Here is a 57,671-nt window from a genome sequence, read left to right as displayed (position 1 = left end):
GTCTTTCCACGCCTGCAACTGCGCACGCAGTTCCGGCGCGACCGAATGGTCGCCCGCAGCATAGCGAGCCGCCAGCGCGTTGAAGCGGATCGACGCCATCGGATCTGGCGAGGCGATCTCGGCGATTTCGTCCAGATGATCGCCATGCGCGCCCGAATAACGGTTCAGCCGATAATTGCGGATCGGGACGATAGCGCTGACCAGCGTCTGCACTGCATCTGGGTCTTCCGGCGCAAGACGCGCCATCATGCGGCGCGTGTTGACTTCAGACTGCAGGCCCAGGGCGGTCAGTTCAGTGTCGACCGTCGCAAGGCGCCGGTACATGTCGTCGACGTCGCGCACGGCGGCCGGCGACCAGAAACGCTCGGCGATCGCAGCACTGCGCGGCCAGAACCGGGCGTCCAGAGTCTCGTCGGTCACCAGTTCAGCCCAGAGCGGCGTCTCGCCGCCCAGCACAAGCTTCTTTTGCGCGTCATTTAGCGGCGGCGGCGGCGGATCGTTCAGGAACGCGTTGATCAGGACAGGGTCGCCGCCCTTGGCGAGCATCTTGTTCGCCTGTTCACGCGTCACGCCGACCGAGGACGGATCATACGGATCGACCAGATAATGCTGGCCCGCCGATTGCAGCAGATCGAGATAATATCCGACGGCGACGATGACCGGATGCCCTTCCGCTGTAGCGGAAGAGATGAACTTGGAGCTGCGCCAAGCCTCGACGACTACGTTCTTCGGGATCGGCGCCTCGCTGACCTCGTCCCAGCCGACCATGATCTTGCCCTGCGACGCCAGTATCTTTTCGACGTCGGCGGTGAAGGCCGCCTGCAGCGCCTGCGGCGTGGCGAAGCCGTGCTCATGCATGTAGGCGACGATCTTCGGATTAGTGGTCCACTGCTTCGGACTGACCTCGTCGCCGCCTGCATGGAAATACTGATCCGGGAAAATGGCGCCCATTTCTGCGTAAAGCTTTTTGATCAGCTCCAGCGTTCCGGGAACTGTCGGATCGAGCGCGGCATTGTTTTTGTTCTTCGGATTCGGATCGACCGGATGCTGTGCGGCGAGATCAGGACGTGCGAGCAGAATGGCCAAAGCATGGCCCGGCACGTCAAATTCCGGGACGACGCGCACGCCGCGATCGGCGGCGTAGGCGACCAGATCACGCAGTTGCGCCTGCGTGTAGTATTCGTCGTGCGAGCCTTTCGACGTCAGAGAAGGCAACACCCTGCTCTCGACGCGGAATCCGGTCCCATCGCTGAGATGGAAATGCAGCACATTGAGCTTCACCAGCTCCATCGCGTCGATCTGGCGTTTCACCGTCTCTACGCTCATGAAATGCCGCGACGTGTCGATCATCATCCCGCGCCACGGAAAGCGGGGCGCGTCGGAGATGGTCGCGAACGCCAGTTCCGGGCCACTCGCGCCAGCACGGATCAACTGCGCAAGCGTTGCAAAACCACGCAGAACGCCCGTGGGGCCGTCGGCATTCAACACAACGCCATTTGCGCCGACGGAGAGCGTGTAGCCCTCTTTCGCCTGAACGGTCAGCACGTTCGGATCGTCGCCGACATGCACGCGCACCGGAATGGCCGCACCGCTCGCGCCAGCGCGTGCGCCGCCAGCCAGAATTGCCGTCCTTGCGTCAAACCGCGCGGCAGCACGGTCTAGCATCGGCGTGGGCGCACTGTCCCAGGTCACGGAAAAACCGCCCGACGCAGGCAGGGCGCCAGCCGGGAACTGCGCCGACGACGGAGCGGGCATCAGCGGGGGAAGCGCCACGGCTTGCGTAGCGACGGATGCTCCCGACGTTGCGGCGACCGCAGGGGCGCCTACCATGTCGAACGCCAGCAGTGCCGCCGCAGCCATCAGACCAGCCCGGAATCCGGTCGAGAAACCTCTTTTCATACGCATTATTCTCCGTTTCTTGCCGTAGACATAACGATGGAGCGCATGGCGCGCACACGTCCGGCGTCCGTCTCTCCCGGACGCGCTCCGAAGCCGAACGCCAGGCCGCGTCCGTCTCCCTGCTCCTGCGGGGCAGGCCCGCGGCAGGAGGCATGAACCTCTGTGACACCCGTAACGGTGATCACCTGCGCGACGTTTTCGGGCGTCAGGCCCCCGCCCGCCATGATCGAAATGCGGTCGCCAGCCTGTTCACGCAGCATCAGCAACATTTCAGCGCCGTCGCGCGCGGTCTTCGCGCAACCGGACGTGAGCACACGCTCAAACCCGAGTCCGAGCGCCTGTTCCAACGCTTCGGCAGGATCTGGCGTGAGATCAAAAGCGCGGTGAAGCGTGGCGCGCGACAGCCCGACGGAACGAGCATGTTGCAGCAGGCGCTCCAGACACGAGACGTCGAGCCGCCCGTCAGCGAACGACGCGCCCAGCACGACGCCGACGGTCTCGGCCTTCTGTGCGAAGGCGGCGGCGACCGCGTCGATATCACCGCGCATCGTCGCTTCCTCGTCAGCAGAAAAGACGAAATCTCCGCCGCGCGGCCTGATCATGACATAGACCGGCGTCACGCCCTGCGCCGCCATGGCCAGCAAACCGGGAGACGGCGTCAGGCCGCCTAACGACAGGGCAGCGCATAATTCGATCCGATCCGCCTCCCCCTCCCATACGGCGCGCAGACCGCCGATGGAGTCTACGCAAACCTCCAGACCGGGAACGGGTTTCACCATCACCCTTGCACGGCCTCAAGCAACGCCGTCAGTTCCGGGTCGTGGCTCATCTGCCAGGCGATCACGTCGCGCTGCGTCAGGCCAGACGCTGCAGCCTCGTCAAGCACGACCAGGCAACGCTCGTGCAATTGCAAGGCCGATCCCGGCACGAAGGCGGAAACAGGCCCCTCCACGACGCGCGCAAGAATATCCGCCTTGGCCGCTCCCGTGACGACCATCAGCGTTTCGCGGGCGTCGAGGATCGTGCCGGTGCCCATGGTCAACGCACGAGCAGGGACGCAATCCGGATCGCCGCCGAACATGCCCGCATTCTGCTCCCGCGTGGCGCGGTCGAGCGTAACGGCTCGAGTGCGTGAGCGCAGCGCCGACAGCGGTTCGTTGAAGCCGATGTGACCGTTTTCCCCTAGCCCAAGCAATTGCAGATCGATGCCGCCGCTGGAAACGATCGCAGCTTCGTAAGCCAAAGCTTCTACGTCCGGATTGGCGGCAGCGCCGTCAGGGACGTGCGCGTGTTCAGAGCGAATATTCACCCGATCGAACAGATGCGCGCGCATATAATGGCGATAAGACTGCTCGTGTGAGCCCGGCAGTCCGACATATTCGTCAAGGTTGAACGTGGTGACTTCGGAAAAATCGAGACCAAGCTCGGCATGCTCCCGGACGAGCAATTGATAGATCGCCTCCATCGTCCGTCCGGTGGCAAGTCCCAGAACGGAGGACGGCTTGCGACGGATCTGACGAGCGATGACGCGCGCCGCCACCGCGCGGGCAGCGGCTGCATCCGGGCAGATGACCAGTTTCATGCTTATCAACCTTCCGTAAGCTTCAGGCCTGCCGGGGAGGACGTCTCGGCCGCGCGCGCCATAAAGGCGAGCATCCAGCCAGCGATGACGACATAGCACGGTATGGCCAGCGCCATGAACGCCTCGGGAACACCGATGCGGGGCGCGAGATGGACAAAGATCTGCGGTATGACGGCGCCGCCGGAATAAGCCATGACCAGAAAGGCCGTCGCCGTTCCCGGGTCCGCTCCGGCCTCGGCCAGCACAACCGGGAAAAGCGCTGGCAGAATCATCGCGTTGGCGAACCCAAGCAGCGCCACGCACAGGACCGGCGCGATTCCGGAGCCGGACGTCGCGGAGGCGAATAACGCCAGCAGGCAGAACGCGATGCCGAGAACGCAGCAGAACACCGTATAGCGTCTCTGCGTGACGAAACGGGGCACGACGACCATGCCGACTAGGTACCCCGCCATCATGGCGGCAAGCGTGAGCGCCGTCAGATATTTGGTGACGTCCAGGGACAACCCGAACGAACGTCCGTAAAGTCCGATCGCGTCGCCAGCGAGAACTTCGACGCCGACGTAAAGAAACATCGACAGCACCCCGGTGGCGAGCCAGAGCGGATGCGCGCGCGCGCCTGAGACTGCCGGCGTCGCCGCTTCAAGAGAAATTTCAGGAAGCGAAGACCGCGTCACAAGTATGGCAAGCAGGACCAGCACCCCGGCCATCGCCGCATAAGGCGTATGAACTGCGTGCGCGAAATTAGCCAGAATCGTGTCGCGTTCGGGCCCCGCAGGAATGGTGCGAAGACTGGCGGCGACGTCGCTCACATGCGGCATGACCAGCACGGCGAACAGCATGGGGGCCAGAATGCCAGCGAACTTGTTGGCCGTGCCCATGATGGCGATGCGCTGCGCCGCGCGGTCATGGTCGCCAAGAAGGCTGACATAAGGGTTGACCGTGATCTGCAACAGGGAGAGCCCTGCGCCGATGACCGTCAGTCCCCCAAGCGCCCCGGCGTAGAATCGCGCCGTGACGCACTCGCCGAAAAGAGCGGTCCCCGCCGCCATGACGAAGAGAGCGACGATCAGCCCCTTGCGAAGCCCGATCTTTCGGGAAAGCATCGTCGCGGGAAGCGGGAAGAAAAAATACGCCAGATAGAAACACATCGGCACGAGAAAAGCCGTGACATCGTCAAGGCTGAAGGCCACCTGCACAAAGGTGATGAGCGGGCCGTTCAACCAGGTCACGAAGCCGATGCTGAAGAACAGCGCCGCCATGATGAGCACCGGCCGCCAGCCATAGGAGCCAGCCGGGCTCTCGATCATTTTCCGCAACGCCTTACTCCCTGTTTTCAGGAGGCGCTGCGCAGAGGCGCCCCGTCCCGTTCGGTCGTCCGTTCTAGAACATCATGCGATCGGACGAAAACCGTCAGCGATGACAACATGCCCGGTAAGCCGTGGCACGCCACGGTTTACCGGGATCCGGCGTCAACGCGTAAAATAGGCGCGACGGCTGCGGGACATGCAGCCGTTGCTTAACATCAGAACCCTGCCGAGAGGGACACAAAAGCCGCAAAGTTACCGGCGACCATATAAGTCGGCGAGCTGCCAGCGTAAGTCGCGCCGGTCGAGGTCACGCGCGAATTGGCGCTGGCCGTATAGCTAGCGGCGCCGGACAGATATTTGTTGTCGCCGATATTCATCAGGTTCAACTGAATCTGCGGATGGCGAACGCGTCCGTAAGATTTGAAGCGATAGCCAAGCGTGACGTCGGACGTCAGGTATGCTGGCATCTTCTGGTCGTTCATGAATGTCGTGTACTGGGTGTCCACGTAACGCAGCTGGAAGTTTCCGAAATAGGTGCCGTCGTCATAGCTCAGGCCAATAGCGCCAGTAAATTTCGGCGAACCGACGGCAGTTTTTCCTGCTGTCGGCAGCAAGCCCGAACCCGTGTTGTAGTTGTTGTCAAAGGTCGCATGCAGATACTGCCCTGAGAAATAGGGGGCGAAGTGATGCCACCGCTTGAAGCCCAGTTCCGCCTGAACGCCGCGCGCGGTCTCGCCGCCGACGTTGATCGGACTTGAGATCAGCATGTTGGTGTTCGGGATGTAGCCGCTCGACGTCACCTGATGGTTCGTCATGTTGTAATTGAAGAACGACGCTTGGAAGTTATAGAACGACCCCTGATGGCGATACCCGATTTCTTCACCGATTGAGTATTCCGGCTTCAGGCTCGACGGCTGCTCGACGGCGTGCGAGCTGTTCGGGTCGAAAATCTGAGAATAAGCCTCGACCGATTCCGGCGCACGGAAAGAAGTGGTGCCGTTGATATAGACCTGATCATGCGGCGTGATCTGATAGCTGGCGGCAAACTGCGGCAACGGTTCGAAGTAATTGCCTTGCAACTTGTACGGATCAGCGCCGGGGATCAGGTTCGTGCCCTGACGTGACACCATCGCGACACGGAAACCGGCGCTGAGGGTCAACTTGTCATGAAACAGCTTCTGGGTGTCGGCAATGAACAGCGTATTGACCTGCTGGACGAAGTTCAGGTCATAGCCGGAAAGAATCTTTCCGTTGACTGTGATGACGTCGCCCGACCATCCCTGCCCGTTGGCATAGACCGGGCGGAAATCCGAAAGCTCCTCATGCGTCGTGTATGCGTACCACCAGCCGAACGAGAAGGTGTTCGACTTCGTGATCGCCCAGTCAGCGGAGACGTTGATGCCACCCGTTTTCTGATTCCACGGATCGCGGCTGGAGGTGAGGATGTTGCCATTGACATTGGTGCCAGCAGTGATGGTGCCATACTGCTGCGTTCCGTAATAACCGCCTGAGGCCGGGATATTCTCACCGCCGAGCGACGGACCGAACTGATGCACGTAATACGGCGTCACCTGCAGCTTCAGCTTGTCGGCCAGCGTGAAGTGCATCGGCAGCACAATCAGCTGGCTGTTCAGGTTGCTGCGGTTCAGCTTGTAATACGTGCTATCGCCGGGCGTGAACTGGGACGCATAGTTGAAGCCAAGACCATACTCTTTCCACTGAGCCTTGGTTGGCTCACGCCAGGACGTAGCCTCCTGCCGGTTGTAGGAGAATACAGCGGCGATGCTGTTGCCCTGACCCCATTCCTTTACGAATTTCGAATCAAGGTGATAGCGAAACAGCCCGCCCGGGCCGCGGAAGTTGTTATAGCCGGAATGCGAGAACGACACGAAACCACGAATACCGGTGTTTCCGATATCGCCTGTTTCCAGACGAAGGAATTCCTTGTTGGCGCTATGCGTTCCTCCGCCTGCCTCGATAAATCCTCCGGCTTTATGCGACGGATTGATCTCTGTCGCGGTGATCTGTCCGCCAACGGCGTTATAGAACGGGGCGTTCAGATCCGGCTGCCCCTGCGACACCGTGACAGAGCCGAGGTTTTCCGTATCCACCAACATGGTGGTATACGGCGCGTAGTTAATCGGATCCGCCAGCGGGGCGCCCTCGAACAGGTAGCCGATCTGGGTCTCGTTCATGCCGCGCATGGTGATGTGATCACCGGTCATGCCCAGCGGATCCTGCGACGACATTGTGGCGCCCGGAAGATCGGCGATCAGGGACGCGATATTGGACGTCGGCGACTGTTTGGCGATGAAATCGCGCGTGACGCCGCTCTGCGAGCGGGGCGCCGTCTGGACCGGCATCAATCCGCCGCCCGGAGTACGGTTTGTGATACCCGTCGCCGCAGGAAGACCACCCTTTACCGAAATTTCCTCTGGCGTCTGCGTGAACTGCCCCAGAACCGACGCGGACAGACCGCTTGCGGACGGCGCATCCGCCGCCGCAGCGGATGCGTGACGAACATTGCCCTTGCCAACCGCCTTAACTTTTGGAGCCGTCTGCGCATGAGCGCCTACTCCAAAAAGCCCGATAAGAACCGTGCAGGACACTGAAATCTGTCGTAGGGACACTCGCATCGCGCTCTATTCCTCAATTCGAACGGCGCCTCCGTTCGTTGCCAACCTGAAATTAGAATGATCAGGCGCGCTTTTGTCCGCAATATCTACAAAAGCCTCATATATTAATTTATCATATAAACAAATTATTTCCGTTTCGTACCCAGCTCATTGTTGTGAAAATGTCACATTTCTGTCGCACAATGAGGGCGCAGACGACAATCAGCCTGCACTGAAAACCGAGACGCGCACGCCTTACAATTCATCCGAGCCGGAAATGAAGTAGCGTGCGGCGAGACTCGCCGCGCCGCTGGCGAAGTTGTCTGGCGCAAAGTCGCGGAACGTAACCATCGTCCCCGGTCCCTCCCGGTGGAGAATATGGGAATCCGCTTCCTTGCGCAGCGCATGAGCGAAAACGCTATCGTGCAGCGCCGGGTCCAGCATCACCACGACGTGGCTGGGATCCAGCATCTGAATCAGTTGCGCCGTGGCCAGGCCTAGCGCCGATCCTGCCCGATGCAGCAACGCCAGCGCATCCGGCTGCCCTTTCGCCGCCAGAGCAGCCAGCGGACCGATCTCCTCAGGCAACCCCGCTCGACGCGCGGCATTGGTGATCGCCAGAAGGGACGCGACCGTTTCAAGGCACCCTTTGTTGCCGCAACGACAAGGGGCGGCCCCGAACCCTTCGATAGCTATGGGAGCATGCGATATTTCGCCAGCGCCGCCCGCGTTGCCGCGTAACAGGCGCCTGTTGACGATGTGCGCGCAACCGATGCCGTAGCTGACGAAGACCATGCTGAAATCAGGACTTCCGCGCAATGGGCCGAATAATTGTTCGCCCAGAATCAACGCATTGGCGTCATTTTCCACCCAGGTCGGCAGCCCAGTGCGCTCTGTCAGCGCCGCGCCGATATCGACATTGCGCCAGCCAAGCGCTGTTGAGGCGACACAGGTATGGCGATCATGCGAAACGAATCCGGGGAGCGCCACACCCACGCCTGACAGCCGCTCGGTCGATGCGCCGCCCGCAGCACGCAATTGATCAATTGCGTCGACCAGACTTTCAACGCACAGATCCGGGTCCTCCGCGCGCGGCACCTCCACACGCGCCAGCACAGAGCCGTGCAGGTCGGTCAGCACCAGCACGGCCGGATCCTGCTGCAGGGACACGCCTATGAAACTCGCTGCGTCGGCGCGCACCGCCAGCGAAACAGACGGTCGCCCGACTCCAAACACAAGCTCCTGCTCACACAGGATATTCTGGTTCAACAAATCCCGCACGAGTCCCGAGATACTCGCCTTGCTGACACCCAGTGTGCGGGCGAGGTCTGTGCGACTGCACGGTCCGCCGCGGCTGAGAGTCGTTAGTATCTGGTAATGGCCGGGCGAAAGCATAGCGGCTCCAGTAGCAGCGTCCGTCCACAGAACGGCGGGAAAATGACGCCTACCATTTTTTTATGAAATGAACCATTTGCGGCGCAATCATTGTGTCTTATTTACAAAAAACCGGACGTTCGATAACCGAATTCAATCGACGGAGCCTTCCACGCAGATCGAAGAGCGTGAGACAGAGATGCGGAAACCTCTATGATTCTATGCGCGGATATCGGCGGCTCCTTTATTGATTTCGCAGTCGTCAGCCCGGACGGCCGCGTCGCCCACCGTCAGGCTGAACCGACTCCGATCCACGATATACGAGCATTTGCCGACATCCTGACGAAACTTTGTGCACCATGGCCTGACGTCGCCCTGCACATCGCCATCGCCGGCGTCGAAAACCCTGAAACTGGCGTCGTCCACGCCGCAAATATTCCATGCCTGGCGAACGCGCCGCTAACGTCGCTTTTGCAGGAACGCACGCAGCGAAAGGTTCTGATCGCCAACGACGCAGATTGCTTCGCGCTGGCGGAGGCGCGTTTTGGCGTCGCTCGCGGCCATAAGAATGTGTTCGGCGTCATTCTCGGCACAGGCGTCGGCGGTGGCCTGGTGATCGATGGGCGTCTCGTGCGCGGCCTTGGCGGCGTGACGGGGGAATGGGGACATGGACCATTCATCATCCCCCCTCCGGCGACGCCACCCGGACTCGACCTTTCCGGCGTCATTCCTTCATTTCGATGCGGATGCGGACAGACCGGCTGCCTCGACACCATTGCCGGCGCGCGGGCGCTTGAGCGCCTGCATTTGTGGGCTGGCGGTTCGGCGGCGACCAGCAGGGAGATACTGACGCAGTGGGAGAGCGGCGAGCCTGAGGCCGGGCGGACTATGGACATCTATCTCGCCTACCTTGGATCTGCGCTCGCGTTGGTCGTGAATACGACAGGCGCTACGATCATTCCCGTGGGAGGCGGCCTCGGCGGCTCTGCCGCCCTGATCGCCGCGATCGATCGCGGCGTGCGGCAGAAAATTCTGGTGCAGTGTGATGCGCCGTTGGTTGTACAAGCAGTTTTGGGCAGAGACGCCGGGCTGCTCGGCGCCGCTTGCCTTGAATGTGAGAGCGAGCGGCGCTAACGCCGCACCGTGACGTAAGACCGACGCCCGAAACGCACGAGCAATGATCCAATTACTGGCGAAATAACCGTGTCAGTCGAAGAACCATTACGTCCTGCGGAGAGTAGCGCGTCAACGCAGCTGTCAGCAGAACATTTTCTGCATTAACAAGCTTGCATGTCGCGGCAGCGATGTTTGGGAAATCTGAGAATTTTCACGTCGCTCGTCCGCGACGCCTACCGTCGGTAGGAAAACGCTCGAGCTTGCAAAAATGTCAGGCTGGCAAACGGCCGTTCAAGCTTCATCAGACACCTTCTTTGACTGGTGCGCCTACGAACGCCCCTGCCTATCTCGGCGTGCGAATAAAACGCTATTTTTGCTGTGGCAAAATTTTCAGCCGATCTGCCGGGTCGGTTACCGGCAGACGCGTCGCGTGCCGTCAGACGCGATGTAGGTTAACGTCGCCGGGTCGAAGCAGGCGTTTTGTACGCAGCTGTCGCCACTCGACAAAGGCTGGGGATAAATCGATGCGCCAGTCGCGTTGGCTTCCTGCGCCGCAGCGCCACAAAGCGGCGTATTGTTTGGCGCAGAGGGATCATTGACCAGCTTTGTTCCCTCGGGCGGCGGAATTTCCGCGACTGTGCCAGGCGGGAAGTCCTGCGGCGGTATGCGCTTTGGCGCCTCCGCAGGCGGCTGAGCGTCAGCTGCAGGTTGGGAGGCGGACTCGGTGTCCGCGCAACCAGATAGACCTGCAAGACAAAAAGCCAGAACCGGCAGCAGCGCCGAACGCCGCAGACCAGAGCCGGAACGCAGGGAGAAACGCGAAAACGTCGGAGAATTAAGCCTGTGCATCGCGTCGATAATCCTCACCTTACGTCCCGAAGGGTGAATCAACCCGATCAGGCGTTGCCAGCTGTCTGCGGGAACTCGGCGCGACGCGCCTGCCACAGGGCGACGAAGTCGATCGGCTGCAGCACAACCGGCGGGAATCCGCCGTCACGCGTCACGTCGCCCATGATATTGCGGGCGTAGGGGAAAATCAGACGCGGCACTTCGACGAGCAGCATCGGCTCGACCAGTTCCGGCGGCGCGTTGGTCAGCGTGACGACAGCGGCATAGGTCAACTCGGCGATGAACACCTTGCGACCAGCAGGACCACCCTCGGTCTCAGGAGCTTCGCTCGCTTCCGACTTGATGGTCAGAGCGACTTCGAACACCTGCTGGTCGTTCTGCAGGCGGTTCGCCTGAACGTCGATGTTCACCGAGATCTGCGGCGCGGCGCGCAGGGAGGCGAAAATTTCGGCCCCGGCCGGAACCTCGAACGACAGGTCCTTGGTGTACTGTAGGTTGATCGCCAGCGGCAGAGCAGGCGGAGCGCCCTCGGCGATGGTCTGGTTCGTGTCGGACATGTGGTCGATTCCTTCGTCTCGTGCCGTGGTAGGGCTCTCGCGGCGGTAGCATGGCGTGCGCGCTTCGCCAACCGTCTCGCGGCCGGAAGATTATTGAAGCTTCAGCCCGGTATGCTCAGTGCGTCAAAGGCGCCGTCGGGTCGAGGCGACGCCAGCTCCCGTTCTCCATGCTGACGCGAGCGAAGGCGACGAGAAAGCCCCAGTGGGACACGACCAGCGTGTGCGGCCACTCCGGGTCCGCCGCCATCTCCGCGCGGAAGAGGGCGGCACGCTCCTCGACTTCCTCAGGCGTTTCAACGCCTTCAGTCCACCACTGCTCCTCCAGTCCGGAGAAATCGAGTCCTGGCCATTGCAACGCCAGTTGAGCAGGCGGGGAGCCGATATCGCACGAAAACGCCGCGCGCTCCCGGATGAGCGGGCGCACCTGAGGCGTCAGGGAAAGCGCTCGCGCAACCGGCGCGGCAGTTTGCAGGGCGCGCGTGAACGGAGAGACGAGAATCCGGCGAATTTTCTGCCCGGCCAGCGCAGTCACCAACCCATCCGCCTGTGCCAGACCATGAGTGGACAAGGGTGGATCGGAGATGCCTGGATCGCGCCGCGTGGCAGTGAACAGGCGATTGAACTCGCTTTCGCAGTGTCTGAGAACGATCATGCTTCTGAGATAGGACCTCAGACCGTCGCTCGGCAATGACTTTGGCGCTCCCCGCCCCCAGTCGTTTCGCGCAATATAAAGCGATGCTGCTCTGTGGACCGACAGACGCTATGGACCGTCGGTCATTGCGCCCGCCTGCGCCCCTGCCTATTCTGTTGTATCTGGACCAGACGTTCAGGGCGCGTCAGAGCGTGACGCCCTGAGCATGAACTACGGATGACGCCGCACATGGATTTCTCCCTCGGCCACTTTCCGGTCGATATCGTTCTCTTCGCCCTGATCGCGGCGTTTCTCGCCCTTCGCTTGCGCAGCGTTCTGGGCAAGAAAGCGGGGCTTCAGGCTGCGCCCATGGCGCCGCCGATGGCGCGCGAACCCGTTGGCCCCATTATCGAAGGACGACCTGAGCAGAGCCCGACGCCGAAATTCGACATCCCGGCGTCCGGCACGCGTGTCGGACAAATCCTCGCCGCCGTGGCGGAGAAAGATCGCGGCTTTACCGCGCAGCAGTTCCTGACCGGTGTGGAAGGAGCGTTTCGTCAAGTCGTTACAGCGTTCGCAGCCGGAGATCGCGCCGTGCTGCGAGAGCGGTTGACGCCGGAAGCCTTCACTGCGTTTGACGCCGCGATCACTGCGCGCGAAGCGGCCGGACAAACTCAGCGTAGCGAGATTCGCGGCATCAACTCGATCGCGATCGAAGATGTCAGGATGGCGGACATCGCTGCCGGCACGGCAGTCTCGATCGACGCACGCGTGGTGTCGGACCAGATCAGCCTGACCGTCGATTCTAACGGGCAGCCTGTGCACGGCACGGAATCTGTGACCGAATTCTCCGATCTCTGGACATTCGAGCGCCTTCTCAACGCTGGCTCCAGCTGGCGCCTGTCTGCCGCGCGGAGCGCCTGACGCTGCACAGGCTCGCCCGGAGCGCTAAAACCGTATGCCTGTGAAGCCTTCGAAACCGACCTCCGGACGGTCGGAAGCGGGTGAGCACGCCACAAAAGCGTCGCCTCTATCGCCTGAAGCGTCTTCCTCCGCCACCCCGGCGACGAAGCCTGCCCGCCTTCGCCGTTTTCATGTCGCCGGGCAGGAAATCGTGCTTGGCGACTGCCTCCAAGCACTTCAACGCATGAAGGCGGGCGAAATCGACGTTGTGGTCACTTCGCCGCCCTATAATATCGGCCTGGGCTACGCGAAGTACCGCGATCGGCGTCGGGAGGACGAGTATCTCGACTGGATGGTTGAGGTCGCGACCGAAATTCGCCGTGTGCTCCGGACCGACGGCTCGTTTTTCCTCAACATCGCAGGCACATCCGCAGAACCTTGGCTGCCGTTCGAACTCGCCGTGCGTCTGCGCTCCCTGTTCGCGTTGCAGAACCATATCTCGTGGGTGAAATCGATCGCAATTCCGGGCGATTCCGTAGGGCATTTCAAGCCGGTCAACAGCGCCCGCTACGTCAATCGGAATCACGAACACCTGTTCCACCTCACGCTGAGGGGCGACGTTCCGCTGGATCGATTGGCCGCGGGCGTACCGTTCAAAGATAAGAGCAATATCGCTCGCCGTGGCCACGCGCAGGACCGCCGCTGTCGCGGCGACACCTGGTTCATACCGTATGAAACCGTTCAGGACCGGCTACAGAAATTCAATCACCCCGGCACATTTCCTGTGCAGTTGCCGGAACTCTGCATCCGCCTGCATGGCAAACCGAAAGCCCGCGTTCTTGACCCGTTTATGGGAACCGGAACGACCTTGCTGGCCGCCGCACGGCTAGGCGCGCGCGGGATCGGTCTGGAAATTGACCCGTCCTACGTCGCGGTGGCGCGCCAGCGGTTAAGCGAGGAGCCTGCAAGCGACGATGAATGATCGACATTGCCGATTGTTTTCATCAAAATTATTATTTTGACAGATTAACGCCTACCCCTCACATCAATGCACAAAATGCATAGCATCGACATGGGGGCGCAGGTGAAACGCATTGTTCTGGGAATCGCAGGGGCTGGCCTGCTCGCTTACGGCGCTACGGTTGCTTATCTGACGTATTATGATCGTGCTGGCGCGCCACAGCTTCCTGCGGAATCCCCCACGCAGCACAACCCGGTCGCTCTGGCCGCGTTCAACGCTCTGGATGAAGCGCGTTGCGACTATTGCCATACGCAAGGCGCCGCCCTCCCCTTTTATGCAAGCCTGCCGGGCGCTCACCAACTGATGCAACACGACCTGCATGAAGGCCTGCGTCATTTCCGGATGGAGCCGGTGATCGAGGCGTTTCGTAAAGGCGAAGCGCCGAGCGAAGAGCAGCTGTCGCGTATCGAAGAGGTCATTCAACAAAACCGGATGCCTCCGGCGCAGTATCTGCTGATGCATTGGCATGCGCATCTGTCGGGCGATCAGCGTAACGCCATTCTGGACTGGGTGAAGGCGGAGCGACGCGCGCATTACCAGACGGCCGGGGTCGCGCCCGCTTTCGCGGCCGAACCTGTACAGCCCATCCCCGAGAGCCTGCCAGTCGATAAGGACAAGGTCGCTCTCGGAGAAAAACTGTTTTTTGACAAACGCCTTTCCGGCGACGGCACATTGAACTGCGCCAGTTGCCATGGACTGGACAAGGGCGGCGTCGACAATCTGGTGACAGCAACCGGCATCAAAGGCCAGAAGGGCCCCATCAACGCGCCGACCGTCTACAATTCAGCCTACAACATCGTCCAGTTCTGGAATGGGCGCGCAAGGACTCTGGCCGATCAGGCGGCGGGGCCGGTCATGAACCCGAAGGAGATGGGGTCGCACGATTGGTCAGAGGTCGCGGGGAAGCTGTCGTCCGATCCATATTATACAGACGCATTCGCCCGGCTTTATCCCGACCAGCCGGTTGGCAAGGACACGATTACCGACGCGATCGCGGAATATGAAAAAACGCTGATCACGCCGGATAGTCGCTTCGACCTGTATCTGAAAGGGGACGCCTCCGCGCTGAACGCTCGGGAAAAGCACGGTTACGAACTCTTCAAGAGTGTTGGCTGTTCAGGCTGCCATAACGGTCCAGCCATGGGCGGCGGCGCAATGGAAGTCATGGGTCTGGAAGGCGATTACTTTCATGAGCGCGGCGGCGCGCTGACCGACGCCGACAGCGGACGCATCGCAGTGACGCAGGACGAACTCGATCGCGAGCGTTTCCTCGTGCCGACGTTGCGTAACGTCGCGCTGACAGGCCCATGGTTCCACGACGGAAGCGCCAAGACACTGGAGCAGGCCGTGCGCAAAATGGCGCTCTACCAGACCCCGCGTCATGATCTGTCGAAAAATGATATCGATGATATAACCGCATTTCTGAAAACGCTCACCGGACGTTACAACGGCAAGCCCCTGGATGCGACGTCCGGCGCCGGACAGTAAAACCTTGGAGGATCGGCCGACGGCTTTCGCCGTCGCGCCGCTCGGATTTCTGAGATGCTGCGTTCCGACGTCCTCGCAATCGACCGGCCGCGGTAGCTTCAAGAAGTTTTCGTCAATCCGACAGTGGCCGGTCAACGGATACATAAGTCTAGACGTCGGATCCACAACAGGGCGGGCTATTGGCCTCATAGTAAAAGCGGAATCATGGAAAACGGGACTGAGTTGACTTGCCAGGCCCCTCACACTTGACGAAGGCTTTCAGGACCGCTTCCTCGATGTCCGTGTCCGGGGCGTCTAGAGGCGCATAAAAGATAGGCCTTCGTTTCGATCGCCGTGCAATGACACGCCCCCCAGCAGCGACGTGACCAAATTGCGACGCGTCGCGTTCGCCATGCGCTCTCACACCTTTTGGCAAACAATTAGACTCGCCAAAACGCTTCTCTGGCGAAAGACATACCCGTCCGAAGAACGCATCCAGGAGGCGACGTCGTCCTGAGGGCAGCGGTTTCTGCGCACATGTTCGAGAAAAATACTGGAGTCCAAATCTTTTTTCCGGCACAGAATATCGGCTCTTCTTAGGAAAATTCTAAGCAAACCCTATCAATTCAATTGTTTCGATCTCGTTGGAATTTCACTAGCAAGGATTACGCGCCTCTGGCAGAGGCTTCATATGTCCGTTCAGGAGAAACCTCCGGCATGTCGGCAGGAAATGCAGTGGAAACCGTCGATACCCTCATTATCGGCGGAGGGCAGGCGGGTATCGCGATGAGCGAACATCTCGGCAAGCGAAACATTCCATATCTTGTTGTCGAACGCGGAAAGATCGCCCAGCGCTGGCGCGCGGAGCGTTGGGATTCCCTCGTCGCAAACGGCCCAGCGTGGCATGACCGCTTCCCTGGCCGCAAGTTCGAGCAACTCGATCCTGACAGTTTCGCATCGAAATCCGATATCGTCTCGTATTTCGAGGGATATGTAGACCAGATCGGCGCGCCCGTTCGTTGCGGCGTTGAAGTCACAGCGCTGCGCAGCGCCCCGGAAGGAGAAAGCTTCGAAGCGGAGACGGCTGGCGGGACGATCCGGTGCCGAAACGTGGTCGTGGCTACCGGCCCGTTTCAGCGGCCGACCTTCCCTGCCATTCTGCCGCCGGACAGCGGCGTCGACCAGATTCATTCCAACGCCTACCGCAACCCGAGCGCCTTGCGTGACGGCGGCGTGCTCGTGGTCGGCGCCGGATCGTCGGGCGCACAGATCGCCGCGGAACTGCGCCGCGCAGGACGCGACGTATGGCTTTCCGTCGGCCCGCATGACCGGCCGCCCCGCCGTTACCGTGGGCGCGATTTCGTCTGGTGGCTCGGCGTTCTGGGAATGTGGGACATGAAAGTTCCCGGCCCCGGCACCGAACATGTGACGATTGCGGTCAGCGGCGCGCGCGGCGGGCATACGGTCGATTTTCGTGATATCGCGGCGACGGGCATCACCCTTGTCGGTCGCACCGAAGCTTATGAGAACGGCGCATTGCGTTTTGCCGCCGATCTCGAACGCAACGTGGCCGCCGGCGACGCCAATTATCTTGCGATGCTCGACGCAGCGGACGTTTACGTCCGCGAACATGGCCTCGATCTGCCCGAAGAACCCGAAGCACGCGAACTTGGCGCGTTGCCGGACTGCGTGACAAATCCATTGACGGCACTGGATCTGGCGAAGGCCGGGATCAGAACGATCATATGGGCGACCGGCTATCGATTGGATTTCGGATGGATAGATCTTGACGTTTTTGACGAGCACGGACAGCCGCGCCATGATTGCGGCGTTTCAGAGACGCCCGGCCTCTACTTCCTCGGCCTCGCGTGGCTATCGCGGCGCGCATCGCCCTTCATCTGGGGAGTATGGCACGACGCGGATTATCTCGCCGGCCACATCGCCGAGCGCGAGACGTCCCCCTTTGCGTGACATTACCTTACGCTGCTGGCGTCTGCTCTGGCGTCAGCAGCGTAAGGCGTCGCCCGCCACAAATACCCTGCTTGTAGCGGCCTGATCTCAGATCGACTCAAACGATGGCGCTGCTGTCTCCGGATCGATCGAGGTCAGGAACCGCGACACCAGATCTTCGCCCAGAGCGGGGGCGCCACACATCATTGCGATCGACAGCCCCAGCAAGGACGAAGCGGACGTGTGGCGCGCGGGCTGCTCGGTCGCGGCGATTTCCGGCGGTGGGGCACGCAGGTCCATGACCAGCGTCGGGCAACAGAACAACGCGCAGCGCAAGGTCTCACGCCACTCTGCAGGAAGAGCGCCACGAGCGTGCAGATCCACCAACAACGGACGCCACAACAGACGCGCCTTGCCTTGCAGAAAAGCACGCCGCAAAGGCGTAAGCGACCAGTTGGTCGTCACATGCGCGACGCCTCCCTCCAGCCGGAGCGTAGGGGACCTGGCAAGGTCAGCCGGATGGTAAAGCCAGTCGGCATGGGCAAAGATATTGTGAAATGTCGCTTTCACCTCGGCGAGCAGTGCCGGAATATTACGCCCAGCGAACGCCGGATCAAAAAAGGTGAGTGAGGCAGGCGCATCGCCTTTCGCAACCGTGAACCAGACATTGGCGTTATGTGCGTCGCCATGCGCGATCACGCCGCCATACCGCGCGAGGGATGCAGGCGATAGCAGGGCGAGACTGCGCTCGAGTATGCCGCCAAGCGTGCCTTCATAGCGCGTGCCGTCGATCACCCAGTCGAGCGCCTTCACCTGCGCCCCTGTCAGCGTCGCGCCCGACAACGCGAAGAGTCGGTCGTCAGCAAAGAATGCGGCCGCACGGCCGCCCAGAGAAACATGGCCATCCGCACCCGCCGGAGCGGCGAGCCGGTGGTAGAATAGCTGATGGATCGGCTCGGCGGCGCTCTCCACCGCATCGATCGGATGCCAGGTATCGCGATATATTCTGACGCTGAGACGATCGAGAGCATCCTGCGCGCACGTCAGAGACTTACGATCGCCGCCCGCGAGCGGACTCGCCTGATCCACAGCGCGTGCCGCGTCCGCCAGACGCGGCGTGGCGCGCCGGTCGTAGAGCAGAATCTGACGCCCTACCCGCCGACACACATAAGCCGGCATATCCACGGGGTATCCCGCGTCCTGCAGGATCTCGCCACGATAGAATTCCTCGAGAACCGACTCCTCGCCTTCCTCATGATGAAACTTGAAGAAGAATACGGCGCCGTCGTCGCGCGTCACGAATCCATTTACTGAATTGAGGCTGTAGCCGTCTGTACCGAAAGAAATATCGTGAGACTCAAAGCCGAACTCTTCCCTGATCAGTTGCGCAAGCGCCAGACCGGCCTCATCAAGTCGACCTTCACGCCTAGCGCGTAATATCCCGGCGGCTCCCACTTCGCGCGGCGCGGCGACGCTCATCGCAGCGCAACCTCTGGCATTGGACGGGCGGAAGAGACCGCGCGTGCATGACCGTCAAAACCTTCGAACCGCGCGAAGCGTTCCGCATGCCATGCGGCTTCGGGGTACGCCTCGTCAGACACGCGGGCGAACGACATCCGTTTCATGAAATCATGAACGGATAACGGCGAGTGTGTCCGCGCAGCACGATTGGTCGGCAAAACCGCGTTCGGACCGAGCACATAATTACCCAGCGTCACCGGCGTCGCATGCCCGAGAAGGACCTCTCCCGCGTTACGGATGCGGCCCAGATCGGCCATCGGATCGGCGGTCAGGATTTCAAGATGCTCAGGCGCGTAGGCATTGGTGAACGCGACTGCCGCGTCGAAATCTTTGGTCAGAATAATGCCGCCATGCTCGCCGCCAAGAACAGCACGAGAGAAGCCTGCCCGCTTCGCTTCCATTGCCGCCCAATGAGTTTCCAGAGCCGTGCGTACGCCTTCCGCCACGCGGCGACTGCTGGTGACGAGCCAGGCGGAAGAATCAGGTCCATGCTCGGATTCAATGATCAGATCCAGGGCGGCAAGAACCGGATCGACGCTGTCGTCAGTGAGAATAATCGCCTCGCTCGGCCCCGCAGGCACGCCGGGATCGAGAATATCGCTCAGCAGACGTTTCGCCGCCACCACGTATGGGCTACCCGGACCGACGATTTTCGCACAGGCAGGCACTGTTTCCGTACCAAAGGCGACCGCTGCGACCGCCTGTGCTCCGCCACACTTATAGACGTCCTTGACCCCGATCAGTCGCGCCGCCACCAACGTTCCCGCGTCCACGCGCCCGTCATGCGCTGGAGGCGTCACGACGATCAGACGCGGCACGCCCGCAACCGTGCCGGGGATGGCCGTCATGTTCAGGACGCTCGGGAACGATCCTTTGCCACGCGGCACGTAACACGCCACAGAATCGATGGGGAGGCACCGGTCTCCCGCCCAGATTCCGGGTTGAACCTCTATCATCCAGCTATCTTCGGGCTTTTGCGCCTCATGAAAGCGCCGGATGTTCCCTATGGCGTATTTGATGGCGTCCATTACGTCGGGTTCGATCACGGCGAACGCTTCGTCGAACTCCTCTTCCGTCGCGCGGATCGTCATCTCCGACGCCGTCACCCCGTCGAGTTCGCGAGCGAAATGCAGCAGGGCGGCGTCGCCATCTTGCTTGACCCGCTCAATGATAGGCTTCACACGCTCAAGAAAAACAGACAGGTCGCTCTCCGTGCGTTTAATCAGCTCAGGAGAGAAGCCCTTGGTCACGCTGAGATCGTGGAAAGTCACGGAGAAATCAGACATCGAGATGGTTCCTGCGTTGAGCGGCGCACGAGAACGACCGCGTGAAGATAGGAAGGCGAAAGGCCCCACGCGCAATGCCGTCAACACGGGCCCCGGCCGTTCGCGGGCCCGCTGGACGTTGCGCACTTGGTTCCGGCGGCAACGGAAAAAAATGCGCCCCAAACCGCAGCCTTGCGGGTTGGTGAATGGGCTTCGGGTATCAAGGCATGGAAGCACGCACCCTTTCGCTTCTGACGATCACCCTCTACGTACGGTCTGTCATCAGCAAAACGATAGATGTCACGATTTCGGAATGAAAGTCATCTGCTCGAGGAAACCTCATAGTTTTTTTCATATCAAGGCTTCGAGAAAAACTATACCGATGGACATTTTACAATCAGGATACAATGTAATTATCATCGAAATGAGTAGTAATGTAAAATGTCATTATTTATTCAAGCATAATAAATCAAAAATAACTGTATATTTATGAATAATTTTATATTATATAGGATTTTTGAGTCGACAATTATTAAAATTAAAGGGAGTTTTCTATATTATAATATTTTCTCCGAACGGCGACGCGGCCCCGCCTACAACGCTAGACTGCGCTCATTGTCTTAACGCGCCGCATACAGCAGCGGACAAACAGCTTGAGTGCGAAGCGTCGCGTGCGGCCAGAAAAACGCGCTGAATCCGTATACTGACCGAAGACGTCAGAAGCCAGGCTATCCAGAACCTCATCCACGATCATAAGGCTTGAGCAAAGCAGGATGCCCGTGCTCGTATACTAAGAAGAGAGCGAAAACCAGTCATCAAGGGCAAACAATGAACCACGACGAGCGTCTGCTGTGGCAGCGGTTTTCCCTGAAAGATCGCCGCGTCCTGATCACGGGAGCCAGTCGCGGAATCGGCCGGGCGCTCGCGCTGGGCTTCGCCCAGGCCGGATGCCACGTCATCATCGCCGCGCGTAAAATCGATTCACTTGCGGAAACTGCCCTTGAAATTTCAGCATTAGGGAGTGCTGTCGACCAGATCGCGCTCGATCAGACAAACGTATCGGGAATTCGATCAGCGTTCGCCGCCATCAGCCAAATCGACGTGTTGATCAACAACGCAGGCGTTGAAGAAGTTTGCCCCTCTCTCGATATCGAAGAAGAACTTTGGGACAGAATTATCGACACCAACCTGAAAGGAGCTTTTTTTGTCGCGCAGGCCGCCGCCACTCATATGGCCGAGCGCGCACGCGGCGCGATCATCAACCTGGCTTCCCTGACCTCGTATGTCGGCGTGCCCACGGCAACGCCCTACGGATCGTCCAAATCAGGGATACTGGGAATGACGCGCGCTCTGGCCGCCGAATGGGCGCCTCTGGGCATTCGGGTCAACGCGATTGCTCCCGGTTATTTTCGTACAGACATGACGAGAGAGTTTTACGAGAATTCGACATGGGTCGAATCGATGCAAGCCAAGATCCCTCTCGGACGTTTCGGCGTAGTCGACGATCTTGTCGGGGCCGCGGTTTTCCTGTCGTCAGACGCGGCCTCCTATATCACCGGGCAATGCCTGCCCGTCGATGGCGGGTATCTGGCGTCAATCTAAGGCGCGTTGTCAGAAAACTCCGCTGATGACGGAGACGAGTTGCACGACTGCGAGGACAGTTGACTTCAGCTTGTCGCTACGACTCGGAACTGCTTCACTCTAACGAAGAAGCACTCAACGATATTTCTTTTTATATATTGAAAAAATTGTTTTTTGAGCAGATGTGATTTTTCTTTGGCGGGGTAACCGGTGCGATCCCCCGGTGCTCGCGTTTTTCGATGAGCGGATCGGCGTCTTGAATCTTGTAGGCGATGAAGGCCTGGGGGGCGACTCCGCCGAGCAATGGCGTTGCTTCAGTGCTGTCCGCACCTTGCCCAGGTGTCGGGGAAAGAACCGCTGCGTTTACGGCGGTATCGACAATAGCATGGATTTTTGTGGTCAGTCCGCCACAGGATCGTCCGATGGCCTGTTCCGTTCCGCTCGCCCCTTTTACGGGCCCTGTGCTGTGCTGTGCTGTGCTGTGCTGTGCTGTGCTGGTGAGTGCGGGCGACCGTGCTGTCGATCCACATGTATTTGTTGTCATGGTCAGAAGTCAGTTGTCGGCAATCCGTTCAATCACACCGCTTTCACACCAGCGACGCAGCCACCGGTGCACGTTCTCCCAGTCCTCGAACCGGACAGGCAGATCACGTCAGGGAATGCCTACACGGTAACGATACGGGACCGCCTCCACAAACAAACGGCTATCTGCAGCCGTTTTACCGACATGACCTTCGCGCCTCGGGAGAAATGCTTTTATCCGCTCCCACTGACCATCGCTCAGAGCATACCGACGCATTCAGTCTCTCGTTACTCCAAAGCAAGGAGAAAAATCACAAATCAAACGGGAGTGCAAACAGCATAATCCTCCCGCTTAACTGACAACACACCCTAGAGCAGGGTGCCTGCGACGAAACCCTCGGGCAAGTACTGCTCCGAACTTCAGGCTCCAGCGACGGATTGTCTCATATGTGGCCTCAATCCCGCGCTCGAGCGGCTTTTCATCGATCAATCTGAAGCTCAGCAGAAGCTGGAAATACAATCACACCGCATTTGCAAACAGCTCGCGCGAAAAGCGATGCCGTTTGTAACTCACTGCGGACTTAACGCGACTGCACCTTAGTTACTTGAACGAACATTTATAGAAATATCGTCTTATTTGCTACCGCTATTCGTCTTAGACGAAAGCGTCTTTTTGGGGCATGCATTTTTAAATCTAAATTCTTTCTTCGTGTGCGGCGTCAGTTCACCGCTAGTGGAGCATCACCATAGCTCTCACCGTAAGCCGACCTGGTCGCACAAACTCTCGCCGATGGATGAGTTAGTGAAATATATAGAAATAGATATGCCTAATCTTATTGTATCGTATCAGATTGGTGAGACCTTAAGTGCGGCCTTCGCCTATCCAGGGTCTACGCTAGGGGACGTGTTGACGGTAAAGCGGAATCTGATTCTTCGTCCCAAAATCCAATTTGAGCAGAACGAAATTTTCAACCTCAACATGCTCAAGGCCATCCTCAAATGGTCACGGAAAAGGGGGGATTCGACTGGCCCGCACGAACCTGTTGCGCCCGTGATGGGAGCCATCACGAGCGAATTTTTTGTTGAAGGAAATTCACGTGTCTAATAAAGAATATTTCACAATAATATACAATTGTGATCTGACCAACGAGAAGTCGATGGGCAACGCTGGCGGCGAGGATCGGGCCGCACAGCCACTCCCGCTGGTCACCACGACGGGCGCCGACGTTTGGCGCCATCAGGGCCGAATTCAAAAATCAACCATGAATCACACACCAAAATCCAAGAGAACCCTTTCTCTGGAATCATCACTACGTCCTGACCACACCAGAAACCATCACGTTATAAAAACAAATTTTTCTTATGTCGTTCACAAGAAAATATCATTGTCGGCGTGGCGCAGCAGGAGCAGCGCGGCCGCCCCCCCCACCGGAGCAGTGCGGCCATGACCGTCAGGAGCATTTGGACGGACCCGTCCGATGACGGCCCCAACCTGCTCTTCAACAATGGCGAGGTCATTGGCGGCGTGGAGCAATACGGCGACACACCGTCGTCTATACCCGGGCTGTTCGACAGCGAATGGGGCGTCACCCAATGGCGGGCTACCGAGTATTTCGATCCGTCGGCGCCGATCTTCGCTGACGCAGACGACGACGATTCTATTCTTGGAACGCCGATCGCGTCTTGGCATGAGGGCGCGGTCTCCAGCGCCAATGGCAACGCATCGTTGGTGGTCTATAACACGCCAAATTCTGTCATCTCGATGGGCGGCGGCAAATACACATATCAACTGCAGGCCGGGGGAGGGGCGCTGAACGACCTGTATCTGCAGACGCTGAGCGCGCCGACCGCGCAATACACCTTCGATCGCAGCATCACCTTTACAGCGCAAGAGCGAATTGCCGCCATCTCCGGGGACACCGGAAACGCGAGCTTCGGCAATCAGTTTGTCGTCGCATTCAATGCGCCCGAGGGTTCGGGTCTTTCGACGGTTGGGCTGTTTCTTCAGCTCAACCTGTTCGATTCCCGCAACTCCAGCTACGCGCAGATGCGCTACAGCACGCTGACAAGCCCGCTCACTACAGGCGAGATGTTCAACGTGTCGCCTACGGCCTCGATGATTACGGTCGCCTCCAGAGCGACGACGCTCTACAGCACCGAAGTGGAAACGCTTCCGGCGAAGGCGCAGTCGAAGTTCTCGACGGTGAAGATCAACCTGAACGCCGCGCTTGACCAGATGATCAGCCAGATCGTCCAATCCGACAGCAAGAATGCGCGGTATTACGAAGACCTGTCGAACTGGAGCCTTTCGCAGGCATTCATCGGCCTCGAGTCAAATGCCTCCACGGATGACAGGGCCGGGAAGACGAACACCCCGATGTCGGCGACCGTCGACGTGAGTGGGATCAAGATTACCTCCGACGATAGCCAGGCTGTGACGTATGCGTCGTCCGTAGGGTCAGCCATCCAGACCGTTTCCGACGTTTCCCAGGACGACAGCTGGGCCCAGACCGCGACTGTCGCCGGGGGCTCCGCCAGCGTGAACCTGACTGGATCCGCAGTTTCGAATGTTCAATACATAACCTCGAACGGCGACGACGCGATCGAAATTGGGGCACACGACGCTGACATTACGGCGAACGGCACGACTTTGTTCGTGCACGGCGATGGCGGCGATCTCACACTGTCCGGAATGGCCACCATCACTTTGTCCGGCCTGTTCGATTCCCTCAACGCGACCGGCGTGACGATCGCCAGCTCCTCCTTCAGGCTCGGCGACGGCGTCACTCTGACAGATCTGAGCGGCCAAACTATCACCGCCGGGAAAAGCCTGAGTCTTTCACGGGTGACAGATTCGACCATAACCACCGGCAGCTCGGCGCAATTGTTCTCGATAACCGGCAGCACCATCACCATGGGGACAGGGTCCCAAATCGTCTCGTCGAACAACAACACCATCAGGGCAACAGGTGATACAAGCATATTTGGAGGCATGAACAACACGGTGACGTCAGACGCAGGAACGTTCCTGTTCGGGTCAAACACTACTGGCGCCACATTCACCTCCTCTGGTCAGATTGAGCTGGTGAACCCCAAGGGAGCCACAACGCTCATCGCGACAGGAACCTCCGCGCCCGCCGCTGGCGGTCCGTCCAACGTTTCGCTTGGAGCCGTCAGCGTCTTTGGCAGCGACACGACGAATTTGACCTTCATCTCATCGGTCAACGCGCTGTTCGTTGCGGGCGAGGGTGACGAAATAATGGACGCCAGCTCATCCAAGGCAGGCGTTTCTGCGTGGGCGTCAAAAACAAACCCGCACGCCAGGAATGTGCTTATCGGCGGAGTCTACAGCGACACGCTCGTCGGAGGCGACGGCTACGACATACTCACAGGAGGCGCGGGGGAGGCGAACACATTCGTGGCGCCAAACGACATGGACGCAGGGTATATCGAAATCACCGATTTCAACGGCGCTCAGGGGAATATGCTCATACTCCTGAACGATCCCGCAGTTCACCCGAACAATCTGTTCACTGAGGCTCAGAAGGCGGCGATGCTGGCCAGTCAGGCCGATGTAGGGGGTTCGACAATTCTGTCTATTCAAAACCTGACGATCAAACTCGACAACGTCTCGTCGATCGCAAGCGATCGCGTAGCTATTTGGTAGTCGCGTCCGAATATTGTAAATTGGGGACTTCGCGGTCGTTTGGCCGCTTTTTAGAGAATCTGTCATTTGCCTGCGTCGAGCGAAGCCCCCCTTGTGCGCTCTCGCGCTCTAGCTTCTCATGCGCCGCGTCAGTCGAGAAGCGAGATCCGCTGCCGGCCACTGCGGTAATCTCGGAGAGTAACCCCGCGTCGAGCATGGCGTTTAAGCGGAATAGGCGTCGGAGTTATCGTCATCGCGCGGGCATGCCTTGACGCGATCTGCCTGTCCGTTTTGGTGATTGGGAGAACGTGCGCCGACGACTGCGCCACTGGTGCGAAATTGGCGTGGTTGAACGGATTATCCGAAATCTGGCTACTAACCATGACAACGAATACATGATGATCGACAGCACGATTGTCCACGCTCACCAGCACAGCGCGGACGTCCGTAAAAAAAGGGTGCAGATCGGGCCATCGGACGATCCCGTGGCAGACCGGTCACCAAAATCCATGCCATTGCTCGATGAAATCGTTCCTCGCGATTTGAATTGTGGACAGAAAGCAGTAAACGCTAGGCACATCCGAAGGTGGCATGCTTTGTCACCATCTGCGTGTTTCTTACGAAACGACGATATTTCGTCCCCCAATCTCCGCCGAGTTCGGTTGGCGCCACCTACAAGCATTACGCCAACTATCTATAGATTCGACAGATTCGTCCAGAGAATGCCGGAAGAGCCACCTATCCCGCGTGGAGAGAGCAGGCTCGTTTACACAAGCGACGCGACCAGACCGTCACTCGGACGCATTGCGAGCCCGTGCCCCAAGACCTTTCGGTCGAAATCAGAAAGCAATCAGTTTTGGGGGATATTGGTGAGCCGGGAGGGACTCGAACCCTCGACCATTCGATTACGTACCACTTCGGCTTTCGCCGCCCGTAAAGGTTCGTGGTCTGGACTTTATCTTCGCCATGGACCGAGGTCTTTAGGCGGGCCCTGTCAAGTCTCTACACCTTCAAGTCGTAACCGACTTGCTTGGCTCGGTATCGGCACGGCGTGAGCCAGAGCGTTCACCGAATTTAAGGCCTGTTCCACGACCGGTTTCCCGACCGCGCTCCCATTGAAAGTCGAATGCTCTACCGACTGAGCTACCGGCTCTCACCAACGGGGCGGCTTGTACATGCTAGACGGGGTCAGGGCAACCCTTGATCGACGAGAAGTCGCCCGATCAGTGAATCAGATGCGAGCGGCCCCGCGTCGTGGCGAGCGTCTGCTCGGCCGCAAACGCAGGCCACTCGCCACGCACCAGAGCCTCTAGCGAAGGCGTTGGCAGGCTCATACGCTCAGCGTAAATCCAGAGATACGACAGCGCCCGCGACACGTAGACCCGGGTCTCCGGATTGGGCAAGCGCTCCATGTAAAGGAGAGGATCGGCAGCAGCGCCGCTCGCCGCTTCCCAGCGCCCAATCGCGCCAGGACCTGCGTTGTAACTGGCCAGCAGGCGAATCAGGTCCCCGCCGTCCGGTGAAGCCGCAGCGCTTGAAGCCGTCAGATGGGCAAGGTAGCGAACATAGGTCTGCCCGATCTCAAGGTTCAGCCCCGGATCGTGCAACGCTTCCGGCGCCGCAGTGAAGCGCGCGGCGTCGCCTGTGACGAACCCGGCCGTCACAGGCTGCAACTGCATCAACCCATGTGCCCCGGCGCCGGATACCGCGCCAGGCTTGAAATTCGATTCCAGACGGGTCAGCGCGTAGACGAGCGCCGGATCAACCGTGAACCCGTGCCGAGGATGCAGCGACGGCAGCGGCAGATTGGGCGCTTCCTGATCGGCGGCCTGCGTCAGGCTCTGAATGGAGTCCTCCATCTCGAGCGCGAGGTCGTTCAGCCCAGCCGCTTCGGCCACCAGCTGCATGGAGCGCGCCAGAGCCGTATCGTGCTGCACATTCGTCCAGTAGCGACGGAAGGCGTTCTCCGCGCGTTCCTGCTCTCCCACCTGCAACAACGCAAAGACGCGTTTGCCGATCGGGGTAGCGGCGACGGCCTCCACGTCGATTTCAGTCAACACGGGCCGCACCGGAACGTCGTCCACGGGGGTTTCCAGCGTGGCGTTCGTCACGCTGCCGCCGGACGAATGACGCGGCGCGCGGTCGAGCATTCGGCGCGCGAGCAGGCCGTACAGGCTGTTCGGAGCCGTCAGGGCGCGTTGCAACCATGGACGGAATGCGCTGTCTTCGCCGAGTTCGCGATGCGTGCGGGCCGCCCAGAACGCGGCGGCCGATTTCAGCTCCGGCGTCGCAAGCGGCGTCCGCGAGGCGGTTTCGAAGAAGGGAGCGGCGTCAGCCTTGCGGTCAAGCGCCCAGGCCGCAAGACCAGCGACATAGGCCGGAAAGCCGACTTTTCCGTCGCCGCGGACGAATGCGTCGGTCGCCGTCTCTAGCGCCTCGGCGCCATGCCCCTGACTCAGGAGAACCTGCGCGACCTCACCGCCGAGCTGGGCAGCGTATGGCGCAGTCATTCCGGGTGTTATCGAGATCAGGTGAATAGCGCTGCGGGCGCCCTTGACGCCCTGCGTCGCACGCTCCGCCACAGTCCGGTCCAGCAGCGGATTGCGGCTGAAGGCCCGGTCGAAAGGATCGTCACGATTCACGCCGCCGACGCCGCCCAGCATCACTGATGACGGTTGGGACGGCAGGGCGCCGTGATCCGGCATGGAGGACAGGCGCGCAAACACCGCCGGAGCGTCCGCCATGTCGACATTGGCGTGGAGCCACTGCCTCAGTTCCAGAGCCGTGGGGTGATACGCGGGATTGAGATAGCGCTCGGCCAGTATGTCGCCGAGCAGTGTCGAGTCGGTCAGCCGGGTCGTGGCCGCGAGCGCATCGGGAAATGCGCCCTGCCGCTGGAGCCGAAATATCGACCGGACCAATGTCGCAATATCGGAAGAAAGCGGCCGTGGGAGCGCTACGGCATCGTCCCCGCCGTGCGCTGCGAAGCGAGGGATCGCCATGGCGTACTGTTCGCCGGAACGTGCGAGCCGCGCCCCGCTTTCGGCGTCAGCCGCACCATCGCCGCCGCCCGAGCCGGGGGCGGAGGCCCTCGCTGTGGCTGACGCTCCGGTCAACAAGGCTGCGCCCGCGAGCAGAACGCGCACGGCTACATTTTGGGAGAACTGTCCGATGACTCGCATAGTCCGGCGGGGTTTATAAGTTCCCGATCACAAAGGCAAGCTTTCGCTGATCCACTCACCAATACGGTCCACGTATCCACCTCTAAAGCATTGAATTCAGGATATTACTTCGATCACAACGAGCAATGATAAAAATCGTATTCCTGACATATTTAAACAAATATTTGGCGACGGCGCCTTTATTTCACCGCAGTTCATCAAGAGTAACAGACAACAACAGTAAATCGTTCCATATCTCTCGACGAGCGGAAGAACCGACGCGCAACTGGAGCGGGTGTCGGATCGGTAGCGCAGGGCGTTCCGGTCCCCATTCCTCGCCCCATCCGCTCATTCTCCACCGCCCCCGCAACCTGCCTGGGTTCGCGTCCTCACCCAGAATCATCCGGGTCGCGAGCCCACCGCACAACAGCAGACGTTCGGGTTGGTAGAGGCCGATCGCTCGCAGCAGCAGTGGACGGCATGCCAGACTCTCTGTGCGCGAAGGCGGACGGCCACCCGGCGGGCGCCACGGAATCGACGAAGCCAACGCCATCTCTTCCCGACATAGGCCGATGCTCGACAGCATCCGGTCGAAGAGGGCGCCGGACGCTCCCGAAAACGGCGCCCCGCTGCGATCCTCGTCCGCATCGGGCGCGTCGCCGATCACCATCAGGCGCGCGCCGACCGGCCCGCGGGGCAACACGGTGTGGGTTGCGGTTGTCCGCAACGTGCACCCGTCGAAGCTCTCTATCGCGGCCGCTAGCGCCTCGACCGTTGAGAGTCCGAGCAACGTGGCTACATCCGGGAGGGCGGGTTCGGCGCCAGCCGTCGCCACATTGCGCGCCGATGGCGAGGCAGAGGCGACCGTCGCCTGCGCCCCGGTAGCAGGCTCACGCCCAGCCTGCCCAGCGCCAACCGACGCAGCCGAAGCCCTCGCCTCAGCGACCTCCGCTGGAGGTTTGACGGTGTTACGCGCCGAGTCCGCGAAACGATCGTGCGGTGCATCGTCGAGGATCGCATCGACCCCCCACTCGATCTGCATGCGCATCAGCGCTGCGATGTCTGCACGCGACGGAGCCTGGGCAATTTCGCGTTCCATCAAACGCTCCACATGGTTCGATCAGGCGTTTCAGCCAAAGCTGATGAACGGTCGCACTGAACCGCCATGCTGCCGTTCCGACGCCCCATAGCCACCTCCTGCCGCGGTCGCATCATGATTTGGCGCAACCCCTTCGTCGAGTTACACGTATTGACGAAATCCCGCCACGCGGGCCGCAGCCTGGAGATTCCCGCCATCGCCAGATCCCCTTGCTCAGACGCTGTCCGCCTGGCCCATTGCGCCCGTCCCTACGACCCGGCTGCTTCGAACGCCTTCGATCCCGCCGTCGTATTACAGTGTGGGAGCGGCGTGGCGGACCACGCCTGCCAATCCGGGCGCCCCGAAAAGACGGTGACGACGCGCAACCACAGAGCCATGAAGAGAATCTTCCGACTGCCCTGACGTCCCTAACACAATGCCTTAAGACCATAAGGCGCAATACCACGCGACGCCTCTTCTCCCGGCGCCCTGACGCTTCAGTCTTTATACAAGAGTACAAGAACGCCATGCCCTCTCGTCCGGCCCCGCTCCTCGCTCTCCTGACGCCGATCCTGTGGGGCGGACTCGGCGCGAATATTTCAGCGTACGCGGCGGACGTCCATCGCCCTCCGGCCCATACCGCGCCAGCTGCGCCCCCGTCCGGCGCCACCACTCTCTCCCCTGTCGACTCGTCCGATTACCTCGTCGCCCTGCAAGCGGCGCGGCAGGACGATCACGCGGAAGCCGCACGGCGCTTCGCCGCGGCGCTCGCCGTCGATCCGCGCGATGCTGCCTTGACGCGTCAGGCGTTTATCCAGAGCGCTCTGGCGGGAACGGCTGACGCTCCGGCCCTCGCACGCGCGATATCCGGACACCCCGAGGAACGGACGATCGTCACCGCCTTCGTGCTGGGGAACAGCGCAATCCTCAAGCAGGACTGGCGCGCCGCAGTCGAAACCTTCGCGGCGATGCCGAAAGACGCCCTTACACGGCTACTCGAACCGTTTCTCAATGCGTGGAGCCTCGCCGGAGCAGGCAAGACAGACGCAGCGATCCAATTGCTGACAGGGCCGGAGCGCGCCGCCTCGCCGATGACCCCGTTCTATGTCATCCATGCGGGCCTCATCGCCTCCGTCGCTGGCGACAAAGCTCGCGCGACACAACTGTTCCGACAGGCGACGACTCAAACGACAGGCGACGATCTCCTGCTGGCCCGCGCGCGCGCCAATCTGCTCTGGCAGGACGGACACGGGCTGGAAGGACGCGCGCTTCTGCGTCGCCTGACGGACTCTCCCACGCCGCTCGCCCTCGCCAGCGCAGACCTTCAGGAAGCCATCACAGCTCCGCCGGTGACGACCATCCCCGAAGGCGCCGCCTACGCCTACGTGATGGGGGCTTACGTGTTGCGCCAGCAGGCCGCCCATGTCGGTCAGGCCGACGCGGAAAAACAGATCGACGCGGCGGCAGGCATGATGTTGGGCATGGCGCTGTCGCTCGATCCTCACCTTTCCGTCGCACGCCTGATGCTGTCCGAAGTGGAGGAGAACAGCGACCACAAGGATATCGCGTTGCAGGTCCTGCGCGGCGTGGAGCCGACGGATCCGCTGATCCGGGTGGCGCGTTACCGCACGGCGCTGTTGCAGGACGCGCTTGGCGATCCTGTCGACGCCCGCCGCGAACTGGAGGATCTGGAGAAAGGCCAGCCCGGGCAAATCCTGATCTGTCGCGCACTGGCCATGCTTCTGTTCGAACAGAAAGACTGGGCCGGATCGGCGGCCGCCTACGACCGCGCCATCGCCTCGGCAAAGGCCGCGCATCTCACGGACTGGACGTTGCTGTTCGGACGGGCCGCCGCCTACGAGCGCGCCGGGAACTGGGCTCGCGCCGAAGCAGACCTCCAGGAGGCGCGCAAGCTGATGCCGGACGAGCCGCTGATATTGAATTTCCTGGGCTACGGATGGGTGCAGCGCGGTCTTCACAAGGACGAAGCGATCTCGATGCTGCAGCGCGCAGCGTCGCTCGATCCCGATGACGCGGCGATCCGCGACAGCCTTGGCTGGGCGTTGCTCGAGAACCACCAGACGCAGGAGGGAGAGGCGCTGCTGGAACATGCGGCTGAGCAAACGCCACTCGACCCGGAGGTGAATTACCATCTTGGCGTCGCCTACTGGCGTCTGGGCCGCAAGACGGAAGCCATCGATCAGTGGAACGTGGCTCTGGGCCTGAAGCCCGAACCCGATGATCTGCAACGGATCCGCAAGGCGCTCAACGACGCGGGCGCAGGTGCGCCTGCGTCGCCTGCCGCGTCTTCGACAGCGACCAACGGCGGCTAACCACCGCCCGCTTTTGAATGAAAACGTCATTCGGGCTAGAGCAGACCTCGATCCGGGGGAGCCCGATGATCGACATACGGGGCGGACGCCCTCCCTCGCCGCGCGCCCCGTTCCGGGCGCCAGACCGGACTGAAGTTCTTGATCCTGACCGAAACCGCGCACGCGAAAATCAACCTCTACCTGCACGTGACCGGCCGCAGGGACGACGGCTATCACTTGCTGGACAGCCTCGCCGTGTTCGCCGGCGCCGCCGACACACTGTCGTTCTCACCCGACGCCGGCGCACTTTCCTTGTCTGTTGGTGGTCCGTTCGGCGCTGGGCTTTCGACGGGCGCAACCGACGACAACCTCGTCATGCGCGCCGCACGCCTGCTGGCTGAGGAAGCCGGACGCGCGCCGACAGGCGCTTTGACTCTTGAAAAGGCATTGCCCGTGGCGTCGGGAATCGGCGGCGGCTCGGCCGACGCGGCGGCGGCGCTGCGGCTGCTTCAGCGGGCCTGGGACGTTGCCGTGCCTGAAGAGCGCCTGTTCGAACTGGCGGAAAAACTCGGCGCAGACGTGCCGGTCTGTCTCGCGCAGCGCTCCGCGCGAATGGGCGGCGTTGGCGAGCGCCTTGATCCCGCGCCCGCGCTCCCTGATTGCGGCATGATTCTGGTGAATTGCGGGCTCGGCGTCTCGACGCCCGCAGTATTTCGCGCGCGCGACGGTGGTTTTTCCGAAGCCCCTGCATTGCCTGCCGCATGGGCGAACGCCGCGGAAATGGCGACTGATCTGTCGCGCCTGCATAATGATCTGGAAGCGGCCGCCTGCGCGCTATGCCCGACAATCCGCGATGTGCTCGCCGCGATTGACGCACTCCCCGGCTGCCTGCTGTCGCGTATGAGCGGTTCAGGCGCGACATGCTTTGGGATCTTCGACACGCCGGAGGCGGCACGGCGTGCGGCGGGGCAATTGAGCGCTCTTACTCCGGCGCGATCGTGGTGGGTCTGGGCGGGCGGCCTTGCCGGACGCCAGAAAACTTCCGAAAGCCGACCGGCGGCCTGAAAATCGGACGCAACCTATGGCGCAGGCGCACGTCTTCGTGAAAGAGTGCCGCGTTCAGCGCGCAACAGGGGTGAGCAGTATGGAACCACAAGTTCACATCGCCGTATCGGATGACCGCACCCACGCAACCGTGGCCTTCACGGCGGACGAGGCTTCGTTCTCGCTCAATCTGTCCCGCGCGCAACTGGCCAGCCTCATCACGGCGCTGGGCGCAGTAAACCAGACGCTGGGCGGCGATGTGACTCCCAGCATCGAGGGCGCAAAGTTTACGCCAGTGCGGCGCACAAGCTGGGCGGTGCAGCCGGATGTCGAATCCGGCGGTTCGATTCTGGCTTTCCAACACCCGGCTTACGGGCCACTGGGCTTCACGCTGCTCCCAAAAGACGCGGAGCGACTGGCGCATGGCCTGCAATTGCACAAACAGCTTCACCTCGACGTCAGGGCCGCAGCCAAACGCGCTAACTGAACAGGTGACGCCCGCATGAACCGACGCATGACGACTGTCCAGAATGCAAATTTCTCTACATACCTCCAGCCGCTCTGGCGCGTTCACGTATAGTCCCGCGCCGCCCGAAGACCTGCGGCCAGGACGGAGCCAGCATAGATGATCATCGTCCATCACCTTGAGAACTCACGCTCGCAGCGCATCCTGTGGCTTCTGGAGGAGCTGGACGTTCCATACGAGTTGAGGGTCTACAAACGGCAGGGGTCTCTGCTGGCGCCGCCGGAACTGAGGAAGATTCACCCACTCGGCAAGGCGCCCGTGATTCAGGACGGTGACAGAACCGTCGCTGAGAGCGGCGCCATCATCGACTATCTCGTAACGACATATGGCGGTGGACGCCTGGTCCCGCCGGAAGGGACAGCCGAAAAACTCAGCTACACATATTGGATGTACTACGCAGAAGGCTCCGCGATGGCGCCGTTGCTTCTGAAGCTGGTCTTCTCGATGCTTCCTGGACGCTCTCCTTTTCTTGTAAAATCGCTGGTCAGGATGATCGCGGACAAAACGAGCCGAAGCTTCATTGATCCGCAAATTCGACTTCATATGGGTTTCTGGGAAGACTCGCTGTCTCGCAGTTCATGGTTCGCGGGGGAGCAGTTCAGCGCCGCCGACATACAGATGAGCTTCCCTCTGGAAGCTGCAACGTCGCGCGCGGCGGCGGGGCCGAAGACGCCGTTCGTGGCGGCGTTTCTCGACCGTATCCACAGCCGACCGGCCTATCGTCGGGCGCTGGAGCGCGGTGGCGCTTACGTCTACGCGGAATAGGCGAGACACGTTGCCCGCGTTGGGTTGAATCCGGCGTTTTCCATGTCTTGCTGGAGACATCCGCCGAATTCGCAGGTAGCCTGCGTTTACCCCGTTATTATGACCGGGGTTGCAGCATCGGGTCCTGAATTGGTCAGAACCGTCGCTTGGGAAGGAAAAATGACCTAGAGACAACCCGTCACAGTATAGATATTGATAAAATGATAATAAATATCAATATTTGTTGTTGAATTAAGCATGTTTTCTGATGAACCATATCATTATCGAACCGGAAATCGTTAATAATTATCAGAAATATTTAATTATTTATTTTTATTTCAGTTGTTATTATAAACATATTTATTGATTTTTTCTAAAAAAATTCCGTTTTTATGAAAAAAACAACGTTAAATCTAGAATAATAATTTCAATTTCTATATTTATATTTTTATATATATTGTTTATTTTATTTATATCTTTCATTTGGCGTTCATATTTTGACGTTTTTTTTGATATAAATAAGTATTAACGGTGTGACTTTAAAAATTCTATCTCAAGCCTCTTCAACAAGAACTATCAAACGGTCATCCCGACACCTCTGGCGAAGCAAAGGGGATTTTTAGAATATTTCACGTCGATCATGAAAAAAGAACTATACAAACATTGCAGGCGATTCAGGTTTTCTGGTCGGATTTCAGACATCTGGATAGCTGAGCGACCACATTTTCGTAAACGGCGCTCTTTTTGTGGCCCCACCAAAGAGGCTGGATGCCAAATTTTGCAATGAAAACTGGTATTATCGTAAGTTTTCCAGACCTTGGGCATTTCGTCGGATCGCGCCAAAGACGCCAGCGAGCGACTGGGCCTGCTAAACGAGCGGGCGGAGATCCCACCAGTATGGCCGTGTGCGGGGCACGCCATTGCGCGATGCGCAGTTCGAACCCGCCATTCCTTTATAAAGTGAACCAAAAAATCTGATCTATTGAAGCGCTTCGCTTCAAAGCCGTCGGGCCTCAAAGAACATGCCTGCCTTGATCTCCGCGTTTCGAGGAAAAGGGTGGGAGGTCAGACAACCCGCAGCTTGAGACAGAGCGCAAGGACGTTCCATCTGCCGTGTCTAGAGAGCCCCGGAACAACCGCGACAAACTCCGGGCGCGCCACGCCTTACCGCCCTGACTCGCATATGCTAGGGTGTCGCCGCTTTGTAATAGATTTGTCGCGCCCGCCTCCACCGGGGGCTGCGCGGCCCACGACATGACGGAAACGCTTTGACCGACGCCCCCGACCAGCCCATTCCGCCCTCGGACCTCGTTCCGGTGACGATCGAGGAGGAAATGCGCTCCTCCTACCTCGCCTATGCGATGTCGGTCATTGTCAGCCGCGCCCTGCCGGACGTGCGCGACGGCCTGAAGCCGGTTCACCGCCGCATCCTCTACGCCATGCGCGAAAGCGGCTTCACCGCCGACAAGCCCTATCGCAAATCGGCCCGCGCCGTCGGCGACGTCATGGGTAAATACCATCCCCACGGCGACGCCTCGATCTATGACGCCATGGTTCGAATGGCCCAGCACTGGTCGATGCGCGTCAAGCTGATCGACGGACAGGGTAATTTCGGTTCGGTCGACGGCGACAGCCCGGCAGCCATGCGTTACACCGAAGCGCGTCTGGCCAAGGCGGCTTCCTTCCTGCTTGACGACATTGATCGCGACACCGTCGATTTCCAGCCGAACTACGACGAATCCGAACACGAGCCCAAGGTTCTCCCGGCTTCCTTCCCGAACCTGCTGATCAATGGCGCCACGGGCATCGCGGTCGGCATGGCGACGAATATTCCGACGCATAATCCCGGCGAGGTCATCGACGCCACGCTGGCGATGATCGAGAACCCGGACATCACGCTCGAAGAGCTGATGAAGATCATGCCGGGCCCCGATTTTCCGACGGGCGGCCTGATCCTTGGACGCTCCGGCATCCGCAACGCCTTCGCCACCGGGCGCGGCTCCGTCATCATCCGCGCCAAGGCCGAGGTGGAGGAGATCCGCAAGGACCGCAAGGCGATCGTGGTCACGGAGATTCCGTATCAGGTCAACAAGGCCACGTTGCAGGAGCGCATCGCGGAACTCGTGCGCTCGAAGCAGGTCGAGGGCATTTCCGACATTCGCGACGAGTCCGACCGCTCGGGCATGCGCGTCGTCATCGAGATCAAGCGCGAAGCCACGCCGGAAGTCGTGCTCAACCAGCTCTACCGCTTCACGCAGCTCCAGACTTCGTTCGGCGTGAACATGCTGGCCCTCAACGGCGGCCAGCCGCAGCTGATGGGCCTGCGCGAGGTTCTGTCGGCGTTCATCGCCTTCCGCGAGGAGGTCATCCTCCGCCGCGCCCGCTTCGACCTCAACAAGGCGCGTGATCGCGGGCACATCCTCGTCGGCCTCGTCATCGCCGTCGCCAATATCGACGAAGTGATCAGGCTGATCCGCGCGGCGCCTGACGCCGCCACAGCGCGCGAGTCCCTCATGGCTGCGCAGTGGGATGCGGCCGAGGTCGAACCGCTGCTCGCGCTGATCCATGACGAGGGCAATGTCGTCATCGATGGCCTGGTCCGCCTGACCGAAGCGCAGGCGCGCGGCATTCTGGAACTGCGCCTGCAGCGCCTGACAGGCCTCGAGCGCGAGAAGATCCAAAGCGAGCTGACCGAGGTCGCCGCCAAGATCAACGAGCTTCTGGCGATTATCGGCAGCCATATCCGCCGCATGGAAGTGATGCGCGAGGAAATTCTCGTCGCGCGCGCCGAAATCGCGACGCCGCGTATGACCGAGATTACCGATTACGAAGGCGACCAGACGGACGAAAGCCTGATCGAACCGGGGCTGATGGTTGTCACCATCACCCGCGACGGCTTCATCAAGCGCACGCCGCTCGACGTGTTCCGCGCACAGAACCGTGGCGGACGCGGCCGCACGGCCGCCGGTCGACGTGGCGACGACATCGTGGTCCGTTCGTTCAACGCGCACACGCATCAGTGGGTGCTGTTCTTCTCCTCCGGCGGCAAGGCCTACCGCGAAAAGGTGTGGCGCCTGCCCGAGGCCAGCCCCACCGCCAAGGGCCGCGCGTTGGTCAATCTGCTGCCTGATCTGGGCGACGACTCGATCACAGCGGTCCTGCCTCTGCCGCAGGACGAGGAACTGTGGGAGTCCCTGCACCTCGTGTTTGGTACGGCCAGTGGCGGCGTTCGGCGCAACCGCCTGAGCGATTTCCGCAACATCCGCGCTTCCGGCCTGATCGCCATGAAGCTGGACGAGGGCGATCGCCTGATCGGCGTCGCGACCTGCCGCGAAGGTCAGGACGTGTTCCTCGCCACCCGCAAGGCGCGCTGCATCCGGTTCCAGATCACCGACGAGACACTGCGCGTCTTCGCCGGACGCGATTCTTCGGGCGTGCGCGGCATCAAGCTGGCCGAGGGCGACGAGGTGAACAGCCTCTGCGTACTCAACCACGTCGACGCCACTGTGGAGGAGCGTCAGCTTTACCTCCGCGCCGCCGCAGCGAAACGTCGCGCGGAAAATGCGGCGGGCGAGGACGAGGCCGAAGACTCTGTGGCGCCAGAGGCCGAGGACGAGGTCGCGACGACCGGCGCCAGCCTGTCGCCCGAGCGTTTCGCCGAGCTTGAGGCGGGCGAGGAAATCCTGCTGACGGTCAGCGATGGCGGTTTTGGCCGCCGCTCTTCCGCTTACGACTACCGCGTGAGCGGCCGCGCCGGGCAGGGCATCTCCAACATGACCTTCTCGTCCAGCAAGCGCGGAACCGAGGTCGTGGCGACACTGCCGGTCCTGCCGGGCACCGACGTCATGCTTGTCACCAACGCGGGTCGCCTGATCCGCGTGCCCGTCGACCAGGTACGGATCATGTCCCGTCAGGCCAGTGGCGTGACAGTTCTGCGTCTCAACGGAACCGAGGTGGTCACCAGCGTGTTCCCGGTTCTGGAAGACGACTCGGAGGGCGAAGACGCCGCGCCAGATGAAGAAAACGGAACGGAAAATGCCTAAGTCGTCGCCACGGATCGGGTTCTATCCTGGCACGTTCGACCCGGTCACGTTCGGGCATCTGGACGTGATCGAGCGCGCCGCGCGGCTCGTTGACCGGCTGGTCATCGGCGTGGCGACGAACGCCGGGAAGAAACCGCTTCTGTCGAGCGATGAGCGCATTGCCTGCATCAACGATGAGCTTCCTCGCCTGATTCAGGAGACTGGCTCGGAGATCGAGGTGGTCGGGTTTGACAAGCTGCTCGTTCATGCGGTGCGGGATTATAACGCTTCGCTGATCTTTCGCGGGCTGCGGCTGCTGAGCGATTTCGACTATGAAATCCAGATGCAGGGCGCCAACCGCAAGCTGGCGCCGGAGATCGAGACAGTTTTCCTGATGGCGTCCGAGCGTACGCAATCCATTTCCTCCAGCCTCGTGCGCGACATCGCCTTTTACGGCGGCGATATATCCGACTTCGCGCCCGAAGGCGCCGCACGGCGCATCAAGGCGCAACTGGGGCGTTGACCGCGGCGTTCCGACGCCAGTTTTCCAATCACGAAACCCCTCCATGATTTTACGTTTGCCTGAGGGCGTCGTAAGGGGAGGCGTTCGTCGATCCCCGCCCGTCCGGGCGTAAAGGGGTCGGCTCACCAGCCAGCTTCACAGCCGGCCTGACCAAAGGATTTACGCATGTCCGAGATCGACAAGAGCGACCTGCTCAACCTGGACCTGGCTTCCGGCCGTGTGGTCATCCAGCTTCGCGCCGACATCGCGCCGCTGGCGGCCGAGCGCCTGCGCACACTGTCTGCGGAAGGGTTCTATGACAACGTTGCGTTCCATCGCGTTATCTCCGGCTTCATGGCGCAGGGCGGCGACCCGACAGGCACCGGCAGCGGCGGCAGCAAGCTGCCTGATCTGAAGGCCGAGTTCACGCGCGCTGCGAAGTTCGAACGCGGCACGGTCGGCATGGCCCGTACACAGGACCCGAACAGCGCCAACAGCCAGTTCTTCATCATGTTCGAGCCCTCTCCGCACCTTGACGGGCAGTACACGATCGTCGGTCAGGTGACCGAGGGCATGGAACTGGTCGACAAGATCAAGCGCGGCTCGGGCGGCGGCGGCGTTGTGACCGATCCTGACCGTATCGTGAAGATGCGTCCCGCTTCGGCTGAGGCCTGATTTCTCGCCGTTGGCTTCTGGCACTATGTTTTCACGTCGGAAGCCAACGTTGAACAGGCAGAGGTAAAACCACGACCTCAACCAGCCGGTAAATATTTATTGGGAAAACACCTTACAAAATATCTAGATACGCGTCGAATTTCTGGTTTCTTTCCTCTTCTACAGAAAATGACCGACAAAATGCCGACATTCGATCGAACCAGACTCTCAGGAGCCAGCGTTCGGCTTAACTAAAGCGCGCCATACCCCCCCTTTAAAGTATGCGTGTCGCGCGAACTCTCTATGTTTTCGTTGAAACAGAACCACGCCACGAGATATCGAAGTATGAGAAAAATCGTACCGGCAGCTCTATCGATCTGCGCCGCTCTGACCGTCGCACTTCTGGCAACCAACGCGCTGATCAGGACCGCATTCGTCACGCGCATTATCTATAATATGTGCATGAGTCCGTGGTTTAAGGCATTCCAGACTTCAGTTGGCATGCAAGGCACGGAAAATGCCGAACATATTTCCGGCGTGCTGTTTCTGCTGCTGGTTTCTCTGGTTGCGCTCGCAGCCGCTGTTCCACTTTATCGGAGACTTAAGAAAGAGTGGAGCTGAGAGTAAATCTCGCGCATACGATGGATTTATTGACAAAAATACAACAAATTACTTTTTAACATAAAATAAAATTAAAAAAATTCATACGAATACCAAAACTGCATATCCCAATTCGTCGTCATCTTGCGACACCATCGCGATTGTCTGAAAAATGTCTACGCATGGGATTTGCACGCTGGCCTGCATCATGCCTCAAAAGCACAGCGCCTCACCGAGGCGGCAGCATTCCATCACATTTCTTGAAAACATATCACGGTTATCGCTAATCTGCAGTGAACCTCAAGGGGGAACGTCATGCTGCGGTCATTTGAAGCGGTCAGCTGTCCTCAGAACAGACAAAATTTAATCGCCGCCGATCAAACACTCGCAGCATTGAGTAGCTCGGGCAATTACGCCAGGCCGTGGCACTGGCACGACTGCCTGATGTTCATGCTTCCCAGTCAGGGAGCCATTGAACTGAAGCATGAAGGTCGCTCCAAGGGCGCCTGGTTGTCTCAGGAATGCTTTGCGGTGGTCCCCGCCACACGCGGCCATCAGACCCGGGCGGCGCTGGCGTCTCACCACCACATAGCGCTGTATGTTACTGAAGATGCGTTAGGCAAGGTCGACGCCCGTATGGGTTCTTTGCAGGAGTTTTACCGGCGTGCGGACAGACCGATTCTCATCCAGCGCAGCGCCGCCCTGCGCGCTCTACAAGACCTCGCCATGCGCAAGGATCTGGGAACATACGGCGGATCAGCACTTCGCCTGGATATCGCCTCGGCGCTTCTGGTGCAGTGCATATCCGATGTCATGACAGGCCTGGCGATGCCTGATGCGGCTCGCCACGATCACGGGGCGGCTTTGGTCGCTGATCTCAAGTCGTATATTATAAACCATGCGGATCGGAACGTTCCTCTGGATGAAATAGGGCAACGTTTCGGGATTTCCCGCCGCCACCTCACACGCCTGTTTCGAGAAAAAAGTGGCGTTTCAATAGGGGCGTATCAGCAAGGAGCAAGATTAAAGCAAGCTAAAACACTTTTAACCGGCACGGATCTGTCGATCGGCGAGATAGCGCTTCGCGTAGGTTTTGAAAGCGGCGGCGCCCTGGCCCGGACCATGCGCCGGACCACTGGTCGCTCTCCATCGGAAATCAGAACGTCGAAGGCCCGATAGGGCATAAGATACGGCCCGACGGGACACGCAAAGAAACTCCAGATCCGTTTATTGTCCGCTCATACGAACCATCTGATAGGGCGTGGCGATGAAGTCGGGCATTTCTATGAAAATCGTCAACGTATTTACCGATGGCCAAGGCGGCGGCAACCCCGCGCCCATAGCAATGGACGCATCCGGCCTGTCTGGCGTGGAGATGCAGAGCATCACGAAAGAATTCGGCCTTGAAAGCGGGTTCATATTGCCGCCCCCTTCTGGCTCCAAATGTGACTTTGAAATTCGGTATTTCGTTCCCAATCACGAAATGGCTATGTGCGGCCATGTGACTGTCGGCGCGCTCTGGCTGTTGCACAAAAACGGAAAATTAGCTCGACGGCAGGCCAAAATTTGGACGAAGAGCGGCATTGTTTTTGGACGCCTCGCTGAGAGCTCTGGGGCGGAAGCGCAATTTGAGATTACGCAGCCTCTTGGCAAAATTGGTGTATTGCCGCACCCAACCCAGAGCGAGGCGGAGATTCTGGATGTTCTCCAGATCTCTAAAAATGACCTGGCACCGTTCCCCATTCAGAACGCAGCAACCAGTCGGGTCAAGACTTTAATCCCCCTGAAAAACACGGCCATTCTTGACGCGCTGCAGCCCGATTTCACGCGTATTGAAAGTCTGTGCGAAAGAATAGATTCGACGGGGCTATACCCATACGCTCCACATGATCGTGCTCGGCAAATTTACGACGCCAGACAATTTCCGAAAAATTCCGGATATCCTGAAGATGCTGCAACTGGAATTGCTGCTTCGGCTCTGGCCTTTGGGCTGCTGGAGAATCAGCTGGTCGAAGCGTCCGATCGTCTCATCACAATCCGCCAGGGCCGAGCGATGAACCGGCCCTCCAAAATAGATATTCGCTTCACTCTTGATGATGGAAAAATTTCCGGCTGCTGGCTGGGCGGTCTCGTGGAAGCATCTGCCGAACGCTGAAACTCTCCTTAGGTCAGTGTTCAAACAGTCCTGATACCGAACGAATACGAGTTACAGGAAATTGCTCACGTTTAACTTTCAGGACGAGTAAAAAATGAACCGACGTTCAATTTTGCAACTCGGTCTGCTGGCCGCCCCCGCTATCGTGGCGTCGTATGGCGCAAAGGCAGATGAAGCTCCCCTGATCGTCGGAGCACATGCCGGAGGTCCCCCGTTTTGCTTCAGAAAAAGCGGATCCTATACAGGGTTCGATATCGACGTATGGAGCGAAATCGCCAGGGGCATCGGAAAGAATTGGAAAATTCAACCGATGGAATTTGACGTTCTCATTCCAGCTTTGCAGACGAGAAGCCTCGATGTTGTCGTCTCGCAACTGTTCGTAAAACCAGCACGCCAAAAAGTAATTGATTTTTCCGAACCCTACTACAAAAGCGGCTTGATCGCCGTGACGCGCATCGACAATACGACGATCCATACGGCATCGGATCTCGCCGGAAAAATAATTGGTGCAGAGACCGGCACAATAGGAATCGCCTACATCAGAGAAAACATCAAAAATGCGACGATTTCTGAAATGCCCTCTGTTACAGAGGCGTTACTGGCCCTTGAGGCCGGGCGCACGGATGCAGTCGTATATGACACGCCGGTATTGATGTATTACGCCCACACCGGAGGAAAAGGTAAAGTACGGATAATCAAGCCCGACCTCGAGGGGCGCGATGTCTGTATCGGCTTTCCAAAGGGAAGCCCCCTTGTGGCACAGACGAACACGCAACTGACGTTGATGAAAAAAGACGGTCGCCTCTCCGCGCTAAACGAGAAATGGTTCGGCCAGACCGAAGAATAAGCTTGAGTTTTGTACGGAAAATGTAAAATGAACTTTGACTGGTCGGTTCTGATATCTGCCTTTCCAGATTTGATGCAGGGGCTACAAGTGACGCTTCTGATCGCGTTTTCCGGATTGGCTGGAGGGATCGTGTTCGGCGTCGTGGCGGGTGTCGCATTGGAGTATGGAGGACGAATCTCCAATGCGCTGGCGCATGTTTATGTCGCGCTCATCAGAGGAACGCCTATCGTAGTCCAGGTCATGTTCATATTTTTTGCGTTACCGTTGATAGCGGGCATTCGTATCAGTTCCATAGACGCCGCCATCATTACCATCATAATCAATTCCGGTGCTTATAACGCTGAGATTATACGCGGAGCCCTTAATAGTGTTCCGATTGGGATACAGGAAGCTGGCCTGGCGATGGGCCTCTCTTTTCCCGCCGTTCTTGCTCATATTATAGCGCCGCTTGCGTTTCGGCGTTCTTTACCGGCAATGGGGAATCAACTCGTCAATGTTGTGAAAGATACTTCTATTTTTATAGTGATAGGAGTTGGAGAACTTACACGTCGCGGTCAGGAGGTAATGGCCGAAAATTTTCGTTCTGTAGAAATCTGGTCGGAAGTCGCGGCGATTTATTTTGTGGTCATCAGCGCATTTGCGTTAGGATTACGCTTGCTGGAACGACGGGTGAGGTTGCCCTGAAATGATTGAATTCCGTCAAACCACGAAAAGCTTTGGTGATCATGTGGTGCTGCAACCAACCGAACTCTCGGTCAAGTCGGGGGAAGTCGCCGTCATCATCGGTCCGTCCGGTTCCGGGAAGTCGACAATGCTCCGCTGCGTCAATGCTCTAGAAAAAATTAACGGTGGAGATTTGCTGGTAAACGGGATTAGTGTACTGGGATCGCCCGCTGACGTACGCCAGATAAGACGTCAGGCGGGCATGGTCTTTCAGCAATTCAATCTCTTTCCAAATCTTACGGCACTGCAAAATGTTATGTTTGGGTCGATCCGCGTCAAAAAATACTCGAAATCCGAGGCGCAGGAAGTCGCCGAAACATTGCTAGGAAAGGTCGGACTTTTTGAAAGAAAGAATCATTACCCATCTCAATTATCCGGAGGTCAGCAACAACGCGTTGCAATTGCCCGTGCGCTTGCCGTGCAACCCAGATTAATGCTGTTCGACGAACCGACATCAGCCCTGGATCCCGAATTACGGCAAGAAGTCATGAAAGTCATGCAAACACTTGCGACGGAAGGAATGACCATGATGGTTGTTACTCATGAGATGCATTTCGCCCGGCAAGTCGGCTCACGCCTCATTTTCATGGAGGATGGTCGCGTTATTCATGACGGTGAACCGGCCGCTTTATTATCGTCTCCACCTAGCGAGCGATTTCATAATTTCTTGCGACATGTGCAATGATCTACAATCTATATATTGTGACACAAAAATATCCTCAGAACGAGCAATTCGTATGAAGCAGCCCGATCAGTTCGCAAATGCCTATGGTTTCACGAGAAATCAGGTCCATTTGCATAACTGGAGAAATTCTCCATGGAATGTCTGGGCGTTTCGCCATGTCCCGGAATTTATACCGACCGCGGAGATTCGATCATACTCAGTGGAGCCGGAAGAGCTCGTAGTTGGCCCCCATCGGTTAATCGAAAAGAGCGTTAAAATTGCGGGCGAGTCAGAACCACTGATTGATGTGTTGCGCCGTACCTGGACGGACGCCTTGGTCGTCATGAAATCGGGACGCTTTATAGCCGAATTTCATGCGTCGCAGTTCGATCTTCAGACCCGCCATATTATGTTTTCTTCAAGTAAATCCATCACAGGTCTTTTGGTCGGCCTTCTGGTCGGCGACGGGTTAATCGAACTCGACGCACCGGTAGCGAGATACGTGCCGGAGTTGGGGCGTTCCGCTTTTGGAAACGCCTCTATTCAACACGTGCTCGATATGCGCACGAGCGTAGTTTTTACAGAAGAATACGGCGACTCTCTTGGCGATTTCGCCCGCTATCGAAGGGCGGGCCTCCTCGATCCACAGATGGAGGGAACGCCTCAGGAGACAGTGATCGAATTTCTTGCATCGCTACAGAAAGGAAGCAATGAGCACGGTGGCCCCTTTTACTACTGTTCGCCGAATTCCGATGTTCTTGGGCTGGTAGTGGAGCGGGCATCCGGAGAGCGCCTGGCGGATTTCGCCGCCACACGTCTCTGGCGTCCGCTCGGTCTCCGCCAATCTGGTTCAATAACCGTGGATACAGAGGGTACGCCACGCGCAGGCGGCGGAATTTCCATGACCCCGCGTGACCTCGCGAGGATCGGAGAAGCCATGCGGTGTGGAGGCAAGGCCCTTGGTCGTCAGGTTATTTCGCCAGAATGGGTGGCCGACACGATTTCAGGGGGAGATATGCAAGCCTGGAGGGAAGGGAATTTTGCCGACTGGCTTCCCGGCGGATCTTATCGCAATCAATGGTATCAGAGCGGGAATGCTCACCAAGCATTCTTTACGCTGGGCATTCATGGGCAATGGCTCTACGTCGACCCCCAATCGGAGGTTGTCATTGTTAAATTTTCATCGCAGCCCAATCCCGTTGACGCTCTTATGAAAATGACAAATCTTCATTTATTTAATGAAATATCGAATTTTAATTTTACATGATAAGTTCAGTTTGGTTAGCTGCTGCTCGTAATCGCATACGCCAAAACCATGGCCTCGTACACTGAGATTTTTTTTATCTTCGCTGCAGCGAACGCTACGTTCCGTCGATGTCCGATAACGGACTGATTTCACTACCGGGGGCGGTTGAGTTGGTATTTTAGTTATTTTATGAAGCGGCGATCCCGTTTTCTGGTTGGAACGGGAAGGCTCAGTATGTCGTTCGCGAACAGGTGAGAGGAAGTCCTCCCCCCGCCCACCGACTCAATTACGCGTTTTCCACAACCTTCCCGGCGGCTATCCGGGCCGCCTGCTTCTCTTCTTCGGTCCACACTTTACGCTCACGCGTCTTTTGCGGCTTGATCTGCTTCACCAGCCCCCCGCCCAACACAGGCGGACGCATGGTCGAATTTCGCGCGTCTTCGGAATGCCACTCGTGGTCTTCGTGAACGATCAGAGCACGCCCAATCTCCCGTTCCACGGCGTGCAGCCACGCGCGCTGTTCAGCGTCGCACAGCGTGACGGCGAAACCGGCGCGGCCTGCACGGCCAGTGCGCCCGATGCGGTGCACATAGCTTTCCGGCAGGCTCGGCAGATCGTGGTTGAAAACATGCGTTACCGTGTCGACGTCGATACCGCGCGCGGCGATGTCTGTCGCCACCAGAACCTGAGCGTCTCCGGAACGAAAGGCGTCGAGCGCGCGTTCCCGCTGGCCCTGCGACTTGTTGCCGTGCAGGGCCTCGGCAGTGATGCCTGCTTCCACGATGAAGGCGCAGACCTCGTTGGCGATGTTCTTCTGCAAGGTGAAGACGACCGCCTGCCCCATCCCGGGCGTGCGCAGCAGCGTCAGCAGCGCGTCTTTCTTGTTGGCTGCGTCGAGGAACATGACGGATTGCTCGATGCGGTCCACTGTGGTTGACGGCGGAGCGATCTCGACCTTCGCCGGGTCGCGCAGCAGGCTCTCAGCCAACGCAGCGATAGACTTCGGCATCGTCGCCGAAAACAGCAGCGTGTGACGATCTTTCGGCAACGTCGCGACAATGCGCTCTATCGGCTTGGCGAAGCCCATGTCGAGCATCTGGTCAGCTTCGTCCAGAACCAGCGCTTCAAGCTGCGACAGATCGCACAGTCCTTGCTCAATCAGATCGAGCAGACGCCCCGGCGCGGCGACAATGATGTCCACGCCATCTTTCAGCGCATTGACCTGATGAAACTGGCTAACGCCGCCAAAAATCGTCGTTACGTTGATATCCAGATGGCGGCCAAAGCTCTCGAAGCCGTCAGCAATCTGCGAGACAAGCTCGCGCGTGGGCGCGAGGACGAGCACGCGCGCGCCGCCTGCTGGCGCCGGGCGTGGAGACTGCGCCAGACGATGAAGCAAAGGCAGCGCGAAGGCTGCGGTCTTGCCAGTGCCCGTCTGCGCCATGCCAAGCAGATCGCGCCCTTCGAGCAGCATCGGGATCGACTGGGCCTGGATCGGCGTCGGTTTGACGTAACCTTCCTGCGCCAGCGCGCGCAGCACGGGTTCCGCCAGAGAGAGGTCGGCAAATGTCATGGTCATGGCAAGCGGCGCCTCCGGCGCTCAAAAAAGGTTGCGCCTGTTCGGGCTTCGCTGATATCGGAACGCGGGCTTTTACGGGCGATGCCGCAGCGCGTCAACGCAGGAGACGAGAGGCGGCGGCTCGAAGGTCCGTCGCCAGCAACTCCCCTCACCACGCAGCGAGATCCTTACCGGGCGCCCCTCGCCGCATAGTAGTGCGTGACGCGCTCAAAACGTCGCCTTTCCTCACACTCAATGATTTAGCCAGCGAAGCGTGGGTGATTCGGTGCGAATTTCACGGATCAAGTCCGCATCACTCGATAAAGTCCCATTTTCACGCGCCCAATTTCGAAAACCTCTTTCTATATTCGGCTGGCGACACGCCCACATGCCTGACGAACGCCCGGCGCAGTGTATCAGCGTCGGCAAAGCCGCAGAATGCTGCGACCTGCTTTGGCATCTCCTGTCCCAGTTCCAGACGTCGCCGGGCGGCATTCACGCGAGCGTCTTCGACCCACGACGCGGGCGTCACTCCCACCTCGTTACGAAACAACCTCGAGAAATGGCGCGTGCTCAGATCCATACGTCTGGCGAGATTCGCGACTGAGTGGTTCAAGCCCGGATTGGCCGCCACCCACCGCTGCAGTTCTTGCAACGCCGAGCGACCGGGCAACGCGGCGACGCCCTTGCGGCTGAACTGCAGCTGCCCGCCCGGTCGCTTGAAGAACATCACGAGCTGGCTCGCCACCTTCCTCGCTACCTCGTGGCCCAGATCCTCCTCGACAAGCGACAACGCGAGATCCAGTCCGGCGGTTACCCCGGCTGCTGTCCGAAGGGCCCCGTCCGCGATGTGAATCGCCTCCGCATCCACCATGACGTCTGGAAACTGTCGCGCCAGCTCCTCCGCTACGGCCCAATGAGTCGTGACCCGTTTGCCGCCCAGCAGACCTGCTGCGGCAAGAAAGAAGGCGCCGCTGCACACCGACCCAAATCGCCGCGCCGTCGGCGCACGCCTGCGTAACCATGCGACGACAGCGTCATCCACCGGGGAAACGGCCGCGTTTGGGCGTCCGGCGACGAGAAGCGTGTCGATCGCCTCATCTTCGTCGTCGCCGATAATGCAGTCCGCCACTAACCGCACGCCGGACGAACTGCGGACCGGACCCGGTTCGATCGCGGTGACGGCAAGTCGGTATTCCTCACGCCCGACCTGAGCATTAGCTTCCGCGAACACATCCAGCGGGCCGCATACGTCCAGAAGCTGGACCCCCGGCAACGCCACCACCACAATTGTCTTCGACCGCACTTTCATCCGTGGCCGCCCTGATCCTAAATTGTCCGAAATCGACGTATTACAGCAATTGCAGCCATTTCACGACACTCCTACCGTCTGCGCAAGGCCAGCCCGCAGGAGGAAAATATGCCGTCCGTCACTCAAGAAGCCGCAATTCCCGACAGTGCGTTAGCCCGCGCAATCACCGAATATATTCGCGACACCGAAACAGAGCTGCTCTTCAACCATTCCAGCCGTGTTTACCAATTCGGTGCGCTGGCAGGCGTCAAGCGCGGACTCAAATTCGACCGCGAATTACTTTATGCAGGAGCGATGTTTCACGACATCGGCCTGATGCCCGGCCACAGCAGCCAAAACGAACGGTTTGAGGTCGATGGAGCCCATGCCGCCCGTGATTTCCTGCGGAGCCACGGCGTTCCCGAAGAAGACGCATACACGGTGTGGACGGCGATCGCGCTCCACACCACGCCGGGCGTGCCGCGACACATGCATCCTGTCGTGGCGCTTGTGACCGCTGGCGTGGAGATGGACGTGCTGGGCCTCACCTACGCGCAATATTCCGCAGCCGAACGCGAGGCCGTCGTCGCGGCGTTTTCACGCTCCCCGAATTTTAAAGAGGATATCATTCAAGCGTTTTACGACGGGATTCGACACAAGCCCGACACTACATTCGGCAACGTCAAGGCGGACATCATTGCAGACAAGGAGCCGCACTTTCATCGCGGCAACTTCTGTTCCGTCATACGCTGTTCTCAGTGGAGCAGCTAACCACCACCGAAGCGGACTGGTTTGAGGCCAACACTATCCCCGCGTCTTGCGCGCGTCCGCCACTGACGCGCGGCGCATCAGAAGGCTGGGGAAACGCCGCTCACTTTGGCTACTCGACAGCGAAAGCAAGCGGCGAGCGATGTCTTCTAACCAGAATAGCCTGCGTTTCGCTTATCAGATTTTAAACTTACGCCACCCCCACACCCCCGTCAGAACGCCGACGACGCCCAGCGTCGCCAGCCCCAAACGCGCGCCCAACGGCAATGGAGCGCCGAGAAACGCGGGCGTCAGCGCCGTCGCTTTTTTGGATTCGATATCGAAAGGCCCATAAGCGGACAGCGCACCTGCGACACTGTGCTCCAGGTTGGCGGGAGCGTCCTCGGACGCGGCAGCTTTCTCCAGTTGCGCCGCATAACCCCGGCGAGCACGACGGGACGCGACGATGCGCGGAGCAAGCGCGTCGATCGCACGCGTGATCTGACCGCGCAGACCGACCCACATATCCTCGCCATTGTGGAACGCCGCGCGGCAGATGGCCTCTCCGGCCACTTCCGGTTCGAAGATCGGCGCAGGCGGACGCAGGCGCTTGCCGGTCAGGTTCTTCGTCCAGCCAAAGCGCGGCGTATTGAAGGACGGCAGATGGACAAGCACCACACGGATACGATCGCCGTCATGGGCGATCTCGGCGCGCAGGCTCTCGCAGAAGCCAACCACGGCGCTGCGCGCACCGTTCTCCGCCGCCTGCAGCGGCAATCCGCGCAAGCGCGGTCCAAGCGCCAGATTGACGATCACGCCCTGCCCACGCCGTCGCATACGGCGCAGCGCGGCGGTGGAGCCATAGACGGAGCCAAGGTAAGTGACCTCCGTCGCGCGACGGATATCGGCGCCATCCAGCTCCGCGACTGGCCCCACTACGGTGGCACCGGCGCAATTGACCCAGATCGAAATCGGGCCAAGTTCTTCCTCGACCTGCTCTGCGGCGGCGTCCAGCGCCGCTTCGTCGGCGACATCGACAGCCACGTGCACGGTCCGCACGCCGGACTGCTCCAGTTCCTCGGCCGCCGCCGCCAGCCGCTCCTCATTGCGTGCCAGCAAAGCGACGTCGAAACCCGCCCGGCCCAAAGCACGCGCAGTCGCGCGACCTATGCCCGCGCCTGCTCCGGTTACGACTGCGATGCGATGCGCCATGATCCGCCCCCGATCCGTTCAGAACGCCCCGATGTGGTCCGAAACGGACGCGGCGGCAAGCCCGGGACGTTCAGTCGATGACGCGGATACGAAACAGAACGTTCATGATCGTCCCCTGCGGTCCCGCCACGGTAACAGGCACGGCGTCGACGCCCGTAAAATCCGCCGCCGGTTTGTAATGAAGGCTTGTCGCGGCGACCGGCGCGGCGTTGCAGCGCGAGCGCGGGTTGCTCGCGGGAAAGCTCGGGTTGACCGAATAATCAACGAACGTAGCGGTCCCGTGCTGCGGGTCCTTTGCAACCTTGAGAACCTGAAACTTTTCGGCGGAACAATTGATCGCCACGGCCTGCCAGTAATTCAGCATCGTGTCGGTATTTTTCATTACGATCTTGTCGACCAGACGATAACGATTCCACTGTGGGACGTCGACAACCCGACGCGTTACGGCGGAGCCATTGGAGACACCGGCTCCGGACGCATTCAGGGAGGTCACGGAGTTCTGCACGCACCCCGCCAAAGAGAAGCCTGTGGCGCACACAGCCAGAAAGAGACCCCAACGCTTCATAATTCACCGTCATATTTTGCAACAAATTCGACGCTACCTATACGCAACTCCCAAGGCAATAACGGCAACGAAAGGATTTGAGGAAAACTGCCTATGTATTATACAAATTAATATATTCGTGGAATTTATTCTTCAACGTCTTCGCAAACACGCGCGGCCACACGCCCCGCCGTCAGGTCCGCAAGACGCACAATCAGATCCTCCGCTCCCTCCACAGGGACAGCGACGACATAAGCAGCGCCGGTCGCATCAAACGTCTCCGCCGCGACCTGCGCGCCCAGCCCAGGCAGACGCGCGCCGACCAGCGCCAGATCGGAAAACGGGCAATGAAAGCCCACGCGCACGCGCGCCACGATCGACGCGCGCGGCGCAAGACGCAGGCATTCCGCCGCCGTGCCGCCATAGGCGCGGACCAATCCGCCCGCACCGAGCTTGATCCCGCCGAACCAGCGCGTCACGACCACGGCGACGCGATCTATGTCCTGCGCCTCGATCACCTGCAGGATGGGACGACCGGCCGTACCGCCGGGTTCTCCGTCGTCGTGAAAACGGTACTGCTGTCCGATCCGCCAGGCCCAGCAATTGTGCCGCGCCTCGACGTCAGAAATTTCGTGGATGAAGGCGAGGGCCGCTTCTTCGCTGTCGACCGGCGCGGCGTAGGCCAGGAAACGGCTTTTCTTGATCTCCTTCTCGAAAAACGCCCGTTCCGTCAGCATCTCAGCCATGGCCGCCAGCCCGCCACCCCCAGAGCCGGGCCGGGCCGTGGGCGCGCTCGAACAGAATCTCCACGTTGTCGACGGGCGGCGCCTCGTCTTTGGCGGTTTCTACGATGATCAGCGCGTCCGGCGCGATCCACCCGCGCGCAGTGAGCGCGTTTAGGGCGAGCACTGGCAACCCTCTATCGTAAGGCGGATCGAGAAAGATCAAACCACAGCGGTGAACAGCTTTCGGCGGCGCCAGAATATCGCCAGCGAACACGCGCGACACGTCTTCCTTGCGGCAGGCCGTTATATTCGCACGCAACGCTGTCAGCGCCGCCCGGTCACGCTCAAAAAAAGCGCAGGACGCGGCCCCGCGCGACAGAGCCTCCAGCCCCAGCGCGCCGGTGCCTGCAAACCCGTCCAGAACGGCGACGCCCTCCACCGCGTCCCGCCCGCCCCAGGAGGCGTGCAGCACCATGTCGAAAAGCGCCTGCCGGACGCGATCCGCCGTGGGCCGGGTCACGCCGCCCGGTGGAGCCTGAAGCTGCCGCCCGCGCCGGTCGCCGCCGATAATCCGCACGAGGCGCCTAGCCCCTGCGCGCTGGCGCACGCCCCTTCGACGCTCCACGCGCAGCGGGAGCCGGTTCATTATCGCGCGGCAACTGACTTTTCAGAACGCGGCCCGAAACCTCCTCCAGTTCGCCCGGCTGAAGTTCACCCAAGGGAAACGGGCCGTAGGACGTGCGGAGCAGGCGGCTGACGTGCAGGTTGAGCCCGGCCATGACGCGCCGGACCTCGCGGTTTTTTCCTTCCCGCAGCGCCACGGTCAGCCATGCGTTGTCGCCCTTTTTCGAGTCGAGCGACGCCTCGATAGGCCCGTATTTCACGCCGTCGAACACGCTGCCGCCAGCAAGCTCGGCAAGGCGCTTCGGGTCTACAACGCCGAACACGCGCACGCGGTATCGCCGCAACCATCCGTTCGACGGCAACTCGAGGCGTCGCGCCAGCGCGCCGTCATTGGTCAGCAGCAGCAGGCCCTCGCTGTTGAGGTCGAGCCGCCCGACGCTGACCACGCGCGGCATCCCCTCCGGCAGGGAGGCGAACACGGTGGGACGCCCCTCCGGGTCGCGGTGGGTGGTCACCAGACCGTCCGGCTTGTGGTAGCGCCACAGGCGCGTGTGGTCCGGCTGCTCGACCAGTTTCTTGTCCACGAATACAGCGTCGTTCGCCGTCACGAACGTCGCCGGATGGGTGACGGGGGCGCCGTTGAGGGAGACGCGCCCCTCCTCGATCATCCGCTCGACGTCGCGACGGCTCGCGACCCCGCTGCGCGCCAGCCATTTTGCGATCCGCTCGCCGCGCGCGCCCGCGTCCTGCCCGTCCATGTCAGTCATCCTTCGTGTTTCACAGCATTCGGCGCGCCGTTTCCTACGACTCCCACACGCGCGCGCCAGTCGCGGCAGGCGGAGACGAAGGCGGCGAAGATGGCCTTGTCTCCAGCATCGATAAGAAATTCGGGGTGCCATTGCACGCCCAGACAGAACGTGGCCTCGCCATCCTCGATAGCTTCGATAACGCCATCCTCTGCTCGCGCGGAGATGATCGCCCGGCCGGGATCTCGTACTGCCTGATGATGGGAGGAATTCACCGCCATGCGCGAACGTCCAACAATCGCCGCAAGACGTGTCCCCGGTTCGATCATGACGATATGACCCGCCTCGTCACGCGGATTGGGCTGCTCGTGCGGTAGCGCGTTCGGGATCGCCTCCGTTATGTCCTGATACAGGGAACCGCCCAGAACGGCGGCCAGCAGCTGCATACCGCCGCAGATTCCAAGAATCGGCATCCCCCGCGCGCGCGCCGCCTCAATCAGGGCCAACTCGGAACGCGTGCGCGCCGGTTTGAGCTGCGTGGACGGATGGAGCGTCTCATCGCCATACAACGCAGGATCGATGTCAAAGGCGCCGCCAGTGACGACGAGTCCGTCGAGCCGGTCGAGAAAAGCGCCAGCCATACAAGGCGCGTGCGGTATGGCCACAGGCACACCATCGGCGCCGATAATGGCGCTCATGTAATTGGCGCGCAGGGCGTACCATGGAAAGGCGGAATACTGGCCGGAGCCTCCCGGCTCCTGATCCATGGTTACGCCGATGACGGGGTTATCGCGTGTCATGGCGCTCACATAGAATAAAGCGCCGAGCCGGTATACGGGGCGGCCGTTCGCTCATCTCTTGATCAATCATCGTCCGGATGTGCGAAGCGTCACATCAAGGTGGGCGACGGTTGCGCTCGCCGCCGTAAAGAGCGGCAACACCATCGGCTCCAACTGTGTCCCAACGCAGAAAGTAAATAGCGTGTCAGATCCGATACGCTCTGCGTCCGAACAAAGATCAATACCTTTGAACCGAACGATTTCTGTCGCGCACATACGCTTAAAGTAGAAGAAACACCCGGGAGCGCCTCTGGCGGCGCAACGAGGCGCAGCTTTATTGACACCTGATTATCAGACGAAATGGAAGAGCCGGGAGACCGTCCTGAATTGGCGGAAGCAGCTCACACCCGAAACAGCGGGTTCGAACAACGACATCCTGAGAAGATAATCGACGGAAACGCTTCGGTTCAGCCTGGACCCGTTCCGTCGGACCTTCAGGCGTGACTTTTCAGAGGTCAGCCAGCTTCACTGCGCCAGACTCATTCGCCACGCGGGCGTGCGCCGCCTCGCTGCCGAAATGAAATGTTCCGCGCTCGGAAGCGGCCAAGCCGACGCCGATTGCGGCGGCTGCCAAGACAAGTGTCAGACTGCGCATCGGGGTCTCTCCCTACACTTCAGGCGGCGAAGTTGAACCGTTATGTTACAGAGATCACTATTTCTGTGAGCTGCACTTTGTGCCCTCGTCGTGTTACAAGCAAGGGAAAATAAGGGGTTTTCGATTATTTTTCACCGACTGCATCCTCGCCCGTCCAACCGGCGTTTGAAACAGAACGTGACTACGGCCGATCGACGCTTCGTTTCGCGCGAACCTTCCCCGTGAAGCGCGAGATTGCCTCCGGCGGTTTGTTGCGATGGAGCGCCATGGACGAGGCTTTGGCCGAAGCCCGCGCCGCTTCCGGGCGTGGCGAAGTGCCGGTTGGCGCGGTCGTTCTGGGCGCGCACGGGCAGATTATCGCCAGCGCCGGGAATCAGGTGGAGGCCGACCATGACGCTTCAGCGCACGCCGAGATGCTCGCGCTACGTGGGGCCGCCCGCCTGCTGGGGTCGACGCGACTGAACGATTGTACGCTGGTCGTGACGCTGGAGCCGTGTCCCATGTGCGCAGCCGCCGCCGTCCATTTCCGCGTCCGGCGGGTCGTCTTCGGCGCCTACGACCCGAAAGGCGGCGGCGTCGAGCACGGCCCTCGCATTTTCGCCCAGCCAGCATGCCTCCACCGTCCCGACGTCGTCGGCGGGGTTGATGAGCAGCGCTGCGCGACCCTCCTGCGCTCGTTTTTTCAAGATTTGCGGGCCGACAGGACGGCTCGGCGCCAATCAGGCGACGCATAATCGTCAAAAGTGACAGCCTAACGCGTTTTTCATCACCGTGTATGATGCCGGTTCGACGACACAAGGCATTGTGACCTCGTCACGTCTCGGACGGACATGTCGGGTCAGCCCCGACGCCAAGTCCAGAAGGGGTCGCGTATCGCGACCCGATCAGTTGGAGCCTACCGGAAGACCTATGCAAGACCAGACACAGTCGCCCCGGACCGCCGGGAACAAACGTCGCTCGCTCCTGCTCGCCGTCGCCGGCGTCGAACTTCTGTCCCTGGCCGTCCCCCCGATGCTGGGGACGGCTGGCCTGATCAGCAGCGCACACGCCGACGCGCCGGGCGCCATTCAGCCCCGTACGCAGACCCAGACGATCCCTGACTTCGTTAATCTGGTGAAGCAGGTGAAGCCGGCGGTGATCTCCATCACCTCAATCATCAAGGCTGACGCGGCGGATGAGGAAGGCGGCGGCATGGGCGGCGGACAGGGCGGCATGCAGCAGTCGCCGTTCCCCTTCCCCTTTCCGTTCCAGATGATGCCGCAGCACCAGCGCCAGACGATCGAGGCGCGCGGTTCGGGCTTCATCATTTCCGCCGACGGTTACGCCGTGACCAACAATCACGTCGTCAAAGGCGCGACCAAGGTGACTGCGACGCTTGACGACGGCACGACGCTTGCGGCCCGCATCGTTGGACGCGACCCGAAGACTGATCTGGCGCTGCTGAAGCTGACATCCACGAACAAGCTGCCGTTCATCGAGCTTGGCGAGTCCGACGATGTCCTCCCCGGGCAGTGGGTCGTGGCCGTTGGCAACCCATACGGACTCGGCGGCACTGTCACGGCCGGCATCGTCTCCGCTCTGGGCCGCGACATCGGCGACGGACCGTATGACAGCTTTTTCCAGATCGACGCGCCGATCAATCGCGGCAACTCCGGTGGCCCGCTGTTCACGCAGGACGGAAAAGTCATTGGCGTGAACACTGCGATCTACTCGCCGTCAGGCGGATCGATCGGCATCGGGTTCGCCATTCCGTCCGATGTGGTCAAGAATGTCGTCTCCCAGATTCAAAAGACCGGCCACGTCACGCGCGGCTATCTGGGCGTCGAGGCCCAGCAGATCTCCCCGTCGATGGCGAGCGCGCTTGGCCTGAAGTCGCCGTCCCCCGGCGCCCCGCCATCAGGTGCCCTGGTCGCAAACGTGACGGCTGGCAGCCCGGCCGAGAAGGCCGGGATCAAATCCGGAGACGTTATCGTCAAACTCGACGGCAAGCCGGTGGACACGCCGCATAATCTGGCCGTGAAGGTCGCCTCCATCGCCCCGAACACCGACGCAACCGTCACGCTGCTACGCAACGGCGCTTCGCGTGACGTGACCGTTCACATCGCCAATCAGTCCTCTGCTGGCGATGCGGCAGGCGCGTCCGCACAAGTCGGCGCCAAAGGGGAGAAGCTTGGCGTTTCCCTGTCGCCACTGACCGGCAATGTCCGCCAGCAGCTTGGGCTCGACAGTTCTGTCCATGGCGTTGTGGTTACGGACGTCAAGCCGGGCTCAGCAGCCGAGCAGGCTGGCGTTCGGCCGGGCGACGTCATTCAGGCCGTGGGCGATCAGCCGATCGACAACCCGCACGCCGCCGTAACGGCCGTCGCCGCCGCGCTGAAGACCCGTCAGGCGGTGCTGCTGCGCGTCCTGCGTGATGGGCAGTCCCTGTTCGTTGCGATCTCGCTGAACGGCGACAACGGCGACGCTGGCAGTGGCGCACCGGGCGGCGGAAACGACGGAGATGACGACGACAACAACTGACGACTTGTCGCCGCCCGAATTTCGGGCGGCGGGTTCGCGCCCGACGCTACCGCACAGGATCAACCCTTGCGCAGCGCAAGAGTCATCGGGTTATGTTTTTGTCAGATATATAAAACCGTCATTTTATAGATGCCACGCCAGCGTCATCCCGATGAGACGCGGTGGAACAAGATAGTACTGATCGAA

The 57,671-nt window shown here is 60.0% G+C and carries 49 protein-coding genes and 2 pseudogenes (2 of these 51 cut by a window edge); 26 read left to right on the top strand and 25 right to left on the bottom strand.

The genetic code is table 11. The features are described from left to right. From J2D73_RS03640 to J2D73_RS03615, 6 genes are all read right to left on the bottom strand, one after another. Nucleotides 1-1,905 carry the 5' portion of a beta-N-acetylhexosaminidase gene (locus J2D73_RS03640; protein ID WP_243429609.1) on the bottom strand. Its footprint begins 276 nt before the window's first position, so the window shows 1,905 of its 2,181 coding nt (coding positions 1-1,905); its start codon is at nucleotides 1,903-1,905; its stop codon lies off the left edge, out of view. Then, nucleotides 1,905-2,678, bottom strand: coding sequence for a copper homeostasis protein CutC (locus tag J2D73_RS03635; RefSeq protein WP_243429630.1), 774 nt, complete (start codon nucleotides 2,676-2,678; stop codon nucleotides 1,905-1,907). Before J2D73_RS03635 ends, J2D73_RS03640 begins: the two co-directional genes overlap by 1 nt. Further along, nucleotides 2,678-3,481, bottom strand: a complete 804-nt coding sequence (nagB, locus tag J2D73_RS03630; RefSeq protein WP_207879456.1) for a glucosamine-6-phosphate deaminase — start codon at nucleotides 3,479-3,481, stop codon at nucleotides 2,678-2,680. Before nagB ends, J2D73_RS03635 begins: the two co-directional genes overlap by 1 nt. A 5-nt stretch (nucleotides 3,482-3,486) precedes the next feature. Then, nucleotides 3,487-4,788, bottom strand: a complete 1,302-nt coding sequence (gene gluP / locus J2D73_RS03625) for a glucose/galactose MFS transporter (RefSeq protein WP_207879454.1) — start codon at nucleotides 4,786-4,788, stop codon at nucleotides 3,487-3,489. A gap of 215 nt (nucleotides 4,789-5,003) precedes the next feature. Next, a complete protein-coding gene (locus tag J2D73_RS03620) occupies nucleotides 5,004-7,424 on the bottom strand; it encodes a TonB-dependent receptor (protein WP_207879453.1) in 2,421 nt (806 codons plus the stop codon). A gap of 234 nt (nucleotides 7,425-7,658) precedes the next feature. After that, nucleotides 7,659-8,798, bottom strand: a complete 1,140-nt coding sequence (locus J2D73_RS03615; protein ID WP_207879451.1) for an ROK family transcriptional regulator — start codon at nucleotides 8,796-8,798, stop codon at nucleotides 7,659-7,661. A gap of 192 nt (nucleotides 8,799-8,990) precedes the next feature. Between J2D73_RS03615 and J2D73_RS03610 the strand changes: the two genes are divergently transcribed. After that, nucleotides 8,991-9,911 (top strand): ROK family protein, encoded by a 921-nt coding sequence (locus tag J2D73_RS03610; protein WP_207879449.1) that lies wholly within the window; start codon nucleotides 8,991-8,993, stop codon nucleotides 9,909-9,911. Nucleotides 9,912-10,304: 393 nt separating this feature from the next. Here J2D73_RS03610 and J2D73_RS03605 read toward each other — a convergent pair whose 3' ends face one another. The 3 genes from J2D73_RS03605 to J2D73_RS03595 all read right to left on the bottom strand — a co-directional run bounded on the left by J2D73_RS03605 (nucleotide 10,305) and on the right by J2D73_RS03595 (nucleotide 11,951). Further along, on the bottom strand, nucleotides 10,305-10,742 hold the full coding sequence (locus J2D73_RS03605) for a hypothetical protein (RefSeq protein ID WP_243429608.1): 438 nt from the start codon (nucleotides 10,740-10,742) through the stop codon (nucleotides 10,305-10,307). Between the two features lie 47 nt (nucleotides 10,743-10,789). Continuing rightward, the gene (secB, locus tag J2D73_RS03600) at nucleotides 10,790-11,299 is read right to left on the bottom strand and encodes a protein-export chaperone SecB (protein WP_026398054.1); all 510 of its coding nucleotides are present in this window, start codon (nucleotides 11,297-11,299) and stop codon (nucleotides 10,790-10,792) included. A gap of 115 nt (nucleotides 11,300-11,414) precedes the next feature. Beyond that, nucleotides 11,415-11,951 carry a histidine phosphatase family protein gene (locus J2D73_RS03595; RefSeq protein WP_086643607.1) on the bottom strand — a complete coding sequence of 179 codons (537 nt, stop codon included), beginning with the start codon at nucleotides 11,949-11,951 and terminating at the stop codon, nucleotides 11,415-11,417. Between the two features lie 228 nt (nucleotides 11,952-12,179). Here J2D73_RS03595 and J2D73_RS03590 point away from each other — a divergent pair, with 228 nt between their 5' ends. The 4 genes from J2D73_RS03590 to J2D73_RS03575 all read left to right on the top strand — a co-directional run bounded on the left by J2D73_RS03590 (nucleotide 12,180) and on the right by J2D73_RS03575 (nucleotide 17,292). Continuing rightward, entirely contained in the window at nucleotides 12,180-12,854 is a 675-nt protein-coding gene (locus tag J2D73_RS03590) for a Tim44/TimA family putative adaptor protein (protein WP_207879447.1), read from the top strand. Between the two features lie 34 nt (nucleotides 12,855-12,888). Further along, nucleotides 12,889-13,815: a DNA-methyltransferase gene (locus tag J2D73_RS03585; protein WP_207879445.1), complete on the top strand. Its 927-nt coding sequence runs from the start codon at nucleotides 12,889-12,891 to the stop codon at nucleotides 13,813-13,815. Nucleotides 13,816-13,917: 102 nt separating this feature from the next. Next, nucleotides 13,918-15,342 (top strand): cytochrome-c peroxidase, encoded by a 1,425-nt coding sequence (locus tag J2D73_RS03580; protein ID WP_341535015.1) that lies wholly within the window; start codon nucleotides 13,918-13,920, stop codon nucleotides 15,340-15,342. A gap of 696 nt (nucleotides 15,343-16,038) precedes the next feature. Beyond that, nucleotides 16,039-17,292 (top strand): flavin-containing monooxygenase, encoded by a 1,254-nt coding sequence (locus J2D73_RS03575; protein WP_207879443.1) that lies wholly within the window; start codon nucleotides 16,039-16,041, stop codon nucleotides 17,290-17,292. 87 nt (nucleotides 17,293-17,379) lie between these two features. Here the strand turns inward: J2D73_RS03575 and J2D73_RS03570 are convergent, their stop codons facing one another. Then, the gene (locus J2D73_RS03570; RefSeq protein WP_207879442.1) at nucleotides 17,380-18,750 is read right to left on the bottom strand and encodes a hypothetical protein; all 1,371 of its coding nucleotides are present in this window, start codon (nucleotides 18,748-18,750) and stop codon (nucleotides 17,380-17,382) included. After that, nucleotides 18,747-20,078, bottom strand: coding sequence for a histidinol dehydrogenase (gene hisD, locus J2D73_RS03565; RefSeq protein WP_207879441.1), 1,332 nt, complete (start codon nucleotides 20,076-20,078; stop codon nucleotides 18,747-18,749). The genes J2D73_RS03570 and hisD overlap by 4 nt, the downstream gene beginning before the upstream one ends. Before the next feature lie 807 nt (nucleotides 20,079-20,885). On the opposite strand from hisD, the gene J2D73_RS03560 reads away from it, so the two are divergent. Beyond that, nucleotides 20,886-21,659, top strand: a complete 774-nt coding sequence (locus tag J2D73_RS03560; protein ID WP_207879439.1) for an SDR family NAD(P)-dependent oxidoreductase — start codon at nucleotides 20,886-20,888, stop codon at nucleotides 21,657-21,659. Nucleotides 21,660-21,668: 9 nt separating this feature from the next. On the opposite strand, the pseudogene J2D73_RS03555 reads toward J2D73_RS03560, so the two are convergent. Continuing rightward, nucleotides 21,669-22,437, bottom strand: a pseudogene (locus J2D73_RS03555) (IS5 family transposase). A gap of 546 nt (nucleotides 22,438-22,983) precedes the next feature. On the opposite strand from J2D73_RS03555, the gene J2D73_RS03550 reads away from it, so the two are divergent. The 3 genes and pseudogenes from J2D73_RS03550 to J2D73_RS20645 form a co-directional block, all read left to right on the top strand. Next, on the top strand, nucleotides 22,984-23,265 hold the full coding sequence (locus tag J2D73_RS03550) for a hypothetical protein (RefSeq protein WP_207879438.1): 282 nt from the start codon (nucleotides 22,984-22,986) through the stop codon (nucleotides 23,263-23,265). A 339-nt stretch (nucleotides 23,266-23,604) separates the two neighbouring features. Continuing rightward, the gene (locus tag J2D73_RS03545) at nucleotides 23,605-25,827 is read left to right on the top strand and encodes a calcium-binding protein (RefSeq protein ID WP_207879436.1); all 2,223 of its coding nucleotides are present in this window, start codon (nucleotides 23,605-23,607) and stop codon (nucleotides 25,825-25,827) included. Between the two features lie 224 nt (nucleotides 25,828-26,051). After that, a pseudogene (locus J2D73_RS20645) lies at nucleotides 26,052-26,323 on the top strand (IS5/IS1182 family transposase); the annotation flags it as partial. A gap of 706 nt (nucleotides 26,324-27,029) precedes the next feature. Here the strand turns inward: J2D73_RS20645 and J2D73_RS03540 are convergent. The 3 genes from J2D73_RS03540 to J2D73_RS20990 form a co-directional block, all read right to left on the bottom strand. Continuing rightward, complete coding sequence (locus J2D73_RS03540) at nucleotides 27,030-28,988, bottom strand: transglycosylase SLT domain-containing protein (RefSeq protein WP_207879434.1); 1,959 nt, start codon at nucleotides 28,986-28,988, stop codon at nucleotides 27,030-27,032. A 184-nt stretch (nucleotides 28,989-29,172) separates the two neighbouring features. Further along, on the bottom strand, nucleotides 29,173-30,066 hold the full coding sequence (locus J2D73_RS03535; RefSeq protein ID WP_207879432.1) for a uracil-DNA glycosylase: 894 nt from the start codon (nucleotides 30,064-30,066) through the stop codon (nucleotides 29,173-29,175). Nucleotides 30,067-30,314: 248 nt separating this feature from the next. Continuing rightward, nucleotides 30,315-30,443 carry a hypothetical protein gene (locus tag J2D73_RS20990; protein WP_279380882.1) on the bottom strand — a complete coding sequence of 43 codons (129 nt, stop codon included), beginning with the start codon at nucleotides 30,441-30,443 and terminating at the stop codon, nucleotides 30,315-30,317. 129 nt (nucleotides 30,444-30,572) lie between these two features. Between J2D73_RS20990 and J2D73_RS03530 the strand changes: the two genes are divergently transcribed. From J2D73_RS03530 to J2D73_RS03465, 14 genes are all read left to right on the top strand, one after another. Beyond that, nucleotides 30,573-32,378: a tetratricopeptide repeat protein gene (locus tag J2D73_RS03530; protein WP_207879430.1), complete on the top strand. Its 1,806-nt coding sequence runs from the start codon at nucleotides 30,573-30,575 to the stop codon at nucleotides 32,376-32,378. A gap of 138 nt (nucleotides 32,379-32,516) precedes the next feature. Beyond that, nucleotides 32,517-33,422, top strand: coding sequence for a 4-(cytidine 5'-diphospho)-2-C-methyl-D-erythritol kinase (locus J2D73_RS03525; RefSeq protein ID WP_207879428.1), 906 nt, complete (start codon nucleotides 32,517-32,519; stop codon nucleotides 33,420-33,422). Nucleotides 33,423-33,501: 79 nt separating this feature from the next. Beyond that, entirely contained in the window at nucleotides 33,502-33,888 is a 387-nt protein-coding gene (locus J2D73_RS03520; RefSeq protein ID WP_207879427.1) for a hypothetical protein, read from the top strand. 138 nt (nucleotides 33,889-34,026) lie between these two features. Beyond that, complete coding sequence (locus J2D73_RS03515) at nucleotides 34,027-34,692, top strand: glutathione S-transferase family protein (RefSeq protein WP_207879425.1); 666 nt, start codon at nucleotides 34,027-34,029, stop codon at nucleotides 34,690-34,692. Between the two features lie 1,247 nt (nucleotides 34,693-35,939). Continuing rightward, the gene (gene gyrA, locus J2D73_RS03510) at nucleotides 35,940-38,714 is read left to right on the top strand and encodes a DNA gyrase subunit A (RefSeq protein WP_207879423.1); all 2,775 of its coding nucleotides are present in this window, start codon (nucleotides 35,940-35,942) and stop codon (nucleotides 38,712-38,714) included. After that, nucleotides 38,707-39,216: a pantetheine-phosphate adenylyltransferase gene (gene coaD / locus J2D73_RS03505; protein ID WP_026398073.1), complete on the top strand. Its 510-nt coding sequence runs from the start codon at nucleotides 38,707-38,709 to the stop codon at nucleotides 39,214-39,216. Before gyrA ends, coaD begins: the two co-directional genes overlap by 8 nt. A 165-nt stretch (nucleotides 39,217-39,381) precedes the next feature. Further along, a complete protein-coding gene (locus J2D73_RS03500; RefSeq protein WP_207879421.1) occupies nucleotides 39,382-39,870 on the top strand; it encodes a peptidylprolyl isomerase in 489 nt (162 codons plus the stop codon). Nucleotides 39,871-40,194: 324 nt separating this feature from the next. After that, the gene (locus J2D73_RS03495; protein WP_207879419.1) at nucleotides 40,195-40,470 is read left to right on the top strand and encodes a hypothetical protein; all 276 of its coding nucleotides are present in this window, start codon (nucleotides 40,195-40,197) and stop codon (nucleotides 40,468-40,470) included. A gap of 423 nt (nucleotides 40,471-40,893) precedes the next feature. Next, nucleotides 40,894-41,628 (top strand): helix-turn-helix domain-containing protein, encoded by a 735-nt coding sequence (locus tag J2D73_RS03490; protein ID WP_207879417.1) that lies wholly within the window; start codon nucleotides 40,894-40,896, stop codon nucleotides 41,626-41,628. A gap of 88 nt (nucleotides 41,629-41,716) precedes the next feature. Further along, nucleotides 41,717-42,604: a PhzF family phenazine biosynthesis protein gene (locus tag J2D73_RS03485; protein ID WP_207879416.1), complete on the top strand. Its 888-nt coding sequence runs from the start codon at nucleotides 41,717-41,719 to the stop codon at nucleotides 42,602-42,604. A gap of 94 nt (nucleotides 42,605-42,698) precedes the next feature. Further along, nucleotides 42,699-43,451 carry a transporter substrate-binding domain-containing protein gene (locus J2D73_RS03480; RefSeq protein ID WP_207879414.1) on the top strand — a complete coding sequence of 251 codons (753 nt, stop codon included), beginning with the start codon at nucleotides 42,699-42,701 and terminating at the stop codon, nucleotides 43,449-43,451. 27 nt (nucleotides 43,452-43,478) lie between these two features. After that, on the top strand, nucleotides 43,479-44,135 hold the full coding sequence (gene glnP / locus J2D73_RS03475) for a glutamine ABC transporter permease GlnP (RefSeq protein WP_207879412.1): 657 nt from the start codon (nucleotides 43,479-43,481) through the stop codon (nucleotides 44,133-44,135). A 1-nt stretch (nucleotide 44,136) separates the two neighbouring features. Beyond that, entirely contained in the window at nucleotides 44,137-44,859 is a 723-nt protein-coding gene (gene glnQ / locus J2D73_RS03470) for a glutamine ABC transporter ATP-binding protein GlnQ (protein ID WP_207879410.1), read from the top strand. Between the two features lie 52 nt (nucleotides 44,860-44,911). Beyond that, on the top strand, nucleotides 44,912-46,105 hold the full coding sequence (locus J2D73_RS03465) for a serine hydrolase domain-containing protein (RefSeq protein WP_207879408.1): 1,194 nt from the start codon (nucleotides 44,912-44,914) through the stop codon (nucleotides 46,103-46,105). A gap of 265 nt (nucleotides 46,106-46,370) precedes the next feature. On the opposite strand, the gene J2D73_RS03460 is transcribed toward J2D73_RS03465, so the two are convergent. Then, nucleotides 46,371-47,663 (bottom strand): DEAD/DEAH box helicase, encoded by a 1,293-nt coding sequence (locus J2D73_RS03460; RefSeq protein ID WP_207879406.1) that lies wholly within the window; start codon nucleotides 47,661-47,663, stop codon nucleotides 46,371-46,373. Nucleotides 47,664-47,976: 313 nt separating this feature from the next. Then, complete coding sequence (locus J2D73_RS03455) at nucleotides 47,977-48,954, bottom strand: GlxA family transcriptional regulator (protein WP_207879404.1); 978 nt, start codon at nucleotides 48,952-48,954, stop codon at nucleotides 47,977-47,979. Between the two features lie 108 nt (nucleotides 48,955-49,062). On the opposite strand from J2D73_RS03455, the gene J2D73_RS03450 reads away from it, so the two are divergent. Further along, nucleotides 49,063-49,704, top strand: coding sequence for an HD domain-containing protein (locus J2D73_RS03450; protein ID WP_207879402.1), 642 nt, complete (start codon nucleotides 49,063-49,065; stop codon nucleotides 49,702-49,704). Nucleotides 49,705-49,878: 174 nt separating this feature from the next. Here the strand turns inward: J2D73_RS03450 and J2D73_RS03445 are convergent, their stop codons facing one another. The 7 genes from J2D73_RS03445 to J2D73_RS03415 all read right to left on the bottom strand — a co-directional run bounded on the left by J2D73_RS03445 (nucleotide 49,879) and on the right by J2D73_RS03415 (nucleotide 54,965). Then, the gene (locus J2D73_RS03445; RefSeq protein ID WP_207879400.1) at nucleotides 49,879-50,892 is read right to left on the bottom strand and encodes an SDR family oxidoreductase; all 1,014 of its coding nucleotides are present in this window, start codon (nucleotides 50,890-50,892) and stop codon (nucleotides 49,879-49,881) included. A 70-nt stretch (nucleotides 50,893-50,962) separates the two neighbouring features. After that, the gene (locus tag J2D73_RS03440; protein ID WP_207879397.1) at nucleotides 50,963-51,457 is read right to left on the bottom strand and encodes a hypothetical protein; all 495 of its coding nucleotides are present in this window, start codon (nucleotides 51,455-51,457) and stop codon (nucleotides 50,963-50,965) included. 125 nt (nucleotides 51,458-51,582) lie between these two features. Further along, nucleotides 51,583-52,182 (bottom strand): IMPACT family protein, encoded by a 600-nt coding sequence (locus J2D73_RS03435; RefSeq protein ID WP_408736818.1) that lies wholly within the window; start codon nucleotides 52,180-52,182, stop codon nucleotides 51,583-51,585. Continuing rightward, nucleotides 52,175-52,738 carry a 16S rRNA (guanine(966)-N(2))-methyltransferase RsmD gene (gene rsmD, locus J2D73_RS03430; RefSeq protein WP_207879395.1) on the bottom strand — a complete coding sequence of 188 codons (564 nt, stop codon included), beginning with the start codon at nucleotides 52,736-52,738 and terminating at the stop codon, nucleotides 52,175-52,177. The genes J2D73_RS03435 and rsmD overlap by 8 nt, the downstream gene beginning before the upstream one ends. Nucleotides 52,739-52,745: 7 nt before the next feature. Continuing rightward, nucleotides 52,746-53,543, bottom strand: coding sequence for a pseudouridine synthase (locus J2D73_RS03425; protein WP_243429606.1), 798 nt, complete (start codon nucleotides 53,541-53,543; stop codon nucleotides 52,746-52,748). A 5-nt stretch (nucleotides 53,544-53,548) separates the two neighbouring features. Beyond that, on the bottom strand, nucleotides 53,549-54,331 hold the full coding sequence (locus J2D73_RS03420; protein ID WP_207879390.1) for a gamma-glutamyl-gamma-aminobutyrate hydrolase family protein: 783 nt from the start codon (nucleotides 54,329-54,331) through the stop codon (nucleotides 53,549-53,551). A 487-nt stretch (nucleotides 54,332-54,818) separates the two neighbouring features. Beyond that, nucleotides 54,819-54,965, bottom strand: coding sequence for a hypothetical protein (locus tag J2D73_RS03415; protein WP_207879388.1), 147 nt, complete (start codon nucleotides 54,963-54,965; stop codon nucleotides 54,819-54,821). 266 nt (nucleotides 54,966-55,231) lie between these two features. On the opposite strand from J2D73_RS03415, the gene J2D73_RS03410 reads away from it, so the two are divergent. Then, on the top strand, nucleotides 55,232-55,699 hold the full coding sequence (locus J2D73_RS03410; protein WP_207879673.1) for a nucleoside deaminase: 468 nt from the start codon (nucleotides 55,232-55,234) through the stop codon (nucleotides 55,697-55,699). Nucleotides 55,700-55,874: 175 nt separating this feature from the next. Then, complete coding sequence (locus J2D73_RS03405; RefSeq protein WP_207879387.1) at nucleotides 55,875-57,485, top strand: Do family serine endopeptidase; 1,611 nt, start codon at nucleotides 55,875-55,877, stop codon at nucleotides 57,483-57,485. Between the two features lie 123 nt (nucleotides 57,486-57,608). Here J2D73_RS03405 and J2D73_RS03400 read toward each other — a convergent pair whose 3' ends face one another. After that, nucleotides 57,609-57,671, bottom strand: partial view of a TonB-dependent receptor gene (locus tag J2D73_RS03400; protein WP_243429628.1) — the final stretch only. 2,256 nt of this gene lie beyond the right edge of the window; 63 of the gene's 2,319 nt are visible here — the last part of the coding sequence; its start codon lies beyond the right edge, outside the window; it ends in the stop codon at nucleotides 57,609-57,611.

It is taken from the genome of Acetobacter sacchari (assembly GCF_017377715.1).
GTDB classification, from domain to species: domain Bacteria; phylum Pseudomonadota; class Alphaproteobacteria; order Acetobacterales; family Acetobacteraceae; genus Acetobacter; species Acetobacter sacchari.
This window is presented reverse-complemented; position numbering and strand designations above follow the sequence as displayed.

Excerpts from the sequence above, each read along its gene's own strand:
- J2D73_RS03465 (WP_207879408.1), top strand. The coding sequence starts at position 44,912 with ATGAAGCAGCCCGATCAGTTCGCAAATGCCTATGGTTTCACGAGAAAT.
- J2D73_RS03450 (WP_207879402.1), top strand. The coding sequence starts at position 49,063 with ATGCCGTCCGTCACTCAAGAAGCCGCAATTCCCGACAGTGCGTTAGCC.
- J2D73_RS03535 (WP_207879432.1), bottom strand. The coding sequence starts at position 30,066 with ATGGAACGCGAAATTGCCCAGGCTCCGTCGCGTGCAGACATCGCAGCG.
- J2D73_RS03590 (WP_207879447.1), top strand. The coding sequence starts at position 12,180 with ATGGATTTCTCCCTCGGCCACTTTCCGGTCGATATCGTTCTCTTCGCC.
- J2D73_RS03440 (WP_207879397.1), bottom strand. The coding sequence starts at position 51,457 with ATGAAGCGTTGGGGTCTCTTTCTGGCTGTGTGCGCCACAGGCTTCTCT.
- J2D73_RS03560 (WP_207879439.1), top strand. The coding sequence starts at position 20,886 with ATGAACCACGACGAGCGTCTGCTGTGGCAGCGGTTTTCCCTGAAAGAT.
- J2D73_RS03530 (WP_207879430.1), top strand. The coding sequence starts at position 30,573 with ATGCCCTCTCGTCCGGCCCCGCTCCTCGCTCTCCTGACGCCGATCCTG.
- J2D73_RS03585 (WP_207879445.1), top strand. The coding sequence starts at position 12,889 with ATGCCTGTGAAGCCTTCGAAACCGACCTCCGGACGGTCGGAAGCGGGT.
- secB (WP_026398054.1), bottom strand. The coding sequence starts at position 11,299 with ATGTCCGACACGAACCAGACCATCGCCGAGGGCGCTCCGCCTGCTCTG.
- J2D73_RS03515 (WP_207879425.1), top strand. The coding sequence starts at position 34,027 with ATGATCATCGTCCATCACCTTGAGAACTCACGCTCGCAGCGCATCCTG.
- J2D73_RS03575 (WP_207879443.1), top strand. The coding sequence starts at position 16,039 with ATGTCGGCAGGAAATGCAGTGGAAACCGTCGATACCCTCATTATCGGC.
- J2D73_RS03610 (WP_207879449.1), top strand. The coding sequence starts at position 8,991 with ATGATTCTATGCGCGGATATCGGCGGCTCCTTTATTGATTTCGCAGTC.
- glnP (WP_207879412.1), top strand. The coding sequence starts at position 43,479 with ATGAACTTTGACTGGTCGGTTCTGATATCTGCCTTTCCAGATTTGATG.
- coaD (WP_026398073.1), top strand. The coding sequence starts at position 38,707 with ATGCCTAAGTCGTCGCCACGGATCGGGTTCTATCCTGGCACGTTCGAC.
- J2D73_RS03485 (WP_207879416.1), top strand. The coding sequence starts at position 41,717 with ATGAAGTCGGGCATTTCTATGAAAATCGTCAACGTATTTACCGATGGC.
- J2D73_RS03425 (WP_243429606.1), bottom strand. The coding sequence starts at position 53,543 with ATGGACGGGCAGGACGCGGGCGCGCGCGGCGAGCGGATCGCAAAATGG.
- J2D73_RS03480 (WP_207879414.1), top strand. The coding sequence starts at position 42,699 with ATGAACCGACGTTCAATTTTGCAACTCGGTCTGCTGGCCGCCCCCGCT.
- hisD (WP_207879441.1), bottom strand. The coding sequence starts at position 20,078 with ATGTCTGATTTCTCCGTGACTTTCCACGATCTCAGCGTGACCAAGGGC.
- J2D73_RS03520 (WP_207879427.1), top strand. The coding sequence starts at position 33,502 with ATGGAACCACAAGTTCACATCGCCGTATCGGATGACCGCACCCACGCA.
- J2D73_RS03595 (WP_086643607.1), bottom strand. The coding sequence starts at position 11,951 with ATGATCGTTCTCAGACACTGCGAAAGCGAGTTCAATCGCCTGTTCACT.
- J2D73_RS03500 (WP_207879421.1), top strand. The coding sequence starts at position 39,382 with ATGTCCGAGATCGACAAGAGCGACCTGCTCAACCTGGACCTGGCTTCC.
- J2D73_RS03410 (WP_207879673.1), top strand. The coding sequence starts at position 55,232 with ATGGACGAGGCTTTGGCCGAAGCCCGCGCCGCTTCCGGGCGTGGCGAA.
- J2D73_RS03460 (WP_207879406.1), bottom strand. The coding sequence starts at position 47,663 with ATGACCATGACATTTGCCGACCTCTCTCTGGCGGAACCCGTGCTGCGC.
- J2D73_RS03540 (WP_207879434.1), bottom strand. The coding sequence starts at position 28,988 with ATGCGAGTCATCGGACAGTTCTCCCAAAATGTAGCCGTGCGCGTTCTG.
- J2D73_RS03445 (WP_207879400.1), bottom strand. The coding sequence starts at position 50,892 with ATGGCGCATCGCATCGCAGTCGTAACCGGAGCAGGCGCGGGCATAGGT.
- J2D73_RS03490 (WP_207879417.1), top strand. The coding sequence starts at position 40,894 with ATGTTCATGCTTCCCAGTCAGGGAGCCATTGAACTGAAGCATGAAGGT.
- J2D73_RS03420 (WP_207879390.1), bottom strand. The coding sequence starts at position 54,331 with ATGACACGCGATAACCCCGTCATCGGCGTAACCATGGATCAGGAGCCG.
- J2D73_RS03455 (WP_207879404.1), bottom strand. The coding sequence starts at position 48,954 with ATGAAAGTGCGGTCGAAGACAATTGTGGTGGTGGCGTTGCCGGGGGTC.
- gluP (WP_207879454.1), bottom strand. The coding sequence starts at position 4,788 with ATGATCGAGAGCCCGGCTGGCTCCTATGGCTGGCGGCCGGTGCTCATC.
- J2D73_RS03550 (WP_207879438.1), top strand. The coding sequence starts at position 22,984 with ATGCCTAATCTTATTGTATCGTATCAGATTGGTGAGACCTTAAGTGCG.
- J2D73_RS03570 (WP_207879442.1), bottom strand. The coding sequence starts at position 18,750 with ATGAGCGTCGCCGCGCCGCGCGAAGTGGGAGCCGCCGGGATATTACGC.
- J2D73_RS20990 (WP_279380882.1), bottom strand. The coding sequence starts at position 30,443 with ATGGCTCTGTGGTTGCGCGTCGTCACCGTCTTTTCGGGGCGCCCGGAT.
- J2D73_RS03635 (WP_243429630.1), bottom strand. The coding sequence starts at position 2,678 with ATGGTGAAACCCGTTCCCGGTCTGGAGGTTTGCGTAGACTCCATCGGC.
- J2D73_RS03435 (WP_408736818.1), bottom strand. The coding sequence starts at position 52,182 with ATGGCTGAGATGCTGACGGAACGGGCGTTTTTCGAGAAGGAGATCAAG.
- J2D73_RS03405 (WP_207879387.1), top strand. The coding sequence starts at position 55,875 with ATGCAAGACCAGACACAGTCGCCCCGGACCGCCGGGAACAAACGTCGC.
- J2D73_RS03495 (WP_207879419.1), top strand. The coding sequence starts at position 40,195 with ATGAGAAAAATCGTACCGGCAGCTCTATCGATCTGCGCCGCTCTGACC.
- J2D73_RS03615 (WP_207879451.1), bottom strand. The coding sequence starts at position 8,798 with ATGCTTTCGCCCGGCCATTACCAGATACTAACGACTCTCAGCCGCGGC.
- J2D73_RS03415 (WP_207879388.1), bottom strand. The coding sequence starts at position 54,965 with ATGCGCAGTCTGACACTTGTCTTGGCAGCCGCCGCAATCGGCGTCGGC.
- J2D73_RS03620 (WP_207879453.1), bottom strand. The coding sequence starts at position 7,424 with ATGCGAGTGTCCCTACGACAGATTTCAGTGTCCTGCACGGTTCTTATC.
- J2D73_RS03605 (WP_243429608.1), bottom strand. The coding sequence starts at position 10,742 with ATGCACAGGCTTAATTCTCCGACGTTTTCGCGTTTCTCCCTGCGTTCC.
- nagB (WP_207879456.1), bottom strand. The coding sequence starts at position 3,481 with ATGAAACTGGTCATCTGCCCGGATGCAGCCGCTGCCCGCGCGGTGGCG.
- glnQ (WP_207879410.1), top strand. The coding sequence starts at position 44,137 with ATGATTGAATTCCGTCAAACCACGAAAAGCTTTGGTGATCATGTGGTG.
- J2D73_RS03545 (WP_207879436.1), top strand. The coding sequence starts at position 23,605 with ATGACCGTCAGGAGCATTTGGACGGACCCGTCCGATGACGGCCCCAAC.